We start from the raw sequence: 56,343 nt of genomic DNA, 5'->3' as shown, positions 1-56,343 counted from the left end.
AAGGACGTGACCACGGTCGTCGTCACCTCCACCATCACCGGCTTGGCCGCCGATTCCTGGCTCGGCAGCGGCAAGGGCCAGCCCTGGTTCCGCCGCCTGGCGGCCGTCGTGCTGATCGGAGCCGGAGCCGGAGTCGGTGCCCTCGCGCTGACCGCGGGCCTCTGGCTCGGCCTCGCGATCGCCGCCGCCATCACCCTGATCGCGTCGCTGTTCGGCCACCTCGTCGCGCATGTGAAGCACGCTCCGGCATCCGAGAAGGCCACGGCCTGACCGCGCCGCTCCGCCCCATCGGCAGTGCGGGGTGACCGTCGTCCGTCAGGCCTCCGCACCCTGCCTCAGCTGAGGTCGCGCCGCTCCTCCGCCACCCGCGGCAGCAGCTGGCAGTGCGGGCAGAGGTGCGACGAGCGGTTCATGAACGGCACCCGCACGATCGCCTCGCCGCACCGCGGGCACGGCTTGCCGGTCTGCCCGTAGGCGTTGAGGCTGTGCGAGAAGTACCCCGACGCCCCGTTCACGTTGACGTACTGGGCGTCGAAGCTCGTCCCGCCCTCGGCCAGCGCACGCTCGAGCACCGAGCGCACCTCCGCGAAGAGGCGGCGGATCCGCGGCTCGCTCAGCGACGCGCTCGAGCGCTCCGGGTGCAGCTCGGCCGCCCACAGCGACTCGTCCGCGTAGATGTTGCCGATGCCGCTGACGAGGGTCTGATCGAGCAGCGCCCGCTTGATCCCGCTGTTCCGGCGCCCGAGCGCCGTCACGATGCCGGAGAGGTCGAAGAAGGGATCGAGCGGGTCCCGCGCGATGTGCGCCACCTGCGAGGGGACGCGTGCGGTCCAGTCTCCCAGCGGCCCGTCGCCGGAGTAGCCGCCCGGGGCGCCGTCCGGGGTGGGCTCGAGCGTGTCGATCGCCATGGAGCCGAAGATCCGCTGGTCGACGAAGTGCAGGGCGAGCTCGCCGTGCTCGGGGTGCTCGATGGCGATCCGGATGCGCGTCAGCCTGGCCGGCGGCGCATCCGCGGCGCGCAGCAGCACCTGCCCGCTCATCCCGAGGTGCACGAGCAGGGCCTCGTCGCGGCCGGCGGGCATCCAGAGGAACTTCCCGCGGCGCACGGCTCCGGCGAGCCGGCGCCCGACCAGCAGACGCTCGAACGCGCCGTGCAGATGCACGTGGCGCTTCAGCGAGCGCTCGTCGACGATCTCGACGCCGGTGACGAGAGAGCCGGTGACGGCCGGGGCGAGGCCGGCGCGCACCACCTCGACCTCGGGGAGCTCCGGCACGCCTAGGCCCCGGAGACGGGCGGCAGTGCCGCGAGGCGTGTCCAGGCGTCCAGCGCGGCCGCCATCTCGGCGGCCTTCTTGCTGGTCCCCTCGCCGCGGGCGGTGACCAGACCGCCGACGATCACGGTGGCCACGAACACCTTGTTGTGGTCGGGCCCGGTGGCGGCGATCTCGTAGCGCGGGGCGGGCGCGCCGCGCTCGGCTGCCGCTTCCTGCAGGCTCGTCTTGGGGTCCATCGAGACCCCGAAGCGTCCCGGATCCGCGCGCAGCGGAGCGATCAGGCGCAGGACGAGGTCCCGCGCGGCGTCGGGACCGGTGCCGAGGTACACGGCGCCGATGATCGCCTCGACGGTGTCGGCGAGGATCGACGCCTTCTCGCGACCGCCGGTCAACTCCTCGCCACGACCGAGGCGGACGAACGCGCCCAGCCCGATGCCGCGGGCGATCTCGGCCAGCGCGACCGTCGAGACGAGGCTCGCGCGCCGCTTCGCCAGGTCGCCCTCACTGAGGGCCGGGTACTCCGTGTAGAGCATCACCGTGACGGCCTGGCCGAGGATCGAGTCGCCGAGGAACTCGAGGCGCTCGTTGTGCGGGATCCCCCCGTGCTCGAAAGCGAACGACCGGTGCGTCAGGGCGAGCTCGAAGAGCTCACCGTCGAGGCTCACGCCGAGCGTGGCCTCCAGACGCGACCGGTCGTCGCTGGAGGGTGATGCGGAGGTCTGGTTCACCATGGACCACTCGTCGCCCGCCGCGGAGCGGCGGACGGCCGGAGGAGTCGGATCAGACGTCGGCGACCTTGCGGCCCTTGTACTCGAGGAACAGCGCGGTGCCCGCGGAGTCCTCGACGACCTTGGCGCGGTGGGGAAGGCTGTAGACGACCTTGCCGTTCTCGACGGTCTTGACCAGCTTGGGGGCCTCGGCCTTCCACTGCGAACGACGGGCGTGGGTGTTCGCGCGGGACTTCTTCCTCTTGGGAACAGCCATGATTCTCTCTTCTCTACCTAAGGTCCCGTAACGGGGCTAGTCGGATTCGGTGCGGGCGTTCGCGCCTGCACCGCTGTCTGCGGAAGCTCCGGGCGCTGCGGCCCCGCCGTTCCCCGTCTCGCTCAACCCGGCGAGCGCGGCCCACCTGGGGTCGTGCGGCGCATCGGGTTCGCGCTCGGAGGAATCGGCCAGCCGCTCCCCCGTGACGGGGTCGAGGCCCGGACAATCCGGCCGGCAGACCGGCTGGAACGGCAGCGACAAAACCACCGCATCCCTGACCAGAGGTTCAAGATCCACGTGGTCGTCGTGAACCTCATAGTCGAAAGCTTCGTCAGAAGAGTACGCGAAAAGTTCCTGGAACTCGACATCGACAGGCAGGGAGATGTCGGTGAGGCACCGGCTGCACTCGCCGACGGCCTCCGCCGAGACCTCGACACTGGCCAGGATCCCCTCGTGCACCGACTCCACGCGGACGTCGAGCTCGATCGGAGCGCCCTCGCGGACGGCCACGATCCCCTCGCCGTACTGCTCGGGCGCGTCGATGTCGAGACGGTGCTCGCGCATCTCCCCCGGACGGCCGATGAGATCGCGCACGTGCACGGTGAACGGCGTCTTTCGGAAAGTAGTCACGAGGGTCCATCTTACGCCCGGGAGCGCCGTCCGAGCGGGAGGCGCCGAAGTCGAGGGCGCACCGCACCCGAGGACGCGGCGCGGACCGGCCGGGAACGCGCGAGGGCCGGCCGAGAACGCGGAAGGGCCGGAGCCGTCGCGAGCGACGACCCCGGCCCGGGGAGCACGGATCAGGCGCCGCCCTCCTGCAGCGTCACCTCGATCGGCTCGAAGTCGGCGCCGCTGGTGTCGACGCCCTCCTCCTCGAGCTCGGCCAGCGCCTTCTCGACGTACTCGTTCGAGTACGCCGTCTCCGGCGGGTCGTCGCTGATGATCGTCGCGCCGGTCTCGTTCTGCGTCTCCTTGGCGATGTCGACGGTCTGCTGCCAGGCGGCCTCGTCGATCATGCCGATGCCGCCGGTCGAGGGCCAGATCAGCTTGTTGACCTCGTTGGTCATCCAGAGCTGGTGGCTCGTGCCGAGCGTGGACCCGGCGGCGGTGACGATGTCGGCCGCCTCCTCCGGGTTGTCCTTCGCGTAGATCCAGCCCTTGATCGAGGCCTTCACGAACGCGACCGTCTGCTCGGCGTACGCGTCGTCGCTCTCGAGCTTCTCGGCGTCGGCCCAGATGGCGTCCTGCAGCATCGCCGTGCCGACGTCGTTCCAGCTGATCACGTTCAGGTCGTCGGGCGTGTACAGCTCGCCCGTCTCGGGGTTCACGCTCTCGAGCACCTGCGCGTACTCGTTGTAGGTCATCGCCTGCGCCGCGTCGATGTCGCCGGCGAGGAAGCCGTTCATGTCGAACTGCTGCTGCACGAGCGAGATGTCGTCGAGTGACACTCCGTCCTGCTGCATGCCGGCGAAGAGCTCCCACTCGTTGCCGTAGCCCCAGCTGCCGACCGTCTTGCCCGACAGGTCGGCGGGCGAGGTGATGCCCTCGTCCTTGAACGAGATCTGCGTGGTGGCGCTCCGCTCGAAGATCTGCGCGACATCGGTGATCGCCGCGCCCTGCTCGATCGAGCCGAGCACCTTGGGCACCCACGAGATCGCGTAGTCCGCGTCTCCGGAGGCGAGGACGTCCTGCGGCACGATGTCGCCGCCGCCCTCGGCGATGGTCACGTCCAGGCCCTCGTCCTCGTAGTAGCCCTGGTCGAGGGCGGCGTAGTACCCGGCGAACTGGGCCTGGGCGACCCACTGCAGCTGCAGGGTGACCGGCGTGAGGTCGCCCGAGCCGGAGCCCGAGCCGCCGTCGTCGGTGCCGGATGCGCTGCATCCGGTGAGCGCGAGACCGACGGCGGCGAGCCCCGCCGTCGTGGTCGTCGCGATGCGCGTGCGTCTGTTCACTGTTCCTCCTGGTGGTGTGGTGCAGGACGTGCCTGGGCGGTGCTGGGGAGCGACGTGCCGTGGTGCAGGTGGAGCGCCGGGCGGACCCGGGTGGAACGGTGGAGCGCCGGGCGGACCCGGGTGGAACGGTGGTGCGCCGGGCGGACCCGGACGGGTGCGGCTGACGGGTCAGCGCGCGCGACTGCGCCGCAGAGCCAGGGCCTCGAGCCCCGCGGTGGCGCAGTAGAACAGGAGGCCGACGAGCACGGCGCCGAGCACGTAGGCGTAGGCGAGCGCGTAGTCGCTGCCCGAGGCCGCCGTGGTGATCGACTTGCCGAGTCCGCCCACCGGACCGCCGAAGTACTCGGCGACCAGCGCCGAGATGACGGCGAGGGAGGAGGCGATCCGCAGTCCCGTGAAGAAGAACGGCACGGCGGCGGGGAGGGTGATGGTCAGGGTGCTCTGCCACGGAGTCGCCGCGTAGGCCCGCATCAGGTCGCGGTGCACCGGAGTGGCCTGGCGCAGCCCGCGCAGGGTGTTCACGTAGACCGGCACGAAGACGGCGAGAGCTGCGACGAGCTGGCGCGCGGTCTCGGCGCTCGCTCCGAACATCGTGTAGAGCACCGGCGCCAGCGCGACGATCGGCACCACAGCGGCCGCGGCGACGATCGGAGCGACGAGGCCGTCGAAGACCCGCAGCAGCGCCGCGAGGCTCGCGACGACGACCGCGATCACCGCACCGGCGACGAGTCCGATCAGCGCGTTCCCTCCGGTGACCCGACTGCCCGAGGCGACCGAGCCCAGGTTCTGCGCGAACTCCGCGCCGATCGCCACCGGCGACGGGAGCACGAACGGCTTCACGTCGAGCGCCGTCACGACGACCTGCCAGAGCACCAGCGCCGCCACGCCGAGCAGCAGCGGCGCGAGGACGCTGCGCGCCAGCGCCGGGGTCGTCATCGGTTCTCCACGCCGCGCGGCACGGCCGCCGCCTCGCCGTGCAGCAGCTCGCGCACGGCGCTCACGTCGCGGAAGAAGGCCTCGTCCTCGCGAACGCCCTCATCGCGAGAGGCGGCCTCGGGCAGGCGGATGCTCAGCACGTCGCGGATGCGGCCCGGCCGCGGAGACATCACGACGACACGATCCGACAGGAACACCGCCTCCGGGATCGAGTGGGTCACGAACACCACGGCCGCCCCGGTCTCGGTGCGGATGCGCAGCAGCTCCGTCTGCATCCGCTCGCGGGTCATCTCGTCCAGCGCACCGAAGGGCTCGTCCATCAGGAGCAGCCGCGGGCTCTCGGCGAGCGCCCGCGCGATCGCGACGCGCTGCTGCATGCCTCCCGAGAGCTGGTCGGGGTAGGAGTCGGCGAAGTCGCCGAGCCCCACGAGCGCGAGCAGCTCGTCGACGCGCGAGCGGCGGGCGGCCGTGCTCGCCCCGTGCAGCTCGAGCGGCAGCGCGATGTTCGCGCGGATGCTGCGCCAGGGCAGAAGGCCCGCCTGCTGGAAGGCGATGCCGTAGTCCTGGTCGAGGCGGGCGCGCCGGGCGGTCTTGCCGAAGACCGAGATCGCGCCCGACGACGGCTCGGCGAGATCGGCGATCAGGCGCAGGAGCGTCGACTTGCCGCAGCCGGACGGCCCGATCAGCGAGACGAACTCGCCCGCCGAGATCTCGAGCGACACGTCCTGCAGGGCGGTGACGCTCGCACCCTTCTTCGTGCTGAACGTCTTGGTGACGGCGTCGACGACGACGGCGGACTCGGCAGCGCTCATGCGGGCTGCTCCCCTCTGCGGTATGGACGGAGGGCGACCCCGATCAGCGCGACGGCGCCGGCGGCCGCGAGGCCGACGAGCACCGCGCCCAGGATCGGCGCCCAGGGCTTGGCCGGGTCTCCCCCGGCGGCGGAGGCGAACTCGATGATCATGCGGCCCACTCCGCCGCGCAGGCCGATCGAGACCTCGGCGACCACGGTGCCGATGACCGCGCTGACCGCGCCCAGGCGCAGCGCCGGCAGCAGGTAGGGCACGCTCGCGGGCAGACGGAGGCGCAGCAGCGTCTTCCACCAGCCCACCCCGTAGACCCGCATCAGCTCGACCTGGTGCACGGGCGGGGATCCGAGCCCGCGCAGCGCCCCGATCGAGACCGGGAAGAAGGCGAGGTAGGAAGCGATCAGCGCCACCGACATCCAGTTCTCCCATGTGAACGCGCCGAGCTCGAGCTGCGAGCCCCAGCGGCGCACCAGGGGGGCGATCGCGATGAGCGGCACCGTCTGACTGAGCACGATCCACGGCAGCACCGCCGACTCCGCGGTGCGGAAGCGCTGCATCAGCAGGGCGAGCAGCATCCCGACGACCACCCCGACGACCCAGCCGACCGCGGCGATGCCGAGGGAGAAGGCGCTGGCCTGCAGCACCGCGAGCCACAGCGCCGGCGCGCCACGGGCACCCGTCACCGGCTCGGCGAGGCGCGCCGCGATCTCCCACAGGTGCGGCATCGCGATCGCACTCGTGCGCGGGAGCACGGTGACACCGCCGACGACCACTCCCGCCTCGGGTCCGAGCGCCTTGTACGCCTCCCAGACCGCAGCGAGCAGGAGCAGGCCGGCCGCGCCGAGCAGGATCCCGCGCGTCGCGGCCGTAGCCCTCATGCCTTGGCCGTGATGTGCGGGCCGAGAGCCGGGATGACACGCTCGCCGTAGACGCGCAGCGTCTCCTCCTTGTTGTCGTGCTGGAGGTAGCCGGCGAACTGCGTGACGCCGATCGCGGCGAGCGCCTCGAGCTTCGCGATGTGCTCCTCAGCCGTGCCCAGCACGCAGAAGCGCTCCACGATCTCGTCCGGCACGAACGAGGTGTGGCTGTTGCCCGCCCGTCCGTGCTCGTTGTAGTCGTAGCCCTCGCGCCCCGCGATGTAGTCGGTGAGGGCCTGGGGCACCGCGCCGCTCGTCCCGTAGCGTCCGACGATGTCGGCCACGTGGTTGCCGACCATGCCGCCGAACCAGCGGCACTGCTCGTACATGTGGGCCCGGTCCGTGCCGATGTACATGGGCGCTGCGACGCAGAACTGCAGCGACTCCGGATCGCGGCCCACGTTCGCGGCCGCCTCCTTGACCGTGCTGATCATCCAGCGCGCGATGTCGACGTCGGCGAGCTGGAGGATGAAGCCGTCGCCGACCTCGCCCGCCAGCTTGAGCGCGAGCGGTCCGTAGGCCGCCACCCACATCTCCAGGGAGGACCCGCGGCTCCACGGGAACTGCAGGGTCGAGCCGTTGTACTCGACCGAGCGGCTGTTGGCGAGCTCGCGGATGACGTGGATCGACTCCCGCAGCGCCTTGAGCGTCGTCGGGGCCCTCCCGTCACCCGCACCGCGGAGTCGCCGCGGCCGATCCCGCACACCGTGCGGTTGCCGTACATCTCGTTGAGCGTCGCGTGCAGGGAGGCGATGACCGTCCAGTCGCGCGTCGCGGGATTGGTGACCATCGGGCCGACGGTGATCCGGTGGGTCTTCTCGAGGATCTGCGAGTAGATCACGTAGGGCTCCTGCCAGAGCAGGTGCGAGTCGAAGGTCCACGCGTAGTCGAAGCCGTAGGTCTCGGCCAGGACGGCCAGGGCGACGGTGCGCGAGGCGGGCGGGTTGGTCTGGAGGACGACTCCGAAATCCATGGGGGTTCCTTCATGGTGCTGTGATGCAGGTGGTGACGGAGGTGTCATGCGACCCATTGAGGGTCGCTGTCGCGTGTCGTGGTCTTCCGTGGTTCCGACGACGGAGGTCGTCGGGGCTCGCCGCCTTTCTTGATCGGAGCTCGGAGCGATGCTCCGAACTCAGATCAAGTACTGCGAGAGGCCCCGCTTGATGTACTTCCCGTCGCCCTTCGTGCCGATGTACTGCCCGTCGTCGACGACGACCTTCCCGCGCGAGATCACGGTGTCGACGTGGCCGTCGATCTCGAACCCCTCCCACGCCGAGTAGTCCATGTTCATGTGGTGGCTGCGCCCCTCGCCGATGCCGATCGAGGTGTGGCCGTCCGGGTCGTAGACGACGACGTCGCCGTCGGCGCCGGGCTGGATCACGCCCTTCTTCCCGTACATGCCGAACATCCGCGCCGGAGTCGTCGAGGTCAGCTCCACCCAGCGCGGCAGCGAGATCTGCCCGGACACCACGCCCTGGTACATCAGGTCCATCCGATGCTCCACCGAGCCGATGCCGTTGGGGATCTTCGAGAAGTCGCCGACACCCATGTCCTTCTGGCCCTTCATGCAGAAGGGGCAGTGGTCGGTGGAGACCATCTGGATGTCGTTGGTCCGCAGCGACTGCCACATGTGGTGCTGGTGCCCCTCCGCTTTCGAGCGCAGCGGGGTGGAGCACACCCACTTCGCGCCCTCGAAGCCCGGAGCGCCCAGCTGCTCCTCGAGCGAGAGGTAGAGGTACTGCGGGCAGGTCTCGCCGAACACGTTCATGCCGCGGTCGCGGGCCTGGGCGATCTGCTCCACGGCCTGCTTCGCCGACACGTGCACGACGTAGAGGGGCGCGCCGGTGAGATCGGCGATCATGATCGCCCGGTGCGTCGCCTCCTCCTCCGCCTGCCACGGCCGCGAGGTGCCGTGGAAGTAGGGCGAGGTGTTGCCGGCCGCCAGCGATTGCTTCACCAGCTCGTCGATGATCGCGCCGTTCTCGGCGTGCATCATCATCATCGCCCCGTTCGAGGCGCCCTTCTGGAACGCCCGCAGGATCTGCCCGTCGTCCGAGAGGAACACGCCCTTGTAGGCCATGAACAGCTTGAAGCTGGTCACGCCCTCGTCCATCAGCTCGTCCATCGCGACCAGCGACGAGTCCTGCACATCCGACAGGATCTGGTGGAACCCGTAGTCGATCGCGCACTCCCCCGCGGCCTTCGCCTGCCAGGCCTGGTAGCGGTCCACGACGCTCTCGCCGGGGTACTGGACCACGAAGTCCACGATCGAGGTGGTGCCGCCCCAGGCCGCGGCCCGGGTGCCGGTCTCGAAGGTGTCCGAGGCGAACGTGCCGCCGAAGGGCATCTCCATGTGCGTGTGCGCATCGATGCCGCCGGGGATCACGTACTTGCCCGTCGCGTCGATCACGCGGTCGACGTTCGCCGCGAGATCGAAGCCGAGCAGCGTGGATCCCGGTGCGAGGACCGCGGCGATGGTCTCGCCGTCGATCAGCACGTCCGCGGTGCCGGTGCCGGTCGCGTTCACGACCGTGCCGTTGGTGATGAGGGTCTTCATCGTCGCTCCTGGGTGGATCGGGCGGTCACGGCTTCGGGATGCTGGTGTACGACTCCGGTCGGCGGTCGCGGTAGAACTGCCAGTCGTCGCGCATCTGCTGCACCATGTCGAGATCGAGATCGCGGATCAGGATCTCCTCGCTCTCCCCGGAGCCGCGCTCGCCGACGAAGTTCCCGCGCGGATCGATGACCTGGCTCGTGCCGTAGAAGTCGACGGCGAGCTCGCCGTACTCGTTGTCCTCGCGGCCCACGCGGTTGGGCTGGAGCACGAAGTAGCCGTTCGCCACGGCGGCGGCCGGTCCCTCGACCTCCCACAGGCGGTTGGAGAGCCCGGGCTTGGTCGCGTTCGGGTTGAAGACGAGGTGCGCCCCGTTCAGGCCCAGCTCGCGCCACCCCTCCGGGAAGTGCCGGTCGTAGCAGATGTGCACGCCCACCTTGCCGACGGCGGTGTCGAACACCGGGAAGCCGAGGTTTCCCGGGCGGAAGTAGAACTTCTCCCAGAAGCGGTCGAGGTGCGGGATGTGGTGCTTGCGGTACTTGCCGAGGATCGTGCCGTCGGCGTCGACCACGACAGCGGTGTTGTAGTACACCCCGGTCTGCTCCTCCTCGTAGATCGGGAGGATCATCACGACGCCGAGCTCCTTCGCCAGCGCCGCGAAGCGCTGCACGATCGGCCCGTCCGCGGGCTCCGCGTAGCGGTAGTACTTCTTGTCCTGCGTGATGCCGAAGTAGGGGCCGTAGAACAGCTCCTGGAAGCAGACGATCTGCGCTCCTTCGGCCGCGGCGTCGCGGGCCATCTGCTCGTGCTTGTCGAGCATCGACTCCTTGTCGCCGGTCCAGGTGGTCTGGGTGATCGCTGCGCGGACGATGGTCATCGGTACCTCCATGACGTGGGGTCATCCGCCGGCGGGTCTCCATCGGCGGAACTCCTCGGGCGCCTCGGCGCCGTGCGGATGCGGAGCCGAGAGACCGTGGTCCCCACTGTGGTGGGCCGTGCGCCCGAAGGCAACGCTCCCGGCCGAGCTCCGTGGACAGGGGCCATCGTCGTCCTTCGACGTTTCCCGCGTGTTTCGAGCGGGGATCCGCAGCATTAAGGCTCACGTGCCACCGTTTCCGTCGGTGCGCGCCACGCGCGGTACCGTGAGCGGATGCGCATCACGATCCTGGCCGGCGGCGTCGGCGGAGCCCGCTTCACCTCCGCGGTGCGGGAGCACCTCCGCGATCTGGAGGCCGCGGGCGGAGGTCCCTCCGAGATCACGGTCGTCGCGAACACCGGTGACGACATGTGGCTGACCGGCCTCAAGGTCTGCCCCGATCTCGACTCCCTCACCTACGCGCTCGGCGGCGTGAACGACTCCGAGCGCGGCTGGGGCCGCGCGGGCGAGTCGGAGCGGGTGTCGGCCGAGCTCACCGCGTTCGGCGTCGGCTGGCCCTGGTTCACCCTCGGCGACCTCGACCTCGGCACGCACATCGCCCGCACCTCGATGCTCCGCGACGGCCTCACCCTCTCGGAGGCGACCGAGCGGATCACCGCGCGCTGGCCTCTCGGCGTCCGCCTGCTCCCCATGTCCGACGACGACGTCGAGACGCACGTCGAGGTCGAGCTCCCCGGCGAGGGCGTGCGACTGCTGCACTTCGAGGAGTGGTGGGTGCGGCTGCGCGCCTCCGTCCCCGCGCGCCGCTTCGTGCAGCAGGGGGTCGCGGCCGCGCGTCCCGCCCCCGGTGTCCTCGAGGCGATCGCCGACACGGACGCGGTGCTCGTCGCTCCGTCGAACCCCGTCGTGTCGATCGGCACGATCCTCGGAGTGCCCGGCATCGCCGACGCCGTGCGCGCGACGGCGGCGCCCGTCGTCGGAGTCTCCCCCGTGATCGGCGGGGCGGTGGTGCGCGGCATGGCCGACGCCTGCCTCGCCGCGATCGGCGTGGAGACCTCGGCCGAGGCCGTCGGCCGGCACTACGGCGTCCGCTCCTCGGGCGGGCTGCTCGACGCCTGGCTCGTCGGCGAGGAGGACGCGGACGCCGTCGCCGGACTCGAGTCCACCGGGCTGCGCGCCCGCTCGGTGCCCCTCTGGCTGCGCGACCGAGCCTCCTCGGTGCGCCTCGCCGCCGACGCGATCGCGGCCTCGCGCGGCTGACCCGACCGGATCGGCGTCCGCCGCTCCCGCGGTCCGCCCGCGAAGGAGCGCGCCGCGAGTCCCGATCCCTTGTACGGTCGTCCCGGATCGACTTCCCGGTGCTCGCACCGGATCCGGAGTCGCACGACCCCGTCCTGGACCGCACCCGCGTGATCCTCCGGCCGGACCGCAGGGCGCGGACGCCCGCAGGAGGACGCATGGAGCACAGCACCGGGTCGACGGACCCCCGGGTCCGCGCGTCGGCCGTCCGACCGGATCGAGCCGCGGAGGCTCCCGGTGCCTGAGCGCTCCGTGATCGTGCGCACGGCGGAGGACGGCCTCGAGGACGTCCACTCCGCTCTCGAGGAGCTGTGGGCCGAGGCCCCCGAGCTCGGCTCATGGGACCGCATGGCGTTCACGACCGCCGTCGTCGAGCTGGCGACGAACGTCCTCCAGCACGGCCGGGCCCCTCGGGACGTCGTCTGCCGGATCGATCTCGGCCTGGACGAGCACGAGATGCGCGCGGTTCTCGAGGACACCGGCGACGCCGTCGGGATCGACGTCGCCGACCCGCGGGCCATGCCCGACGAATGGGCGGAGGCGGGCCGCGGCATCCCGTTCATCCAGGCGCTCGTCACCCGCTTCGAGCATCAGCGGGTCGACGGCCGCAACGTCTGGACGATCGTCCGCGAGCGCAAGCGCTCCTGACCCGGTCCTGCGAGCGGGACACCGGGGCGAGGAGTCCGCACCCAGGCCGATGTGCCAGCGTGGATCCCGCTGCGCGTCCGCCGACGCCGCAGACCCCCGTCGGAAGGAACACGTCATGCCCGGTGCCCTCGTCCTCGCCGGAGGCGGCCTCGCCGGGATCGCCTGGGAGCTCGGAGTCGTCCGCGGCATCGCCGACGCCTCTCCCGAGGCGGCCCGCCTCCTGCTCGATCCCTCGACCGTCTTCATCGGCACGTCCGCCGGCTCGGCGGTCGCCGCCCAGCTCAGCACCTCCGTCGGACTCGACGAGTCGTACGCCGCGCAGCTGCGCGAGGAGTCCGCCGAGATCGGAGCCGTCATCGACGCCGAAGGGCTGCAGGCGATGTTCGCCGCCGCGGTCGAGGGCGCGGTGTCGGCTGAGGACGCGCGGCGCCGCATCGGCGCGCTCGCTCTGACGACCGCCACGCTGCCCGAGGAGTCGCGCCGCGCCGTCATCGCCGCTCGGGTCGCCGACGCCGACTGGCCCGAGCGCCCCCTGCTGATCACCGCGGTCGACACCGCCACGGGCGCGCTCGCCGTCTTCGACCGCACGAGCGGAGTCGGGCTCGTCGACGCGATCGCCGCCAGCTGCGCCGTCCCCGGCGTCTGGCCCCCGGTCACCATCGACGGCGTCCGCTACATGGACGGGGGCGTGCGCTCCGGCAGCAACGCCGACCTCGCGGCGGGAGCCGACTGGGTCCTCATCGTCACTCCGCTCCCCGGAGTCGGGTCACCGGGAGCGGGCACGCTGCCGACGAACGAGCTGGACGCCCTGTCCGGCTCCCGCGTCGAGGTGGTCTACGCCGACGAGGCGTCGATCCGCGCGTTCGGGCCCAACTCGCTCGATCCGTCGGTGCGCGCCGCGTCGGCCGAGGCCGGTCGCGCACAGGGCGCCCGGATCGCAGGAGTGGTCTCGGCCCTGGTCGGCGCCTGAGCCGGCGCGCCCTCGCGCGCCCGCCTCAGTGCGCGACCCGATAGCGCAGGAACACCGTGCCGTCGGCGAACCGCCGCTCCTCGGTGAGCTCCAGTGAGCTCCGGAGCCCTCGCGGCAGGAACCGCGTGCCGCCGCCGACGACGATCGGGACGACGTACCAGCGGATCTCGTCGACGATCCCCGCCAGGAGCGCCTGCGCGGCGAGCTGGGCTCCCCCGATCGACACGTCGTCCTCCAGGGCCGCGGCGTGCTCCCTCGCCCGCGCGGGATCGAAGCGGCGCTCGAGGCGCGTGCGCCCGGTGCGCACTTCGTCGAGCGTCCGGGAGTACACGACCTTGTCGGCCGCGCGCCACATCCGCTGGTAGTCCTGGATGAACACGAAGTCCTCCGCGAGGGCGAAGCCCGCCTCCCACGGCAGCATCGTCTCGTACATACGGCGCCCGTACAGGTAGGTCCGCACCCGCTCCTCGGTCTCGGTGATGAAGCGGTGCACCTCGGGTCGCGGCTCCGCCCACGCGAAGCCGCCGGCCTCGTCGGTGGTGAACCCGTCGATCGAGGCGATCCCGCTGTAGACGAGCGCGCCCACGTCGGCCTCCCCTGCGGACGGCTTCGGGTTCCGTCCACGAGCGCGAGGGTAGGCGCGAGAGCGCTCCCACGCAAGGATCGACGGTACATCCGGCGGCGATCGGCGGAGGGTCGCGGCACTCCACCCCGCTGTCCCCCGCCGGACCGCGTAAAGTGGCCGAGGCCGTGCCCGCGGCCGCGAAGGGTTCCGGATGAAGATCAGCCAGCTGCGTCACTTTGTGGCGGTCGCCGAGGAGCTGCATTTCGTGCGCGCCGCCGAGAAGCTCGGCATCTCGCGGCAGAAGCTCGACTCCTCCGTCGCCGCCGTCGAGCTCGACCTCGGACGCCCGCTGTTCGAGCCGGGCGCCTCGCGCACGGTGCTGACCGCGGCGGGCCGCCAGCGGCTGGCCCAGGCCCGCGAGGAGCTCGCCGCCCTGGGCGACGAGCCCGGCACCAGCGCCCCCGCCGGAGGCAAGGCCAAGGCCTCCAAGGGCACCGGCCGGGCCCCCATCGTGAAGGGCCAGCCCAAGCCCTACAAGCGCCGCCAGTCGCGCTGATCCGCGATCAGGAGTAGCGCACCGCGACGGTGCGCGTCGACGGATCGCCCAGGCGGAAGGCGTCGTCCGTCGAGAGCACGGCGTCGAGCGAGTTCCTCCCGGCGGCCGAACCGATCGGACGCGTGACGCTGAGGTGGACCCAGCCGGCCGTGCCCTCGAGGCCCTCGCGCAGGAATCCGGCCGGCCAGGTGAGCACGATGTCGTCCCCGGATCGCTCGAGCGTCCAGTTCGGCGAGTCGTCCTGCGTTCCCGTCCGGCGGCTGAGGACGGGATCGCCGAACAGCGCTGCGGGCGCGTTCCGCCAGGTCAGGCGGAGGGGATCGGGCTCGTCGTCCCCGATCGTCCCGAGATCGAGGTCGATCCTGGCGCTGAGGACGAGCACCTGGCCGGCGGCGACGGACGCCCGGTCGACGGCGACCGCCTCGAGCTGGAGCACCGCGGAGCGCTGGACGACGACCGGGTACGACAGAGTCGGTGCGCCGGGGGTCGAGACCAGCAGGACCGCGCTTCCGACCGCCGCACCGTGGACGACGCGGCTCACCGCGCGTCCGGTCGCGCCGGTGGTGCCGGTCACCGTGCCGGGGCCGCCGGTGGTCGAGAAGGCCGCGCGGCCGGTGCCCGCGACCAGGACGAACGTGACGAGCGCCCCCCTGACCGCGGCTCCCGTCTCCCGGTCGGTCACCGCGACCTCCACGTCCCCGCCCGACGCGGCCGGGTGCTGCCCGACGCGCATCGTCAGGGGTGCTCCGCCGAGGGGGGAGACCGCTGCGAGCACCAGGGCATCCAGGGTCGGCGACGCCGCGGCCAGCGGGGCGGCGACGGCGGCGACGACGGCGGGCACCGCCCAGGCGACGGTGCGGCGGCAGGGGCCGGAGGGCGTGTGCTCGGTCATGCGGAGTCCGTTCGCGAGGAGCCAGGGTCGCTCAGAACTGTGGGGCACCCCGGCAGCGCGCCGAGGGGCCTGGCGCGAAGAGCGCGAGGAGACCGAGCGCGGATCCTCACGCGAGGCGTCCCACGACGGACGCTCCGCGCACACGCCGGGAAGCGACCGCCCGGGCCCCGTCGGTCGGATCCGTCCCCCGGACGTCGGGACGCCGCGGAGCCGCGCATGCTCGGACCGCCGTCTGCATCGGCGCGTTCCGAGGCGCTCCATGGACCGACGTCGGGACCGGGACGGCGGCGCGTCGGAGCGAAGCGCGGGTCGGGAGGATCCGACGGAGCCGGGAGTCGAGGAGTGGGCCCTACCGGGCTCGAACCGATGACATCCACGGTGTAAACGTGGCGCTCTACCAACTGAGCTAAAGGCCCTCGTGGCGGCAGGGCCGCACGAGCGTCCCCATCGTACGGCACCGTCGCTCCGGAGGCCGGGGCGCCGACGCGCGGGGCGCCGCTACTCTCGCCCCATGACCGACGACGCCCCGGCTGACCGCGCCCGCCGACGCGCCGAGAGCCGCTGGCCCGCCTCGGCCGCGATCCTTTTGGCCGTCGTCCTCAACGTGGTCGGGCACGACGACCGGACGTCGGCGGTGCGTCTGGTTGCCGCGGCCCTCACGCTGGCGCTCCTCGTTCCGCTGTTCGTGGTCAACCCGCACCGGCTCGACACCGAGACGAAGTGGTCGCGCGTCGTCTCGATCGCGCTCGCGGTGGTGCTCGCCGCGGCGAACCAGGTGAACGTCGTCGCCCTGGTCACGGCGCTCGTCGACGGGTCGACGGACGGTCCGCTGCTCCTGCTCACCGCGCTGCAGGTCTGGGTGACGAACGTCGTCGCCTACGCACTGCTCTACTGGGAGCTCGACCGCGGCGGCCCCGTCGCCCGCGGAACACTTCCGCGGAGCGACCTGCCCGCCGCCGATCTCGCGTTCCCGCAGGACGGCTACCGGGACACCGTGCAGGAGGTCTCGGCGACCTCGTCCGAGCGCGCCGACTGGCGGCCCGGCTTCGTCGACTACCTGTACGTCTCGACGACGAACACCATGGCGTTCAGCCCGACCGACACCATGCCGCTCTCGAGCCGCGCGAAGCTGCTGATGGCCGTCGAGGGCGTCACCGGCTTCGTCCTGCTCGCGCTGGTCATCGCCCGCGCGGTGAACATCCTGAGCTGACCCTCTCCCCGATCACTCGGGTTGCGTCTCCGCGAGATGCCGCTCCGATGCACGACACGCCGCAGGAGCCGCACCGAAGCGGCATCCCGCGGGGAGGCGTCAGGCGTGGGCCGGCTGCAGGGCCTCGATGGCCGCGCGGTACGCCTCGATCGAGCGCGGCTCGCCGGGCGCGGTGATGAAGGTGTCGCGGATGACGCCCTCGCGGTCGATGAGGAACGTCGCGCGGGTCGCGTAGCCCTTGCTCTCGACGAAGACGCCGTACTGCTTGGCGACATCGCCGTGCGGCCAGAAGTCCGACAGCAGAGTGAAGTCGTAGCCCTGCTTCTCGCCCCAGGCGCGCAGCGTGTGCTTCGAGTCGACCGAGATGCCGATCACCTCGACGTCGGCGTGCTCGAAGAGGGAGAGGTTCTCGCGCAGGGCGCAGAACTCGCCCGTGCAGGTCCCCGAGAAGGCGAGGGGGAAGAAGACGAGGGCGACGTTGCGCCGTCCGTGGAAGTCGCCGAGCTGGATCCGCTCGCCGTACTGGTTGGCGAGTTCGAAGTCGGGAGCGAGCGTCAGCTTCTCGAGAGCCATCGGTCCGATGTCCTTCCGTGCGCACGAGAGTCGCGCGAGCACGAGGGGCAATGCTAGACCCGCTGCGAGCCCCCACCAAGGGGGATCGGCGAAGCGGGGATCGGAACCGGCCCCGCGATGGCCGCGGAGGGCCCTCCGGATGGTGGAACCCCACAGACCGCTGAGCGCTTCCGTCGTGGATCGCCACAGTAGGCCGGAATCGCTAGGCTGGCACAGGTGCCCGCGCGCGGCTCGTCAATCCGCAGCCCGCGCGCGGATCCGGCACCGCTTCATGAGAATGATGTCTCGGGCACGATCTGCCCCCAGAGAGAGGTCGAGGGTGACTGTTAACGATCAGGACCCGTATTCCGTCGGTCACGTGGACTCGGACCCCGAGGAAACGTCGGAGTGGAACGAGTCGCTCGACGCGCTCGTTGCGGAGCGAGGTGCGGGTCGCGGACGCGACGTCATGCTCAGCCTCCTCAAGCACTCCAAGGAGCTGCACCTCGGCGTTCCGATGGTGCCGACCACGGACTACATCAACACCATCGCGCCCGAGAACGAGCCCGAGTTCCCCGGTGACGAGGACGTCGAGCGCCGCTACCGCGCGTGGATCCGCTGGAACGCGGCGATCCTCGTGCACCGCGCGCAGCGACCCGGCATCGGCGTCGGCGGCCACATCTCGACCTACGCGTCGAGCGCCTCGCTGTACGAGGTCGGCTTCAACCACTTCTTCCGCGGGCAGGACCACCCGGGCGGAGGGGACCAGGTCTTCATCCAGGGCCACGCCTCCCCCGGCCCCTACGCCCGCGCCTACCTCGAGGGCCGCCTGACCGAGCACCAGCTCGACGGCTTCCGCCAGGAGCGCTCGCACAGCGGCGGAGGGGCTCTCGAGCTACCCGCACCCGCGCCTCATGCCGGAGTTCTGGCAGTTCCCGACCGTGTCGATGGGGCTCGGACCCATCAACGCGATCTACCAGGCGCAGGCGAACAAGTACCTCACCAACCGCGGCATCAAGGACGCGTCCGACCAGCAGGTCTGGGCCTTCCTCGGCGACGGCGAGATGGACGAGGTCGAGTCGCGCGGTCAGCTGCAGGTCGCGGCGAACGACGGCCTCGACAACCTCAACTTCATCGTCAACTGCAACCTGCAGCGCCTCGACGGACCCGTCCGCGGCAACGGCAAGATCGTTCAGGAGCTCGAGTCGTACTTCCGCGGCGCCGGCTGGAACGTCATCAAGCTCATCTGGGGCCGCGAGTGGGACGACCTGCTCACCCGCGACACCGAGGGCGCGCTGCTCGACCTCATGAACAAGACGCCCGACGGCGACTTCCAGACCTACAAGACGGAGGACGGCGCGTACGTCCGCGAGAACTTCTTCGGCCGCGACGAGCGCGCGAAGAAGCTCGTCGAGGACTACTCCGACGAGCAGATCTGGGGCCTTCGCCGAGGCGGCCACGACTACCGCAAGATCTACGCGGCCATGAAGGCCGCGACGGAGCACAAGGGCCAGCCCACCGTCATCCTCGCCCACACCATCAAGGGCTACGGTCTCGGCCGCAGCTTCGAGGGCCGCAACGCGACCCACCAGATGAAGAAGATGACGCTGGACAACCTGAAGGGCTTCCGCGACACCATGCGGATCCCGATCACGGACGCCCAGCTCGAGGAGAACCCCTACCTCCCGCCGTACTACCACCCCGGTCAGAACGACGAGGCGATCGAGTACCTGCAGGAGCGCCGTCGCGCGCTGGGCGGCTACCTCCCCGAGCGCCGCTCGAAGTACACGCAGCTGAACCTCCCGGACGACTCCGCGTACAAGATCGGCAAGAAGGGCTCCGGAACGCAGGAGATCGCCACGACCATGGCGTTCGTCCGCATCCTGAAGGACATCCTCCGCTCGAAGGACTTCGGCAACCGCGTCGTCCCGATCATCCCGGACGAGGCGCGCACCTTCGGCATGGACGCGTTCTTCCCGAACGCGAAGATCTACAACCCGCGCGGACAGCACTACACGTCGGTCGACCGCGAGCTGCTGCTGGCGTACAAGGAGAGCCCCCAGGGCCAGATCCTGCACGTCGGCATCAACGAGGCGGGCGCCCTGGCGGCGTTCACCGCAGTGGGCACCTCGTACTCGACGCAGGGCGAGCCGCTCATCCCGGTCTACGTCTTCTACTCGATGTTCGGGTTCCAGCGCACGGGCGACGCGATCTGGGCGGCGGGCGACATGATGGCCCGCGGCTTCATGATCGGAGCGACCGCCGGACGCACCACGCTGACCGGCGAGGGCCTGCAGCACGCGGACGGCCACTCCCCGATCCTCGCCGCCACCAACCCGGCCGTCGTGAGCTACGACCCGGCGTACGGCTACGAGATCGCGCACATCGTGCAGTCCGGACTCGAGCGCATGTACGGCGGGAAGCACTCCGACCCGAACGTCATGTACTACCTGACGGTCTACAACGAGCCGATCGTGCAGCCCGCCGAGCCCGAGGACGTGGACGTGGACGGCATCGTCCGCGGCATCCACCGCGTCTCCTGGGGCCAGTGGGACGGTCCCAAGGCGCAGCTGCTCGCCAGCGGCGTCGCGGTGCCGTGGGCGATCGAGGCGCAGAAGCTCCTCGCCGAGGACTGGGGCGTCTCGGCCGACGTCTGGTCGGTGACCTCCTGGAACGAGCTGCGGCGCGACGGCATCAAGGCCGAGCACCACAACTTCCTCCACCCCGAGGACGCCCAGCAGGTGCCGTACGTCACGCAGAAGCTCGCCGACGCGAAGGGCCCCTTCGTCGCCGTCACGGACTTCTCGCACCAGGTCCCCGACCAGCTGCGCCAGTTCATCCCGGGCGACTTCGCGACGCTCGGAGCGGATGACTTCGGCTTCTCCGGACACGCGCGCCGCCGCGCGTCGCCACTTCAAGATCGACGGACCGTCGGTCGTGGTGCGCACGCTGCAGCTGCTCGCCAAGCAGGGCGAGGTCGACCCGTCGCTCTCGGTCCAGGCGATCGAGAAGTACCGTCTGCACGACGTCAACGCCGGCACCACCGGCAACGCGGGCGGCGAGAGCTGACGGTCGAGTCGGTGCCCTCCCCCCACGGGTCGTCGTCGACCGCGCGAGGGTCTGCTGCGGCAGCCCCGGCCTCCCGGCCGGGTGCTGCCCGCACCAAGGAGCAGACCCTCGCGTGGCTGCGCACCATCGCCGGTGAGCTCGCGACGCAGACCATCAAGCGCCTCGACGACACGCTGCCCTGGTACGGAGCCATGCCTCCGGGGCGGCGCTCGGCGGTGGGCCTGGTCGCCCAGGCCGGCATCACCTCGTTCATCTCCTGGTTCGACGACCCGACGGCCACTCCGTGGATCGCCGCCGACGTCTTCGGAGCGGCGCCGCGGGAGCTCCTCCGCTCCGTCTCGCTGACCCAGACCCTCCAGCTGATCAAGGTCACGGTCGAGGTCGTCGAGGACCGGGTCAAGAACGGCAGCGAGGACCTCCGCGAGGCGATCCTGCTCTACTCGCGCGAGGTCGCCTTCGCCGCGGCCGACGTGTACGCCCGCGCCGCCGAGGCGCGCGGACTCTGGGACGCCCGCCTCGAGGCGCTCGTCGTCGACTCGATCCTCACGGGCGAGGCGGACGACGAGCTCCCCAGCCGCATCGCCGCTCTCGGCTGGCACGGGCACGGCGAGGTCGCCGTGCTGGTCGGCACGGCTCCCAAGATGCTCGACGTCGACCAGCTGCGCCGCACCGCGAGGCACATGGACGCGGACGTCCTCATCGGCGTGCAGGGCAGCCGGCTCGTGCTGGTCATCGGTCGCGCCGAGCCGAGCGAGAACGCGACGGAGGAGACCGGCCCGCCGGTCGCCTTCCTCGAGATCGCGGAGGCGCTCGAGCCCGGCTTCGGGACGGGTCACCTCGTTCTCGGGCACGAGGTCCCGACCCTGGTCGAGGCGTCCCGGAGCGCCCGCGCCGCCCTCGCCGGCTTCGCCGTCGCCCGCTCCTGGCGCAACGCCCCCCGCCCGGTCAGCGCCGACGACCTGCTCCCGGAACGCGCTCTGGCCGGGGACCCGCTCGCGCGTCAGAGCCTGATCACCCAGATCTACAAGCCGCTGCAGAAGCACTCGACCGAGCTGCTCACGACCCTGTGGGCGTACCTCGACAACGGGCGCTCCCTGGAGGCCACGGCGCGCGAGCTGTTCGTGCACCCCAACACGGTGCGGTACCGGCTGAAGCGCGTAGCCGAGGTGATCGGCTGGGACGCGACCGGCGCGCGGGAGGCCCTGATCCTCCAGTCCGCGCTGATCCTGGGCTCGATGAGCGATCCCGACGGTGCCGTCCGCCGCCGGCCGACGCGGAGCTGAGCGCCGCCCGTTGTAGAACCGCCACAAGCCTTTTGTGGTTTCTCCGTACGTACCAGCGCCGCTCCCGGCGGCGCGGATCGGAAGACTGAACACGTGATCGTCGTCGTCGCCCCGGGTCAGGGCTCCCAGACCCCCGGATTCCTCGCCCCCTGGCTGGCCGTCCCCTCCGTCGCGGAGCAGGTCGCCGCCCACTCCGAGGCCGTCGGCATCGACCTCGCGGCCCACGGCACGGAGTCCGACGCGGACACCATCCGCGACACCGCCGTCGCCCAGCCCCTGATCGTCTCGGCCGGGCTCGTCAGCCTCGCCGCACTGCTCGAGGGCGGACGCCGCGACCGCATCGCCGGGATCGCGGGCCACTCGGTCGGCGAGATCACGGCTGCGGCCGGAGCAGGCGTCCTCTCCGGGTCCGACGCCCTCGTCTTCGTCCGCGAGCGGGCCCGCGCGATGGCCTCGGCCGCCGCCGCGCAGCCCACCGCCATGAGCGCCGTCCTCGGCGGCGACGAGCAGGCGCTCCTGGCGCGTCTGGACGAGCTCGGCCTCGAGCCCGCCAACTACAACGGCGGCGGCCAGATCGTGGTCGCCGGAGCCGTCGACGCGCTGCAGGCGCTCAAGGACGAGCCGGTCGCCGGCACCCGCGTCATCCCCCTCCAGGTCGCCGGAGCGTTCCACACCCGCTACATGGCGCCCGCGCGCGACTCGCTCGCCGCGGTCGCCGCGGGGATCACCCCCTCCGACCCGTCGCTCCGGCTCTGGACCAACCGCGACGGCTCCGTCGTCGACTCCGGGTCCGCGTTCCTCGAGCTGCTCGTCGGCCAGGTAGCCTCCCCCGTGCGCTGGGACCTCTGCATGGCGGCGTTCGCCGAGGCCGGGGTCACCGGCCTCATCGAGCTCGCCCCCGCCGGCGCCCTCGTGGGCCTGGCCAAGCGCGGCCTCAAGGGTCTGCCGACCCTCGCGGTCAAGACACCCGACGACCTCGACGCCGCCCGCGCCTTCATCGACGAGCACGCCGCCTAGCAGGAGAGACCCCCATGACGCCCCCCACCCTCACCCAGTCCAGCGGCACCGCCTACACCCGGATCCTCGGCATCGGAGCCGCGCGCGGCGACCGCGTCGTGCCCAACGACGACCTGATCGAGCCGATCAACTCCTCCGACGAGTGGATCCGCCAGCGCACCGGCATCATCGAGCGCCGCCGCGCCTCGGCCGGCGTCGAGGCCGTCGACCTGGCGACCACGGCCTCCCTCGAGGCGATCGAGAAGGCCGGCATCCGCCCGGACCAGATCGGCGTCGTGCTCGTCTCGACCATCAGCAACACGGTGCAGACCCCGTCGCTCGCCGCGCTGCTCGCCGACCGCATCGGAGCGAACCCCGCTCCCGCGTACGACATCTCGGCCGCCTGCGCCGGGTACACCTACGGCATCGCCCAGGCCGACTCGTTCATCCGCTCGGGACTCGCCGAGTACGTGCTCGTCGTCGGCGCCGAGAAGCTCTCGGACCTCGTCAGCCCCACCGACCGCAGCATCTCCTTCCTCCTCGGCGACGGAGCGGGCGCCGCGGTCGTCGGGCCGAGCGACTCCGCCGGCATCTCCAAGACCGTCTGGGGCTCCGACGGATCCCGCTGGGACACCGTGGGCATGGACAGCCCGCTGCTCGCCTACCGCGAGGGGCGCGCCGAGTGGCCGACCCTGCGCCAGGACGGCCCCTCCGTCTTCCGCTGGGCGGTCTGGGACATGGCGAAGGTCGCCAAGCAGGCGCTGGCCGAGGCCGGAGTCGAGCCCTCGGACCTCGCCGCGTTCATCCCCCACCAGGCCAACATGCGCATCATCGACGAGTTCGCCAAGCAGCTGAAGCTGCCGGACACCGTCACGATCGCCCGCGACATCGAGACGACCGGCAACACGTCGGCCGCGTCGATCCCGCTCGCCACCCACCGCCTGCTCGAGGAGCACCCCGAGCTCAGCGGCGGACTCGCCCTGCAGATCGGCTTCGGAGCCGGACTCGTGTTCGGCGCGCAGGTCGTGGTGCTCCCTTAGGGGGAGACGCCCCACCCCTAAACTGACTCACGGTCACTCGACGACAACTCGAATCACACCCCTCAAGGAGAGAACCATGGCACTGTCCACCGAAGAAGTCCTCGCCGGCCTGGCCGAACTGGTCAACGACGAGACCGGCATCGCGACCGATTCCGTCGAGCTGGACAAGTCGTTCACCGACGACCTCGACATCGACTCCATCTCGATGATGACGATCGTCGTCAACGCCGAGGAGAAGTTCGACGTGAAGATCCCGGACGACGAGGTCAAGAACCTCAAGACGGTGGGCGACGCGGTCACCTTCATCGTCAAGGCGTCCGAGTAGGACTCACCGCTCCACCGTCCGCGAGGCGGACACCCCGGCCCGGCACAGGCCCGGCCGGGGTGCGCCCGGCACCCACCCCGTCACGGAACAGAGATCGTCGTCATGAGCAGCAAGAAGATCGTCGTCACCGGCATCGGCGCCAGCACCCCCCTGGGAGGGACGGCGCGCGAGTCGTGGAACGCCCTCCTCGCGGGCGAGTCCGGCGTCAGCACCATCGAGGCCGACTGGGTCGCCGAGCACGACCTCCCCGTGACGTTCGCCGCTCAGGCGAAGGTGCGCCCGGAGGACGTCCTCCCCCGCCCCGAGTTCAAGCGCCTCGACCCCTCGAGCCAGTTCGCACTGATCTCGGCACGCGAGGCCTGGGCCGACTCCGGCATCACCGACGTCGACCCGTTGCGCGTGGGCGTCGACTACTCCACCGGCATCGGCGGCCTCTGGACCCTCCTCGACGCCTGGGACACCCTGCGCGAGCGCGGACCCCGCCGCGTCCTGCCCATGACCATCCCGATGCTCATGCCCAACGCCGCCGCCGCGGCGATCAGCATGTCCATCCCCTCGCGCGCCTACGCCCGCACCGACGTCTCGGCCTGCGCGTCGAGCACCGAGGCGATCGCGAACGCCTACGAGCACCTCCAGCAGGGCCTCGCCGACGTCGTCATCGCCGGCGGCACGGAGTCGGTCGTGCACCCGCTCCCCCTCGCCGCCTTCGCGGCCATGCAGGCGCTCTCGCGCCGCAACGACGACCCGGCCACCGCCTCCCGGCCCTACGACGTCAGCCGCGACGGCTTCGTCCTGGGCGAGGGAGCCGCCTCGCTGGTCCTCGAGACCGAGGAGCACGCGCTCGCCCGCGGCGCCCGCATCTACGCGGAGCTCGCCGGCGGTGCCGTCACCAGCGACTCGTACCACATCACCGCGCCCGACCCCGAGGGATCCGCCGCCGCCCGCGCGATGATCGCCGCCCTCGAGCAGGCCGGCGCCTCCCGCACCGACGTCACCCACGTCAACGCCCACGCGACGAGCACCCCGGTCGGAGACGTCGCCGAGTACCGTGCCCTCGCCCGCGTCTTCGGCGACCACCTCCCGAACATCGCCGTGTCGGCGACCAAGGCGGCCACCGGCCACCTCCTCGGCGGCACCGGCGCCCTCGAGGCCATCTTCACGGTGCTCGCGCTCCACGAGCGCACCGCGCCGCCGACGATCAACCTCACCGAGCAGGACCCCCAGATCCCGCTCGACGTCGTCACCAGCCCCCGCGCCCTCGGCGCCGGCCCGCTGGTCGCCCTCTCGAACTCGTTCGGGTTCGGGGGGCACAATGCTGTTGCCGCGTTCCGGTCGGTGTAGCGGGGCGTAGCCCCGTACACCGACCGGAACGCGGCTTCGCTGCGCGTGGCGCAACGAAGGCGCGTCCGCTCCCTACGCGGCTGGGTTTCCGAGGGCCGGTGCAGTGCAGCGACGGCGATCCGCTGGGACGCGGATCGCCGGATACGCCTCGCGGCGCTCGGGTGGGTTGCGCGCCACCCTCCGGGCGGCGGCGCGGTGCTCGCCCTCACGGGCATCGGCAGACGGCTCGCCCTCACGGGCATCGGGCACACCGCTCGCCCTACCGGGCATTGGCAGACGGCTCGCCCTTAGGGGGCATCGAGCACACCGCTCGCCCTACCGGGCATCGGCGCAGTGCTCGCCCTCACGGGCATCGGGGCACGGCTCGGCCTGCCGGTATCGGCACACCGCTGACGGGCACCGGTGCAGTGCTCTCCTCACCGGGCCTCGGAAGGGAGCCCGGCTTGCCGACTGGCGGCGCCGAGTCGCCCTGACGACGGCCGGCAGAGGATTCGCTTGACCAGCGATCGGCTGGGGGGTCATCCGGCAGGTTCTCGGCCGGGACTGGATGCGCGAGCGGAAACGGACGCACCGCCCGCCGCGCCCGGCATCGGCACTCGATCCCGGCGTCGCCGATCGCGACTCGGGCTCGCTCGATCGCATCCGGCTCGCGAGAACGGCCATGTCCCACGAGCCCGACCCTCTTCCACGAGCCGGGACCCGTGACCGATACGCTCCGACACCGATGGTCGAACCGCACCCACGGGCGGACCATCCCAGCGGGATGATCTAGGCCAGTCTCCCCAGGGCCGAGGCGTTGTCCCGCCACCCGGACGTCACCTCCGGCTCGCAGAATCGCACTCGACTCACGAGAACCGACGATCCCGACGAGCCCGACCGCCTTCCACGAGCCGACGCTGCTGCGCCCGTCCGAACCTACGAGCCGAAGGTCCCGAACGCGCCTCCTCGACGCGCCGAAGCACTGAAGCCCCGGCTCCGGATCGCCGAGCCCCGCAAGGCGTATCCGCCGAATCGCGTACCAGCGATTCTGCGTCGCCGTTCGCAACCCGCTCTGCAGAACGCGACCCCGTCGCGAAGCCGACCGCGCGACGCCGCGTAGGGAACGGCGTCGACATCGAGTCGGCGTCAGCCGACTCGATGCAGCCACACCACCGGCGCGAAATCGCTCGCGTAGCGGAACGGCTCGAGCTCGTCCTCCCAGGCCTGGCCGAGGGCGAGGCGGAGTTCGCGGTGCAGCTCGATCGGGTCGGCGCCGGCGGTCTCCATGGCGGCGCGGACGCGGTCCTCGGGGATCACCGTGTTGCCGACGCTGTCGGTCTGGGCGAAGAAGATTCCCAGGCCGGGCGTGTGCATCCAGCGGCCGCCGTCCACTCCGGGGGACGGCTCCTCGGTCACCTCGTAGCGGACGTCCTCCCAGCCGCGGAGGGCGGAGGCGATGCCCGCACCGGTCCCGGGAGGTCCCTCCCAGGTGAACTCGGCTCGCTGCGTGCCCCGGAGGACCGGTTGCTCGATCCACTCGAAGTTCACGGCACGACCGAGAGCGCGCCCGGCTCCCCACTCGAGGTGGGGGCAGAGCGCGCGCGGGGCGGAGTGCACGAAGAGCACACCCCGAGTCTGCTGCGCCACCATGCTGTCCTCCGTCCGTCCTGGTGCGTCTTCCCCAACGACCCGGACCACGTACGACAAGTGGTGCATTCTTCGATTGTGCGGTGGACGAGCCACCACGTCAGAGTATGCATCAGGCGTCCCGCGCCGACAAGGCGGCTCGCCGCGCCCGCCCCGGGACCGTCCGGATCCCCTGCCTATACTCGGGATCGTCCGGTGCCTCCTCGCATCCGGGCCCGCCCGAGAGGAGTCCAGTGTCGGTCCGCGACGGCCTCCTGGCGCTCCTCACCCTCGGCCCGGCCTACGGTCTGCAGCTCCACTCCGAGCTCCTGGACCGCGCGGCGCATCGCCGCCGGGTGAACGTCGGCCAGATCTACTCCACCCTCGATCGCCTGCGCGAGCGCGGCCTCGTCGTCTCGGCGGGCGCGACGGAGGACGGGCTCCCCCTCCACGCACTCACCGACGAGGGCCGCGTCGAGGCCGTCGCCTGGCTCCACGGCGACGGCGCCACGGCCCAGGAGGACTGGGACGACGTGCTCGACCGCATCCTGCTCGCCTCGAGTCTCGAGGAGGCCGACCTGGAGGCCGTGCTGTCGGCGTACGCCGTGACCCTCCCCGAGGAGGAGGAGCCGCTCGACGACCACCCGCAGCGGCGCCTCGCCGCCCGCGCGATGCGGGTCCGCGACGACGCCCTCCGCGGCCTGCTCGCCGCCGCCCGGGAGGAGCTGTCCGGCGCCGACGCCGGCGCCGGAGTGCGGGGATTCGCCCTGGAGCGCCCCCGCCGCGGCCGCAGAGCGGTGTCCCGCGACGAGACAGGCGCGGGTGCCGTCGCCTAGGGTGGAGCGCATGTCCCGCACACCCCTCGGCCTCCGCGAGCCCTCGCGCGCGCGCCGACGCCTGATCGCGGCCGGTGCGGGCACCCTCCTCGTCCTCTGCGCCTCGCTGGCCTCGCCACTGACCGCCTCCGCCGCCTACGATCCGTCCGACTACCCGTCGTGGTCGGACGTCGAGTCCGCGAAGGACAGCGAGAGCGCGACCGCCGCCGAGGTCGACCGGATCACCGCGTTCCTCGCCGACCTCCGCGACCAGGCCGCCGAGCTCACCGACGCCGCGATCGCGCGGGCCTCCGAGGCCGATGCCGCCCGGACCGCGCTCGACGAGGCGAACCAGCGCGTCACCGCTCTCGAGAGCCGCGCCGACGCCGCGCGCGCCGATGCGGACGCCGCGAAGGAGCAGGCCGGCCGACTGGCCGCGCAGCTCTACCGCAGCGGCGGCACCGATGCGACGTTGAACCTCCTCGTCGGCGGCGAGCAGTCGGACGAGCTGCTCTACCGCCTCGGCACGATGAGCCAGCTCACGCTGCAGACGAGCACCCTGCAGACCGCTGCAGAGACCACCGAGAACACGGCGGGCGCCCTCGCCTCCCAGGCCGAGCAGGCCCGCTCCGAGCGCGTCGCCCTCGTCGACGCGGCGAGTGCTGCTCTCGACGCGGCCGAGTCGGCCCAGAGCGCCGCCGACGCCAAGGTCGCCGAGCAGGAGCAGTACAGCTCGACTCTCTACGCGCAGCTCGCCGATCTCAAGAACACGACCGCGGCGCTCGAGGAGCAGTACGCGACGGGTCAGCAGGAGAAGGCGGTCTTCGAGGACCAGCAGCGCCGTGCACGCGAGGCGGCCGAGGCCGAGGCCCGCCGCACGGCACCCGCCGCCGCTCCCCGCCCCGCGGCACCCGCCGCACCTGCTCCGGCTCCGGCCGCTCCCGGCGGCGGCCCGCTGCAGCTCGGCAACGACGACCCGACCGGAGCGAAGAACAGCTCGGCCGAGACCATCGCCGCGCTCAGCACCTACGCCGGCCGCACCGACGGCATGTCGCCCGCACAGGCGCAGGCCTACGCACGGTCGGTCCTCGGGAACTACGGCTGGGGCTCGGATCAGATGGACGCGTGCCTCGTCCCGCTGTGGAACGGCGAGTCCGGCTGGCGCTGGAACGCGCTGAACCGCTCCTCCGGTGCCTACGGCATCCCCCAGGCGCTGCCCGCCAGCAAGATGGCCTCCGCGGGCATGGACTACCAGACCAACGCGGCGACGCAGGTGAACTGGGGTCTCTCGTACATCAAGAGCTCGTACGGCTCGCCCTGCAGCGCCTGGGCGAAGTGGAACAGCCGCTCGCCGCACTGGTACTGAGCCCGCGCCTCACTTCGCCTCGTCGTAGGCGTCGACCACCGCGACGGTGACCGGGAAGTCGATGTCGGCTCCGCCGAACAGCGCCCGACCCGCGCGTGCCGCGGACTCCCGGACGATCTCGGCGACCCGGTCCGCCGCCTCGGCGGGCGCGTGCACGATGACCTCGTCGTGCAGGAAGTACACGAGGTGCGCGCGGTCCAGGCCCGGCCCGCCGTCGCGCAGCCGTGCGCGCAGGTCGCCCATCCAGCACAGCGCCCACTCGGCGGCCGTCCCCTGCACGACGAAGTTGCGGGTGAAGCGCCCCCAGTCGCGGGCGCGCTGCGCGCTGCGGGCGTCGGGGCTCTCGTCGTTCGGGCCCACCGCTCCGGGAGGCGAGCTGCGGCCGAGCCAGGTCGAGACGGACTCGCCGCGCCTCCCCGCCCGCGCAGCGGCCTCGACGTGCGCGATCGAGCGCGGGTAGGCGCGCGCGAGCCGGGGCAGGAGGCCGCCCGCCTCTCCGCTCGTCGCCCCGTACATGGCGCCGAGCATCGCGACCTTCGCGCGCGGGCGGTCGGGGACGACTCCGGCGTCGACGATGCCCTGGTAGAGGTCGCGGCCGCGCCCCGCTGCGGCCATCGCCGCGTCGCCGGACAGCGCCGCGAGGATCCGGGGCTCCAGCTGCGCGGCATCGGCCACGACCAGCTTCCAGCCGTCGTCGGCGACCACGGCGGCGCGGATCTGCCGAGGGAGCTGCAGCGCGCCGCCGCCGGAGGTCGCCCACCGTCCGGTGACCACGCCGCCGACGACGTACTCGGGCCGGAACCGGCCCCCGTGGACCCAGGCGTCGAGCCACGCCCAGCCGTTGGCCGTGAGGAGGCGGGACAGCTTCTTGTACTCCAGGAGCGGAGGGATCGCGGGGTGCTCGATCGTGCGGAGCTCCCACGAGCGGGTCGACTCGACGGCGAGCCCGGCGCGACGGAGCGAGCGGATGACGTCGGCCGGCGAATCGGGGTTGAGCTCGGGCGCCGCCAGCTCCTCGCGGAGGCGGTTCGCGAGGGCCTCGAGCCGGGCCGGCCGACCGCCGAACACCGGTCGCGGACCGAGCGCCTCCGTCAGCACGCGGTCGTGGACGTCCTCGCGCCACGGGAGTCCGGCCGCGGCGATCTCACGCGCGATCAGAGCTCCCACGGACTCCGCGGCCAGGAGGAGGCGCAGTCGTCCGGACTGCGGGGAGCCCGCCACCGCGTCCTCCTGCAGCGCGAGCTCGACGACGGGATCCAGCGCCGCGGGGTCGACGGCGGCCTCCTCGAAGCCGAGCAGGGTGTCGGCGGCGGCGGGAGCGGCCGCCTCCGCGTCCCAGGCGTCCCGCGGAGCGCGGGCGAGGACCGAGCCGGTCGCTGCGGAGGAGCGTCGGAGGATCGCGCGGCACAGGCGCAGATCGTGGCAGCGCGAGACCGCGACCCCCGCCTCGAGCAGCCCGGGGTACCAGCGCGCCGTGTCGTCCCAGACCCAGCGCGGCCGGCCCTGCTCGCCCGCTCGGACGAACGCGGCCAGGGACGCCGGTCCGCGACCGGCGCGCTCCTCGGTCACCGCTCCGGAGTCGTCGATCGACGACGCCGTCCAGGCGCCCGAGGGGGGAACCGGCGAGGACGAGGAGCATCCGGCCATTCTCCTCCGCCCCAGCAGTGTCGGCGGCGTCGGCACGGGCTCCGCTCACCGCGTGGCCGCGCCCTGGGCCGGCCGCGACGGCGGGTAGCCCGGGAAGGGCTTCTCCTGCGCCGTGGGCGGCTGGCGCTCCCAGAGCGCCTTCGCGATCGTCTCCATGTCGCGGGAGTAGCCGACGAGCGTCCGCTTCTCGGGCTCCGCGGCCCAGGTGACGGCCCTGAACCACGTCTCGCGGTACGGGCCCGTCTCGATCCGGCGCACCAGACCGATCCTGCCGGTGCGGAGCGCGTCGACCATCACCCACTCGTCGGGACCGCTGCTGCGCAGCATCTGCAGAGGACTCCACTCGATCATCGCGCCTCCAGCCGTTCGCTCGTGGGGCCGTGGCGGGCAGGACCGCCCCGGCGTACACTCGCAGACTATCGAACACATGTTCGAACGGCCAACCGTCCCGGGCACCCCCGGGCGGGTCGCCGGCAGGAGGAACGGGAGCGCGATGATGGCGGTGATCGACGAGACGGCAGTGGTCTCGACCGACGGCGAGGGCGTGCCTGTCGCGCTCGACTGGCGGGGCGGTCGCTACCGCGTCACCGACCGGCCGACGGTGTGGACGTGCACGAGCGCCTGGTGGGCGCCGCTCGAGCCGTTCCCGCCGACGTTCGGGCGGCGTCCCGTGAGCATCGGCGGCTGGCGGTTCCAGGCCACGCACGTCGAGACGGGCGGATCGTTCGTCCTCGACGTCGTCGCGTCGACGGAGCCGTGCTGGAGCGTCGTGCGGGTCTACGAGTGAGGCGCGACGCGGGACGTGCTACTTGTCGGCCGACCAGGGCGACTTCGTCATGGCGATGAGCGCGGCCGTGCCCGAGACGAGGCCGGCGGCGGCGATAGCGGCGATGACGAGCCAGAGCACGAGTTCCATACGACGAGTCTACCGAGCGCGTCGAGTCCTCCTCCCCTCCCACTGCCATGGAATACCGTCGGAGGAATGACCGACGCCCCGACCCGCGCCAGCGTCGGGCTGCGCTCCGAGCGCGGTCCGATCCTCCTCTCGCTGATGATCTCGACGGCGCTGGTCGCTCTCGACGCCACGATCCTCGCGACGGCGGTGCCCGCGATCGTCGACGACCTCGGCGGCTTCGCGCAGTTCCCGTGGCTCTTCTCGATCTACCTGCTCGCGCAGGCCGTCTCGGTGCCCCTCTACGGCAAGCTCTCGGACGTCATCGGGCGCAAGCCGATCATGCTCATCGGCATCGGACTGTTCCTCGTCGGCTCCCTGCTGTGCGGCCTCGCCTGGAGCATGCCCGCTCTCATCGCCTTCCGCGCGCTGCAGGGGCTGGGCGCGGGCGCGATCCAGCCGATGGGCATCACCATCGCCGGCGACATCTACACGGTCGCCGAGCGGGCGAAGACGCAGGGCTACCTGGCGAGCGTCTGGGGCATCTCCTCCGTCGTGGGGCCGACCCTCGGCGGCGTGCTGTCGGATCTGGGTGCGTGGCGCGGGATCTTCCTGGTGAACATCCCGCTCTGCCTTCTCGCCGCGGTCCTCCTGATGAGGAGCTTCCGGGAGACCACGAGGGGCGAGCGCCAGCCGCTCGACGTGGCGGGGGCCGTGGTCCTGGCCGTCGGCACCGCTCTGCTGATCCTGGGGCTGCTCGAAGGCGGGACGGCGTGGCCGTGGCTCTCGCCCGCGGGGATCGGGGTGTTCGCGCTCTCGGCGCTCGCCTTCGCCGGCTTCGTCGCGATCGAGCGCCGGGCCGCAGCCCCGGTGCTCCCGCTGTGGGTGCTCAGTCGACGCCTCCTGCTCACGACGAGTCTCGTCTCGGCTGCCGTGGGCGCCATCACGCTCGGCGTCACCTCCTACTTCCCCACCTTCGCGCAGGGCGTGCTCGGCAGCTCGGCTCTCGGCGCCGGGTTCGCCGTCGCCGCCATGACCCTCGGCTGGCCGGTCGCCGCGAGCCTGTCCGGGCGCCTGTACCTGCGCATCGGATTCCGCAGCACGGGCCTCATCGGAGCGCTGCTCGTCGTCGTGGGCAGCGCGCTCACGGTCCTGCTCGGCCCCGGCTCGACCCTCTGGGAGATCGCGGGGTACTGCGTCCTCATCGGAGCGGGGATGGGACTCGTCGCCACTCCGACCCTCATCCGCGCGCAGTCCAGCGTCGAGTGGAACGAGCGCGGAGTGGTCTCGTCGACCAACTTCTTCGCCCGCAACATCGGCAGCGCCGTCGCCGTCGCGGTCTTCGGCGCCATCGTCAACTCCGCCACCGGAGGCGGCACCCCCTGCGCCCGAGGATCTCGCCGCGGGTACGCGGTTCGTCTGCATCGCCCTCGCCGTCGTGGCGGTCGGGATGCTCGTCGCCGTCGCCGCCATGCCGAAGGAGGGGCGGCCCGCCGCCGACTGACCTCCGCTCAGTCGCGGGTGCGGTCGGAGGCCGCGGCCACCGCGCGTCGGGACGCCGCGATCCGCTGCAGACGCTCGAGGCGGGAGCGGCGGACCCGGTGGGTCCAGCGCAGGACGGGAGCACCGAGGCCGGGGTGCCGGCGCAGCGTGTGCATCGCGCGGTCGAGCCGGCGGACCATGTCCCCGGCGGTGCCGAAGGGCCGCGCCGAGATGCCGACCTCGAGGTGGCGGTCGAGGACGATCCGGTGCCGCACTCCGAGATGCACGCTGATCTCGACGTCGTCGTGCACGTACGCGTCGTCGCGGTGCATCTCCTCCGCGATCTCCTGCCAGGCGGAGCGGCGCAGCGCGCAGTTGGACCCGAACAGCGGCCAGTTCGCGAGGGCGGAGCCCATCAGGGCGAAGTAGGCGTCCATGTAGAGGATGCGTGCCAGCAGACGCGGCAGCGGCGCGAGCTCGACGAAGCGCCCGGGCCCGGTCACCGCTCCCACGGCGGGATCGGCGAAGTGGCCGGCGAGGCGGGCGATCCAGTCCGGCCCGGGCTGCGAATCGGCGTCGAGTCGCGCCAGGACGTCGCCCTGGGCGACGTCGAACCCGAAGGCCGTGCTCGCCGGGATCCCGCTACCCCCGTGCACGACGACGCGCGCACCGTGCGCCCGCGCGACGTCGGCGCTGTCGTCGGTGCTGCCGTCGTCGACGACGACCACCTCGAGAGGGGCGAGCGTCTGCTCGTCGAGAAGGGCGAGCAGTCGCTCGAGGTGTCGGGCGTCGTCCTTCACGGGGACGACGACCGAGATGCGCCGGTGATCCATCCGCCCAGTCAACGCGATCGGGACCGTGGACGGGTCCCTCCCACGCCGGTCGGTGCTCCCGCGCTCCCTGTCAAGGCGCTCCCGGGACCGCCGCCGGGATGCTCGGATCGGTGGGGACGGACCTCGATGAGCACTCAGGAGACGACATGACCCACGGACCCCGTGACTTCCAGCCCACTCGCGCCCTCGTGACCGCGTCCGACTCGGGGATCGGGAAGGCGACGGCTGTCGCCCTCGCCCGGGCGGGAATGGACGTCGGCATCACCTGGCACAGCGATCAGGAAGGCGCCCAGGCCACCGCCGAGGAGGTCCGCTCTCTCGGGCGGAGGGCCGAGATCGCCCGACTGGACGCGACCGACCTGGAGGGCGCCGGCGACGTGATCGACGATCTCGCCCGGCGCCTCGGCGGGCTCGACGTCTTCGTGAACAACGCGGGCGGTGGCGGCGGCGAGACCTTCCTCGAGCAGAGCCTGGACAGCTGGCGGCGGACGGTCGCGCTGAACCTCGACGGCGCTTTCGTCTGCCTGCAGCGGGCCGCCCGCCTGATGGTGGAGGGCGGTACCGGCGGCCGGCTCATCGCCGTGACGAGCGTCCACGAGCACCAGCCGCGGGTCGGCGCCGGATCCTACGTCGCCGCCAAGCACGGCCTCGGCGGGCTGTTGAAGGTCGCGGCGCTCGAACTCGGACGGCACGGCATCACCGTGAACGCCGTCGCGCCCGGGGAGATCGCGACCCCGATGAACGACGCCGACGACGTGGATCCGTTCACGATCGACCGCCCGGGCATCCCGCTCGGCCGCCCGGGCGACGCCCGGGAAGTGGCGGAGGTCATCGCGTTCCTCGCCTCCCCCGGCGCGGCCTACGTGACCGGCTCGTCGTACGTCGTCGACGGCGGGATGCTGCAGATGGGTCCGCAGGCCGGCTCCCACCTCCTGCAGGACGACTGGCGCGACGCTTGAGCCGCTCTCCCGCGGCGCTCCCCCGACCGGTATTCTCGAAGAGGTGCTCCGGTGGGCGGAGCGCCGTGCTCAGGATGTAGGTGACGCGCGTGTGGTTCCGCCGTCGACGCAGGCTGAAGATGCGGCCCTACGATCCCGACGAGAACCCCGCCCGTGACCCCGTCTCGGTCGAGGAGGCCACGGAGGAGGGCCTGATGCTCGCGGAGTACGCGAGCCGGATGGCCGTCAAGAACCGGGTCCTGATGGACGGCCTCACCGCCGACGTCCCCTTCGACGTGGGTCACTACTCCCGCGCCGCGGCCGTCGAGCTGCGGAAGCTCGCCGACGAGTCCGAAGCGGCGGCGAAGCGGCTGCGCACCATCGCCGCCGATGTCACCTTCGTCGACGGCCGCTCCGATCACGTGCACGACTACCGCTCTGCCGACGTCGACAACCTCGATCACCGGGAGCGGCTGTCGCTGGCCGTCGCCGAGACGCTCCGCAGCCGCGCGGAGGACAGGGCGTACCTGGCCGCGCTCGTCGACGGCGCCCGTCAGGACGCGTGGCGCGAGCTGTCGCAGTCGATCGAGGAGACGCTCGACCGCGCCCCGCGGATCGACCCGACCGCGGACGACTACCGTCGCGACCGCTCGGTGCGGATGGCGCTCGTCGTCGTCGACGACCTGGCGAAGCTCGCCCAGGATCGCGGCGTCGACCTCGAGGGCTGACTCCGCCGTCGGGCCGGTGGTCAGGCCCAGCCGGCGCGGAAGGACTCCGTCGCCTCGGTGGATTTCTCGCGCACCCCGTCGAGCAGCTGCTCCATCGACCCGCTCCGGAGGAACGCGAGGCGGTCGAACTCCGTCACCGGGGCGACTCCGGCGAGCTGCCACGCGTGCGCGGCCGGGTCCTCCGCCAGCTCGACGACGGCTCCGTAGCGCTGCTCGACGAACTCGCTCGCCACGGCGAGGGAGGTGCGGACCGCCGATTCGGCCGTCGCCAGCGACTCGTCGAGCCTCGGCTCCCACTCGAGATCGGGGAGGAAGCGGACCTCGGCGCGGGGATAGGGATCGTCCTCGTACCAGCGGACGACCTCGAAGCGCTGCTCGCCGACCGAGTCGAGAGTGACGAACGACTCCGCACCGTCGATGTTCAGGATGCGCGCCACGGTGCCGACGGCGAAGCGCTGATCGCCGCCGCCCACCTCCTGACCACGCTCGATCAGGACCACGCCGAACGACGGATTCTCGTCCTCGAGGATGTCGCCGAGCATCCGCAGGTACCGCGGCTCGAAGAGCCGGAGCGGGAGCGGCATGTGCGGCAGGAGCACGGAGCCGAGCGGGAACATCGGGAGGTCAGGCACGAGAACAGCGAATCACGAACCGCTCCGAGCGGCCAGTACGGGCGCGCGGACGGCGGACGTGCTAGCGATCACGACGAGGCGATCGGAGGGGTGCCGAGGACGGTCGCGACGAGCTCCTCCGCGTCCGCCAGGTAGCCGCCGAGAGCCGTCTCGTCGCGCGCGACGGCGAGCTCGTCGACCGTCGGGGCCGAGAAGACACGGTCGACGGGGTCGCGGAGGAGGATCCCACCTCGGGCGAGCGCCACCGCCGTGTCGTCGTCGAGCAGCCAGGCGTTGACCCCCGCGGTCTCGACCACGTCGTCGACCGTGCGGCGCCGTCGCCCGCTCCTGCGGACGGTCTCGTGCGTGGCGGAGCGGACCGGGAGCGGCACCACCGACAGGTCGCCCCGGTTCACGGCGCGGGTGACCGCGTCCGACAGGGCGCCCCTCCCCATCTCGTGCAGCGTCCTCGCGAGCTCGATGCGATCCACCGGTGTCCTCCGTCGTCCGTCCGGACCTCGAGGACGAGTCGGACGCGGGGCCCTCTCGCCCGCCGCGGTCCTCCTGCAGTGCGGGCGAACGCTCCGTCGCATCCTCCACCAGGGTAGGCAGGTCGCCTGGGGATCCGCGCCCCCCGTCCGCGCCGTCCTCTCCGGACCGCACGAGCACCTCCCGTTAACCGCAGTGGTGCATCATCCTCTGGTGCCTGCTGACGTGAACCTCGACGAGATCGCCTCCGAAGTATCGGCGCGCCTGCGCGCGCGCTTCCCGGACCACTCCGCGGACGAGGTGGAGTCGACGGTCCGCGCCGAGCTCGACGCCCTCGCCGACCGCCCGGTCCGCGACTACCTCTCGGTGCTCACCGAGCGCGCGGCGAAGTCGCGGCTGAAGAAGTCGCCCTCCGCCTGACGGAGCTCCACTGGGCGGAAGTCGTCGTACTCGACGCCGAGTACGACGACTTCTGCGTACCCGATTTCTCCGACCCTCTTTTGGGCAGGATCGTCGCCTGACCGCCGGCGCGCGAAACGCCCCTCACCGTCCGCTGGGCGGTCGGTGGGAGGCGCTTCGTCGTTCGCGATGGCTGGGCGGCGGCTGCGGTGAACCGCGCGGTGCTACTCCATATCGAGTCCGACCGACGGTCGGAGCGGCGCCGAGACGATCCTCGGATCGGACCCGGATGCTGCCGCCGGGGTCAGGCGTCGAGCTCGTTGATGCTCTCGCACGTGGACGAGCAGAACAGGCTCATCACCCGCGCCCGGCCGCTGGCGCAGGTCATGCAGCTGCGGGTGGTGAAAATCGAACGGAGAATCGTGTCCATGGTGGGTCCTCAAGCTGCGTCGTCGTTGTCGCTGTCGTGGCGAGCGTCCTGTTCCCGCTCGCCGTTCGGGGTGGTGTACGGACGACGCTAGATGCTCAGGAGCCCGTTCGAGCGTTCACGAGGCATCTCTCCACGCCACGACCCCGCACCGGGGGGCGTGCAGGTCATCGCGACCGGCGGGTGCAGCGCGCCGCACCAACCGCGGCGAGGCACCCCGCCAGCTCGTGCGGAAGGACGGGAGGGCGAAGGGCCACCCTGCTGAGCCCTCGTTCACCCAATTGGCTATAAGGCAGGGCCACGGCCAGGCGCCGCTGCGTGACGGCGTCCCTCCGAAAATCCTCCACTCGCGCCGAGCTGATCCGAGTCGCACCGAGATGGACCGCAAACGGGGTGTCGAAGGTGGCCCGACCCGAGCAACGGCGCGGGATTCCCGGTCCTCCATGGCTCGCGGCGGTCTAGCTCGGCTCGGGCCGGTTCTGACTGGGCGCCGCGCTCACAATCCGTCGGTCACGCGTTCAAGTCCCACACGCCCTACTTCCCCCTGGGATCCCTGCAATCGATTCCGGGTCTGCGGGATCCACCCATCGTCCACTCATCGGAGAGGATCGCGTCCGGCCCGGTGCGCCTGGAGGGCTGACTAGTCAGCCGGAGTAGGGGATGGTTCTGCGACTGATGTTTCTTTGCAGATGCACTTTGTTAGTGAACAGTAGCTCGCTAAGAGCACCCCACGTGTCGCGCGTTGCGCCCGGGCCCGCAGCCACCTCTCCGAGGTCGAGCATCTCGACGTACTCCTCCTGGCCGCTGGGCTTCCCTGGCGCCAGGAAGCGTTCCTTTCGGAGCGGGAACTTCACATATGGCACGAGCCCTTTTCGATTCGAGCGAAAGAAGATTCTGTCGCCCGAGAGCCCCTGTAGCCTCGGCGATATCAACCGCCACTCCCGCTCTTCTTCGAAAGAGTCGTCTTTGTGCTCCGCAGCGATGGCGTTTAGTCCAAGCCGCAACGCCCCCTGCACTCGGTTTCGGTCATCCCACTCATGGAATTCGCCTGCGTCGATGCGCTGGAAGCCGCGGGCGACAACCTGCGCCGCTGCGATCCGCGCATTCTGCACGCCGTACTCCACCTTGACTAGCTTCCATCCGATCGCCGCAGCGTGGCGAGCCAGGTCCTCTCGCACGAGTCCGAGAACGTAGGCCTGATCGGAACCGCCATAACCACGCCACTGGCTAAGCGCGTTAGGAAAGGTCGAGAATGATGTCACGTAGTACGGCAACGCGCCGGTTTCTTTCGCGAACATATCAATTGCCAGCTCAATGGACTCCCGCATCTCAGGCCGCTGTTTGAGATACTGGGTCTGCAGCACCCAGACTGCCGCCTCGAAGACCAACCGCAGCTCTGCGAGGTCGTTGAGGTATCGAGCACCGGTCGCCCAGAGCTCAGCATTCTCCACTATGCCGCGGATACCTTCCGAGGTCGTGTAGTGGAAGAGCATGTCTTCGTCTGTCAGGTCGCGAGTCGGTTCCATGGAACCAGCATGAGCCACGAGCGCCGCCGAGGGGATAAGGCCCGCGGAGGGGTTCTGCTCATGGAGCTACCGCCGCGACGGCCCTACTCCCCAGTGCTCACTTGGTAGGGCGTACGGGACTTGAACCCGTGACCGACGGATTATGAGTCCGCTGCTCTGACCGGCTGAGCTAACGCCCCGCGGACCCCGCAGGCGGGAGAGCCGTCAGGCTCGGCCAGCCGTGGCGGAGGCTGCGTCGATGGTCGGATCGGCCACCGGCTCCCCACGATACAGGCTCTCGAATGTGCTGATCGTGCGGTTGATGTCGTGCGCGGCGACGATGCGGAGGGAGGCGCGCTTCATCTCCTCGAGGCGCTCCGGGGTCGACGACAGGACGTCGGTGAGGCGGTCGGCCAGGGCCTGGGCGTTGCCGGGCTCGAAGAGGTGCCCGTTCTCGCCCTCGTGCACGAGGTGCGGGAGCGCCATCGCGTCGGCGGCGACCACGGGGAGGGCCGAGGCCATCGCCTCCATGGTCGCGATGCTCTGCAGCTCGGCGATCGAGGGCATCGCGAAGACTGTCGCCCGCGAGTAGGCCTGCTTGAGTTCGTCGTCCGAGACGTAGCCGGTGAAGCGGACGCGGTCGGCGATGCCGAGGCTCGTGGCCAGCTGCTGCAGGTTGCGCAGCTGGTCGCCGCCGCCGACGATCTCGAGCTGCGCGTCGAGCGACTCGTCGAGGAGGGAGACGGCGCGCAGCAGGACGTCGATGTGCTTCTCGCCGGTCACCCGGCCGACGAAGAGGATGCGGTTGGCCGTGCGCGGGGTGAAGTCGGGGGTGTAGTTGTCGGCGTCGATGCCGCACGAGATGGCGTGCACTCCGCGCAGGCCCGTGTACTGCTCGAGGAACTGCGCAGCCTTGCGGGTCGGAGTGGTGACCGCCTCGGCGCGGCCGAAGGTGCGGCGGGCTGCACGCCACGCCATCTGCACGGCCTTGGCCTGCACGGCCTTGGGCAGCAGCGTGAACTCGAGCATGTTCTCGGGCATGAAGTGGTTCGTGCCGATGATGCGGATGCCGCGCTCGGCCGCCTCGATGCCGAGGCCGCGGCCGACGATGATGTGCGACTGGAAGTGCACGACGTCGGGCTTCACCTCGTCGAGGATCCGTGCGCTGTTCTGCCGGATGCGCCACGGCATGGCGAAGCGCATCCAGTCGTGCGGGAACCAGCGCCAGCTGTAGAGGCGGTGCACGATCATCCGCTGGCCCTCGTGGGTCTCGAAGCGCGTGCCCCTCCAGCCGTCGGCCGACGGTGCGACGACGTGCACCACGTGACCGCGCTGCACGAGTCCGGCGGCGAGGCGCTCGGCGAACTTCGCCGCTCCGTTCACGTTGGGCGCGAACGTGTCGCAGCCGATGACCACGGTGAGCGGCCGCGCTGCGTCGCCGGTCGGCTCCGGGAGCGACGGGGAGGGATCGTCGGAGGCGGGAGCCGACTCGCGGCTCCGGGGCGACTCCGGTCGTGACGCGTCGCGGGGGTCTGACACGGGGGTGGTTCCTAACGGTGTCGTGCCGATCGTGACGGTGAGGAGACGATCGGCGTGTGGTCGGTCGGTTTCGGAGCACCTCGGCGCGCCCTCATTGTAGACAGCGGTGCCCGCGGATCCGCGGATTGGCGACCCGCGTCGCCCGGGCTCAGCGGGCCTGGGGGTGGTGCTTGGCGAGCAGGAGGACGCCCCAGATGGCGACGGCTCCGGCGAGCACGAACAGCGGGATCGCCCACGGAGCGGCGTACTGCGCCTCCCCGAGCACGACGATGCCGATCGCCACGGCGACCAGCGGGTCGATCACGGTGAGCCCCGCGACGACGAGGTCCGGCGGGCCGGACGAGTAGGCGTTCTGCACGAAGTACCCGCCGAGTGCGGTGGCCGCCAGCAGGGCCACGATGCAGACCACCGTCAGCGGGTCGAACTCGCCGAACTTGATCCGGTTGAGGACGACCTTCGCGAGGGTCGCGACGAAGCCGTAGACCACTCCGGCGCCGAGGATGTAGAAGATCGCGCGCGCCTTGCGGCGGAAGATCCAGAAGGCGACGACGAAGATCACCAGGACGATCGCGAGGATCACGAGGATCGTCACCAGCTGGGGAGTCCGGATGGATCTGTCCACCGCATTGAAGGCCGCCACGAGGACGAAGGTGCCCACCCCCGCTACGCACAGCACGATCGCACGGACGGACGCCCTGTTCAGGCGGACCTTGCTCACGCGCGCGTTCACCACGGCGGTGATGACCAGCGCGACGGCGCCGAGCGGCTGCACCACGATGAGGGGCGAGAAGCCCAGGCTCGTGAGCTGGAAGACGATGGCGAGGGCCAGCATCAGCGTGCCCGCGACCCAGGAGGGCCGGGACAGCAGGGCGAACAGCTGACCGCCGTTGAGCCCGGACGACTTGGCGCCGCCCGAGAAGCGCTCGACCTTGACGACTCCGCGGTGCTGGAACTGGGCCCCCAGGGAGAGGAAGACCGCGCCCACGAGGGCGATCGGGATGCCGATGAACTGTGCCGGGTCGAGCGTGAACTGCTCGGTCAACTCGGACAGATCTGTGGACATGCGCTCGACCCTACCCACAATCCCCCGGCGGGCCGTCCGGCGCACGGGTGAGGGCGGAAGACCAGCGGATGACACCCGGACGGGCCCCGCGGAGCCCCGCGATACCCTGGTGCTCATGGCCGTCCTCCCCATCCTCATCGCCGGCGACCCCGTCCTGCACTCCCCCGCCGCTCCCGTCACCGTCTTCGACGACTCGCTCCGCACGCTCGTCGCGGACATGTTCGAGACGATGGACACGGCGCCCGGGGTCGGCCTCGCCGGTCCCCAGGTCGGCGTCGCGCTCCGCCTCTTCGTCTACGACTACGCCGCCGACGACGGCACCCCGCGCCGCGGAGTGGCGATCAATCCCGAGCTCTTCGTCTCACCCGTGCCGCTCGGCGAGGCGGACGAGGACACGGAGTCGGAGGGGTGCCTGTCGTTCCCGGGCGAGCGCTTCCCGCTGCGCCGCTCCGAGAAGGCGATCCTCCGGGCCCTCGACCTCGAGGGGACGCCCTTCGAGATCGAGGCGGAGGGCTGGTTCGCGCGCGTCTTCCAGCACGAGTTCGACCACCTCGACGGCATCCTCTACACGGACCGCCTCGAGCACGACTACCGCAAGCCCGTGGCGAAGGTCACCCGCAAGCGGGGCTGGGGCGTTCCCGGCACGTCCTGGCTGCCGGGCGTCGACGACCTCGAGGGCTGATCGCGCTCAGGTCAGGTCGACCCCGTGCACGCCGTTGTGGTGGCGCAGCGCGGGGAAGGAGGCGGTGACCGAGCGGCCCACGCCCGGCGTCCGCTTCTCGACGACGTCGCCGCCGAAGAGCGCGGCGCGCTGACGGAGCTCCGCGAGCGCCGGGCTGTCGATCCGCTCGGTCAGCGCGTGCAGATCGGCGTCGACGGCGCTCGCGTCGGACTGGGCGGCGCCGTGCCGCTCGCGGTCGTCGTCGACCTCGACGCGCAGGCCCGTGGACGTCCAGCGGGAGCTGATGCGGACCTCGGTCCCGGAGCCACCTGTGGCGACCGCCTCGTCGAAGGCGTACTCGAGGACGCGGAGCACCGCGACCTCGGCGCCGTCCTGCAGCGGGAAGGACTCGCCGAAGGTCTCCTCGTGGACGGTGAGTCCGCGATCCCGCGCGAGGGTCACGAGAGTCTCCGCACCCTGAGCGGACGGGAGCTCGACCGGGTCGACCGCGGCGACGCTCGCGATCCGGCGCAGCTGGGCGAGGGAGGACTCGGCCGCGCGCACCGCCCGGACCGCCGAGCGCTCGGCCGCCGCGGGATCGCGCTCGATCGTCAGGCGCACGCTCTCGGCCTCCTCGACGACGCGGGCGGCGCTGCGCACCGCGAGCTGCTCGAGCTCGCCGACGATCCGCAGGCGCGCCTCCTGCTCGCCGACGGTCATCTCGAGTCGCACGACGCGCTCGGCCTCGCGAGCGTGCCGCTCGCGCAGCTCCTTCTCGGCGGTGACGGAGCGGCGCCACAGGACGATCGCGCCGACGGCGGCGATCAGGGCGAGGACGAGGACGACTTCGAGCACGACGGCCTCCGGAACGGGGTGACGGGGATCGGCGCAGGGGACGCCGGAGAGCGATGGTACCCGCGAGCGGGGGGTGCCCGCTGAGCCGGCGACGGGGCTTGCGCTCAGCGTCCGGTCGCCCGGACCGATCGCGTCACGGTGAACTTGCCGTCGCGCGCGACGACCGAGGTGGCACCCACCGACCGGCGCAGCTCGGCGGGGTGGGCGAGGTGGGAGTTGAAGACGGTCCAGAGCTCGCCGCCCGGTCGGAGGAGGCGTCCGGCCGCGCGGATCATGCGGCGTGCGACCAGGTCGGTGACCGCTCCGTCCGAGTGGAACGGCGGATTGCAGACGACCACGTCGACCGAGCCCGCATCGAGCGTGGAGGCGTTGTCGTCGCGGAGGACACGGACGCGCAGTCCGTTCGCCTCGGCGGTGGCGCGGGCCGACTCCGTCGCCGCGCGGGACGTGTCGGTGGCGACGACGTCGAGGTCGGGGCGCGATCGGGCGAGCACGGAGGCCAGGATGCCGGTGCCGCAGCCGAGATCGACGGCAGTGCCTCCCGGGAGGGCCGCGGTGTCGAGGGCGGCGAGGAGGGCGCGGGTGCCGATGTCGAGCCGGGCGCCCGCGAATGCTCCGGCGACGGCGACGACCTCCAGGTCGAGCTCGTCGAGCCAACGGCGCTGCATTGCAGGAGCGGGCGGCTGCACGGCGTGCGCGGCGCTCGCGAGCAGCGCCCGCGACTTCTGACGCGCGAGACTCACGTCGATCCGCTCGTAGCGCGTGCGCAGCACCTCGTTCATGCCGTGCGTCATGTGCTTGATGCGGCCCGCTGCGATCAGGGGCGCGGAGGGAGCGGAGAGCGCGGTGCCGGCGGCGATCGCCGCGAGCGCGTCGAGCGAGCGCGGCAGGCGGAGGAGGACGGCGTCGCTCCCGCGCACCGCGTCGGCGACCGAGTCGACGACGGTGAACGGGGCGAGCTCGATGCCGGCCTCGCGGACGATCCGGGCGTTCTCGTCGAGCGCCCGCTCGGCGGTGACGGAGTCCTGCACGCTGCGGACCGCGATCCCCTCGGCGGCCAGGGAGAGCGTCAGCGCTCCGTAGGCGTCCTGCACGACGGCGACCTGCGAGCTCTGCTCCAGGAGCCCGAGGAGGAGCCGGTCAGTCGCGTCGACGGCGACGAGGGACGGCGCCTCGACGTCGGGCCGGCGACGCAGGAGGCCGAGGACGTCCTCGCGCATCGCGCCTCCGATCGGCGACGGGACACCCGCCGCCGGAGCGCGGGACGACCCACCAGGGCAAAAAGAAAGGACCTGAGAGTGGAGTCCCAGGCCCTTCGCTCCCCGACTTGGACTCGAACCAAGAACCTACCGGTTAACAGCCGATTGCTCTGCCAATTGAGCTATCGAGGATCATCCGACCACCCGGAGGCGATCAGCGCACGTCTACTTTAGCAAACTCTGCGTGAAGACCAAATCGAGAGGAGCGGAGGTCAGTAGCCCGCCTCCGGGTCGACCGATCCCAGCAGGTCCTCCCCCGCGGCGAACGCCGCCACGTTGGCGCGGACGCGCTCCGCGAGTAGCGGAGCGGTCATCTCCGGGGTGTCGGCGGTGTGCGGGGTGATCAGGCAGCGCGGCTCGGTCCAGAGCGGGTGCCCGTCCGGCAGCGGCTCCGGATCGGTCACGTCGAGGGCTGCGCCGGCGAGACGTCCCTCGGCCAGCGCGGCGACGAGGGCGTCGGTGTCGACCAGCGTGCCCCGGGCGATGTTGACGAGGACGGCGCGGGCCGGCAGCCGCGAGAGCAGCTCGGCATCGACGAGACGCCTCGTCCCGGTAGTGGCGGCGGCGGCGAGCACCAGCACGTCGGCCTCGGTCGCGACCTCGGCCAGGCGGTCCGCGGTCACGGTCCGCTCCGCACCGGGCATCGGCTCGGGGCTGCGTCGCACGACGCTCACGCGGGCGTCGAACACCGAGAGGAGCCGCAGGAGCTCCGTGGCGATGCCGCCCGCTCCGACGACGACGACCCGGGCCCGGTGGAGCGTCGTGGCGTGCTTCGCGCCCCACGACTCCGCCCGCGCCCGTTCCGGCAGGGAGCGCAGCAGCGCGAGCGTCAGCGCGAGGGCGTGCTCGGCCACCGGCTCGGAGTAGGCGCCCTTCGCACTCGTCCAGGCGAGTCCCGGCCGCGCGGCGCGCTGCAGCACCTCCGAGAAGGCGTCGACCCCCGCCCACGGCAGCTGCACCCAGCGGATCGTCGGGTGCTCGGCGAGCACGTCCTCGAGTTCCTGCGTGCGCCCGTACGAGAGCCAGAGGAGGACGTCGGGGGCGTCGTCCAGGTCGACGACGCGTCCGCCGCCCTCCCGGATCGCGCGGGTGAAGACGTCCTTGGAGCGCGGCAGGACCGCGACGCGCGGCGCGGTCACAGGACCTCCTCGGCCGGAGCGACGCGCTGGGCGCGGGTGGCGTCGAAGCGCTCGTACTCGGCGAAGGCGGCGCCGAGCTCCTGCACGTACGGGTGGCGCGACTCGGTCAGCACCTCCAGCAGCGGGCCGTAGGCGACCACCTCCCCGCCGACGAGGACCGCGATGCGGTCGGTCGCCCGACTGAGGACGTCGATGTCGTGGCCCACCACGACCGCCGCGAAGTCCTCCTGGCGGCGCAGATCGGCGAGCAGGTCGACGATCGACTCCCGGACCGTCGCGTCGATGCCCGAGGTGGGCTCGTCGGCGACGAGCACCCTGGGTCCGAGGACGAGTGCCCGCGCGATCGCGACGCGCTGCCGCTGCCCGCTCGAGAGCTCGTACGGGAAGCGGTCGAGCAGGAACAGGGGCAGATGCACCGAATCGAGCAGTGTGGCCACGCGCACCGCGGCGCTCTTGGGGTCGTAGCGGCGATCGCGGAGGTAGATCGGCTCGGCGATCAGCTCGGACACGGTCAGCTCGGGGCGGAGAGTCGCTCCGGCGTCCTGCGCCAGGTAGGCCACGTCGAACGTGAAGCGCTTGACCTCGCGGGCGGGCAGGTGGCGCAGGCCGTGACCGGCTACGGTCGCGTCGCCGCCGGTGATGACCGGGCGCGCGCGGTCGCCGTCGCTGCCGAGCCCGTCGCCGCCCAGCACGCGGGCGAGCGTCGACTTGCCCGAGCCGCTGCCACCGAGGATCCCGAGCACCTCCCCCGGCTCCACCCGGAGGCTGATGCCGCGCAGGGCCGTCCAGCGCCGGCTGATGCCGCGGGGCGGGTACTCGACGCTGAGATCGTCGACGACGATCGGCGCGGCCGGGGTGCTCACGCGTCGCGCTCCGCCCGCGTGATGCTGCGCAGGAGTTCGCGGCGCTCGGCCTGCTCAGCCGGATCCGGAACGGGCAGCGAGGCGAGCAGGCGCTGCGTGTACGGGTGCTTCGGCGCCGAGAGGACCTCCTCGCCCGTGCCCTCCTCGACGAGCTCGCCACGATAGAGCACGGCGATCCGGTCCGCGAGCAGATCGACGACCGCGAGATCGTGGCTGATGAAGAGCGACGCGAAGCCGAACTCCCGCTGCAGCTCCGAGAAGAGCTCGAGCACGCGCGCCTGGACCGAGACGTCGAGCGCCGAGGTGGGCTCGTCGGCGATCAGCAGCTTGGGCTGCAGCGCCAGCGCCCGTGCGAGGCTCGCGCGCTGGCGCTGGCCGCCCGAGAGCTCGTGCGGGTAGCGGTCGCCGTACGACTTCGGCAGCTGCACGGCCTCGAGGAGCTCGTCGACGCGGGTCCTGGCCGACCCCGCGTCGGGGAACCTCCGGTGCACGACGAGCGGCTCGGCGACGCACTCGGCGATGGTGAGCAGCGGGTTGAAGCTCGACGCCGGGTCCTGGAAGACGAAGCCGATGTCACCCCGCACCGGGCGGAAGGAGCGCTCGCGGATGCCGCGCATCTCCTTGCCGAGCACGCGCAGGGATCCGCCGGTCACTGTCGTCAGGCCGGCGATCGCCCGCCCGATCGTCGTCTTGCCCGAGCCGCTCTCGCCGACGAGTCCGAGGACCTCGCCGGCGCGGATGCGGAACGAGACGCCGTCGACCGCGACGAAGCCGGCGCGGCCCAGGCGGCCCGGGTACTGGATCCGCAGGTCGTCGGCCTCGACCAGGACCTCGGCCTGGGGCCGGCTCGCGCGCTCGATGGCGCGGTCCTTCGCGCGAGCGACGCCCTGGCCCACGTGCGGCACAGCGGCGAGCAGCTTCTTCGTGTAGTCGGCCTTCGGCGAGGCGAAGAGCTCGGCCACGGGCGCCTCCTCGACCAGCTCGCCCTGGTACATCACCGCGACGCGGTCGGCGAGATCGGCGACCACGCCCATGTTGTGGGTGATCAGCACGATGGAGGTGCCGAAATCGTCGCGGCAGCGGCGGAGGAGGTCGAGGATCTCGGCCTGCACCGTGACGTCCAGCGCGGTGGTCGGCTCGTCGGCGACGATGAGGCCGGGATCGAGCACGAGTGCCATCGCGATGACGACGCGCTGCTTCTGCCCGCCCGAGAACTGGTGCGGGTAGTAGTCGACCCGCTTCTCCGGCTCCGGGATGCCGACGGTGCGCAGCACGTCGATCGCCCGGGCGCGCGCCTCCTTCTTCGAGACGCTGCCGTGGGCGCGCAGCCCCTCGGCGATCTGCCAGCCCACGGTGAACACCGGGTTGAGCGCCGTCGAGGGCTCCTGGAACACCATCGCGACGTCGGTGCCGCGGATCTCGCGCAGGCGCGCCTTCGGCACCGAGACGACATCGGTGGAGGAGCTGCCGTCCTTCTTCGAGAGCAGCACGACGCCCGAGGCTGTCGCCGTCTCGGGCAGGAGGCCGAGGATCGTCTTCGCCGTCACCGTCTTGCCGCTGCCGGACTCGCCGACGATGGCGAGCACCTCGCCGCGCTCGACGCGGAGGCTCACCCCGGCGACGGCGCGCACGGCGCCCCTGTCGCTGGCGAAGGCGACTTCGAGGTCGCTGATGTCGACGATCGGCCGCTGGTCGCTCATCGCGTCCCCTCCACTCCGGCGACGGGGTCGTGCCCCGGCGTCTCCAGGCCGTCCGCGGCGAGCACGCCGCCCGGGACGACGGACGTCGCGGCCACGTCGCCGGAACCGGCGGCCACCGCGCGCCGACCGCGCAGGCGCGGGTCGGCGAGATCGTTCAGGCTCTCGCCGACGAGCGTGATGCCCAGCACGACGAGGACGATGGCGAGGCCCGGGAAGACGGAGGTCCACCAGATGCCGCTCGTCACGTCCGAGAGCGCCTTGTTGAGGTCGTAGCCCCACTCGGCCGCCGAGGTCGGCTCGATGCCGAAGCCGAGGAAGCCCAGGCCGGCGAGGGTCAGGATCGCCTCGGAGGAGTTGAGGGTGAAGATCAACGGGAGGGTCCGCGTCGCGTTCCGCAGCACGTGCCGGAACATGATGCGGCTCGTCGAGGCTCCGACGACCTTCGCGGACTCGACGTAGGCGTCGCCCTTGATCCGCACCGTCTCGGCGCGGATCACTCGGAAGTACTGCGGGATGTAGACGACCGTGATCGAGACGGCGGCCGCGAAGATGCCGGCCCACAGGTTCGACTGCCCGCCCGAGATCACGATCGACATCACGATCGCGAGCAGGAGGGTCGGGAAGGCGTAGATCGCGTCGCAGACCACGACGAGGACCCGGTCGAGCCAGCCCCCGAGGTAGCCCGAGACGAGGCCGAGGAAGACGCCGACGAAGATCGAGAGCACGACGGCGACGACGATCACGAGGAAGGCGGTCTGCGCTCCCCAGAGCACGCGGCTGAGGACGTCGTAGCCCCCGACCGTCGTGCCGAGCAGGTGCTCGGCGCTGGGCGGCTGCTGAGCGCCGAAGGATCCGCTGTCGGAGCGGAGCTGCGAGTAGCCGTAGGGCGCGATCAGCGGAGCGAAGAGGGCGACCAGGAGGAACGCACCCGTGATGACGAGGCCCGTGACGAGCATCCCGCGCTGCAGCCCCACGCTCTGGCGGAGCTGGTGCACGACGGGCAGGCGGTCGACGAGGCGGCGCCGCGGTCGCGCGGCGGAGGCGGTGGTGGTGCTCATGCTCAGTACCTCACTCGCGGGTCGATGAGCGCCGCGATGACGTCGACGATGAAGTTGGTCAGCGCCACGATCACGGCCAGCAGGGCGACGATGCCCTGCACGGCGACGAAGTCGCGGGCCTGGAGGTACTCGGCCAGCTGGAAGCCGAGGCCCTTCCACTCGAAGGTGGTCTCGGTCAGGACCGCTCCGCCCAGCAGGAGGGCGATCTGCAGGCCGATCACCGTGATGATCGGGATGAGCGCAGGCCGGTAGGCGTGCGTGCGGACGAGGCGGAACTCCCCCACTCCGCGCGACCGCGCAGCGTCGACGTAGTCGGTGCCCAGGGTGCCGATCACGTTGGTGCGCACGAGCCGGAGGAAGATGCCCGCGGTCAGCAGGCCCAGCGCGACGGCGGGCAGGACGGCGTGCGAGAGCACGTCCGACACGGCGGCCGGATCGCCGGTCTGGAACGCGTCGATCAGATAGATGCCGGTCTTGTTCTCGAGGAACTGCAGCGACAGCTCGGTGCTGGTCGAGGCGCGTCCGGCGACCGGGAACCACTTCAGCCAGACCGCGAAGACGAGCTTGAGCAGCAGACCCGCGAAGAACACCGGAGTGGCGTAGCAGAGGATCGCGAAGATGCGCAGCACCGCGTCGGGCGTGCGGTCGCGGTGGTAGGCCGCGAGCATGCCCAGCGGGATGCCGACGAGGAACGCGACGAGGAGCGCGTAGAACGCGAGCTCGACGGTCGCCGCTCCGTAGGTGAGCAGCACCTCGGTGACGGGGCGGTTGTCGCTGAGGGTGGTGCCGAAGTCGCCCGTGAGCAGCTGGCCGAGGTACTCGAAGTACTGCACGATCAGCGGGCGGTCGTAGCCCGCCGCCGCCACGCGCTCGGCGAGCTGGTCGGCGGTCAGGCGGCCGCCGAGGGCGGCCGTGATCGGGTCGCCCGTCGTGCGCATGAGCAGGAACACCATCGTCACGAGGATGAAGACGGTCGGGATGATGAGCAGGAAGCGGACGAGCAGGTAGCGCCCGAGTCCGCCCCCGGAGCCGCGCGGTCGCCGGGTGGGCGCCGTCGCCGCAGCCGTCGTGGCTGTCGTCACGTGATGCCTTTCGTGGAGAACGGCGGCCGGCGCCTCCCGAGCGGGGAGGCGCCGACCGCCGGAGGGGTGGATCAGCCCTTGCTGAGCGCGGCGTAGCGGAACTTGAAGGACGCGTCGAGCGTGTCCTCGGTGCCGCTGACATCGCTGCCGACGACGGCGACCTGCGAGCCCTGCAGGTAGGGGACGGTCGACAGCTGCGCCGCGACCTTCTCCTGGATCTGCTCGATGAGCGCGGTGCGGGCGTCGGCGTCGGTCGTCGAGACCTGCTCGGCGATCAGCCCCTGGACCTCGGCGTCGTCGTAGTGGTTCGCGAGGAAGTTCTCCTTGATGAAGAACGGCGAGAGGTAGTTGTCGGCGTCCGAGTAGTCCGGGAACCAGCCCAGCTGGTAGGCCGGGTAGACGTCGGAGCTGCGGTCCTTGGAGTACTGGACCCACTCCGTGGTCTGCAGGTCGACGGTGAACAGACCCGACGACTCGAGCTGGTCCTTGATCAGCGCGTACTCATCACCCGAGGACGGGCCGTAGTGGTCGTTCGAGTACTGGAGGCTGAGGTTCACCGGCTCGGTGACGCCGGCGGCCTCGAGGGTCGCCTTCGCCTTGTCGGCGTCCGGTCCGCCCTCGCCGTCGCCGTAGAGCGACTTGAGGGGCTCGGTCGCGCCGGTCAGTCCCTCGGGGACGAAGGAGTAGAGCGGCGTGTAGGTGCCCTTGTAGACCTGGTCGGCGATCTCCTCGCGGTCGATCAGGTCGGCCACGGCCTGGCGCACGGCGAGCGACTTGGCGGCGTCCGCCTCCGGGGTCGTCGCGCCGAACGGCTGGGTGTCGAAGTTGAAGACGATGTAGCGGATCTCGCCGCCGGGGCCGTCGACGACCTTGACCGCGTCGTTGCCGCGCAGGTCCTCGACGTCGGTCGCGGAGAGGCTCCGGAACGCGACGTCGATGTTGCCCTCCTGGATGTCCAGCTTGAGGTTCGACGAGTCGGCGTAGTACTTGACGTTGACGGTGCCGGTCTCGGCCGCGCCGAGCACGCCCTCGTAGCCCTCGTACGCCTTGTACTGGATGAGGTTGTTCACGTCGTAGTTGGCGATCGTGTACTGGCCGGCGAACGCCTCGCCCGAGACGATCTCGTCGTCCGAGGTGAGCGCATCGGCCGAGAAGACGTCCTCGTCGACGATCGGGCCCGCGGGGCTCGAGAGGATCTGCGGGAACGTCTGGTCGTTCTCGGACTTGAGCGTGAAGACGACGGTGGTGTCGTCCGGTGCCGCGACGCTGTCGAGGTTCGCGAGGAGCGACGACGGGCCGTTCGCGTCCGCGATCGCGAGCTGGCGGTCGAAAGTGAACTTGACGTCGGAGGAGGTGAGGTCGTTGCCGTTCGCCCACTTCAGACCCTCCTTGAGGGTCACGGTGTACTCGGTCGGCGCGGTGAACTCGGCCGACTCGGCGATGTCCGGCTCGACGTCCGGGCTGCCGTAGGGGGTGTTCATCAGGAACGGATAGACCTGGTTCATCACGGCGAACGAGCCGTTGTCGTACGAGCCGGCCGGGTCGAGCGTCGTGATCTTGTCGGTGGTGCCGATGGTCAGGGTGCCCCCGCCGGCGCTGTCGCCGGACGAGTCGGAACCGCCGGCGGAGCAGCCCGCGAGCACGATCGCGACCGCGGCGAAGCCGGCGGCGGCGGAGAGCGCGCGAGCGCTGCGGGTGGATGCGGATGTCATTGTCCGTCTACCTCTTCCTGGTAAGGATTCGATGCGGGCGCGCTCGTGGCGCGGTTGCGTGGCGCACAGGTCTCCTGTGAGCGCACGGGCGCGCGGAGGCGTGCGCCCGCAGTGCTGTTGTTCATGGGTAACACATGTGGAAGCGCTCTCCGGACAGGCGGGGTCCGCCGGGTCCGAAACTTCACACGACTGCAACACGCCCCTGGACGGGTGACGGTCGCGCCGCGGGCGGCGATCACTCGCTCCGCAGGGCGCGCTTCTCGCGCTCGAGCTCGACGAGGCGCACCTGCACGGCTCGGGACATCACGGGATCGGCGGAGGCGCGCTGCAGGGCACCGCGCAGCTCGGCGATCTCGCGCAGAAGATCGCGCTCGATCAGTGAGACGGCGACGTCGCGCGCGTACCGGGCGAGCTTCGCCTCGTCGGCCGCGGGGATCGGCGCCACGGCGAGCTGGCGGACGAGCGAGGCGAACGGGCCGGGGACGTCGTTCGCGACGTGCTCGACCCAGTCGCGGTCCTCCGCGCGCTCGAGGTTGGCGACGACGGCGTCGCGGACGACGCGCAGCGTCTCGTTGGTCACGGCGGCGTGAGCGGCGCGCGCCAGCAGCTCGGTGCCCATCGCCTGCGGGAGCTGGAGCATCGCCATCAGCGCTTCGCGCTCGATGCGCGTGACGACGTCGACCGGGAGGTCGGCCAGGCGCGCGCCGGCGGGCGCCTCGGGCGCTGCGCTCTCGGGCTCGCGGCGCTCGTCCCGGGAGCCGGAGGAGCGGGGGCGGGAGCCGGCCGAGCGGACGGCCGAGTTGACCTCCGACATGTCGAGGCCGAGCATCCGCGCGAGCTCCCGGGAGTACCCGGGCCGCAGCGCGGGGTCGCGGATCTCGGCGACGACCGGGGCCGCGGCGCGCAGGGCGGCGATCCGCCCCTCGACCGTCTCGAGGTCGTACCGCGCGAGCAGCTGGCGGATCACGAACTCGAACATCGGCTTCTTGTCGTCGATGAGCCGTCGCACGGCGTCGTCGCCGCGGTTCAGCCGTAGGTCGCAGGGGTCGAGCCCCTCGGGAGCGACCGCGACGAACGTCTGCGCGGCGAAGCGGTGCTCCTCCTGGAACGCGCGCATCGCCGCTTTCTGGCCGGCCGCGTCGGGGTCGAACGTGAAGACGACCTCGCCGACTCCGCTGTCGTCCCCCAGCACCCGGCGGAGCACCTTGATGTGGTCGACGCCGAAGGACGTGCCGCAGGTGGCGACCGCGGTGGTCACGCCCGCGAGATGGCAGGCCATCACATCGGTGTAGCCCTCGACGACGACGACGCGGTGGCCCCGCGAGATGTCGCGCTTGGCGAGATCGAGCCCGTAGAGGACCTGGGACTTGTGGTAGACGGGCGTCTCGGGGGTGTTGAGGTACTTCGGCCCCTTGTCCTCCTCGAGGAGGCGGCGGGCGCCGAAGCCGACGGTCTGACCGGTCACGTCCCGGATGGGCCAGACGAGCCGACCGCGGAACCGGTCGTAGACGCCGCCGCGGTTGCTGCTGCTGACGAGGCCGGCGGCGGTGAGCTCGGTCTCGGAGAAGCCGCGGCGCTTGAGGGCGGTCGTGAGACCGTCCCAGCCGTCGGGCGCGAAGCCGACGCCGAAGCGGTCGGCCGCGGCGCGGTCGAAGCCGCGCTCACCGAGGAAGCGGCGCCCCACGTCGGCGCCTGGAGTCGCGAGCTGCTCGCGGAAGAACTCCTCCGCCGCCCTGTTCGCCTCGAGCAGGCGCACCCGACCGCCCGTCTCGGGGGCCTGACCGCCGCCCTCCTCGTACTGCAGGACGATGCCGACGCGGGCGGCGAGCCGCTCGACCGTCTCGCTGAACGACGTGTGGTCCATCTTCATGATGAAGCTGTAGACGTCGCCCGACTCCTGGCAGCCGAAGCAGTGGTAGAAGCCGGCCTGCGGACGCACGTGGAAGCTGGGACTGCGCTCGTCGTGGAAGGGGCAGAGGCCCTTCAGCGAGCCGACACCCGCCGACTTCAGGGTGACGTACTCGCCGACGATGTCGCCGATGTTGACGCGGGCTTTGACCTCCTCGACATCCTGCTGTCGAATCCGTCCTGGCACGGTGTCCATCGTAGTCGCCGGTCCCTGCCCGGCGACTCGCGGTCGGCTTTTCGACGGTGCGGGTTCCGTGGAGCGTCCTCCGTCCGCCTACGGCGATCCGCTCGCACGCGGATCACCTGTTCGGCTGTGCCGTCGTCGGCGCCGGTTCCCGCCCGGCGTCGCGCAGTCGGCCGTACTCATTCGGAGCCGGTCCCTGCCCGGCTCCCCGCGGTCGGCTTCTCGACGGTGCGGGTCTCGCAGAGCGGGTCACGTCCGCCTACGGCGATCCGCTCGCACGCGGATCACCGGTTCGGCTCGGATGGGGCCGCGGCGGCGCGCACTCGGGCGCTGCCGCCGGGGTGTGCTGCACAACATGAGTTGAGGAGGGAGTTCGACCGCTGACAGGCTCTAGACCCCCTTGTCAGCAGACGTTGCCTATCGCGCTGCCGCTCCGGAAACGCTCTCGTCTCCTTCTGCTGGTCGAGTAGCCCCGCAGGGGTGTATCGAGACCCAGCCACCGAACTGCCGCGGATCTCGATACGGCCGCTGCGCGCCCTACTCGATCACCAAGAGGCGAGCGGACGAGCGAAACCTGCTGGTCGAGCAGCCCCGCAGGGGCGTATCGAGACCCAGCCACCGAACTGCCGCGGATCTCGATACGGCCGCTGCGCGCCCTACTCGATCACCAAGAGGCGAGCGGACGACCCGGCGACCCTCTCCGAGCCGAATGGGTGATCCGCGTGCGAGCGGATCGCCCTAGGCGAACGCACCCCGCTCTGCGGAACGCGACCACCCGCCCGAGCCGACGGCGCGGAGCCGGGCAGGGACCGGCTCCTCATGAGCACAGCCGACCGCGCGGGGCCGGGCAGGGACCGGCTCCCTATGGGCACAACCTCTCGAACCACGCCAGGGCGCTCTGGTCGGTGAGGTTGGCGACCTGGTCGACGACGACGCGGCGGCGGGAGTCGTCGGAGTCGCTCGCGCGCCAGTCCTCGGCGAAGCCGGGCTCGAGGGCGCCTTCTCCGCGCTCGAGGAGGGTGTCGGCGAGGCGGGTGAGGACTTCGCGCTGCTGCGCGTAGATCGGCTGGCGGGTGTTCCGCGACATGACGAAGGTGGCGACGATGCCCTTGAGCACGGCGATCTCGGCCTGCTGCTCGCGCGGGACGACGACGTGACCGCCGAAGCGGACGAGGTCGGGGTGCGAGTACGCCTCGCGGGTCGCCTCGGTGGCGGCGGCGGCGAAGCGGCCGATGAGCTGGCTGGTCAGGTTCTTCAGGCGCGCCTGGTCGCGGCGGGAGCCGTCCCAGGAGTCGAGCCAGACGTCGAGCGAGTCGAGACGGTCGAAGGCCGCGACGAGCTCGGAGTGCTCGATCTCGCCGCCCACCCAGGCGTGCATCGAGGCGACGAGGTCGTCGTGGTCGCTCCGGGAGCCGAGCGCTTCGACGTCGATGTAGCCCGAGACGACGGCGTCCTCGAAGTCGTGGACCGAGTAGGCGATGTCGTCCGAGAGGTCCATGACCTCCGCCTCGATGCAGCGCACGCCCTCGGGCGCGCCCTCCCGCATCCAGGTGAAGGCCGGCGCGTCGTCGGCGTAGAAGCCGAACTTGGCCCGCCCGGACGGGTCGGCGACAGAGCGGGTGTCGGGCCAGGGGTACTTGCAGCTCGCGTCGAGGCTCGCGCGGGTCAGGTTGAGTCCGTACGGCCGCGCGTCATCGCCGAAGACCTTGGGCTCGAGGCGGGTGAGCAGGCGGAACGTCTGCGCGTTGCCCTCGAAGCCGCCGATGCCGTCGGCCCAGGCGTTGAGGGCGCGCTCGCCGTTGTGCCCGAAGGGCGGGTGCCCGATGTCGTGGGCGAGGCAGGCGGTGTCGACGACGTCGGGGTCGAGGTCGAGGCTCGTGGCGAGCTCCCGGCCGATCTGGGCCACCTCGAGCGAGTGCGTGAGGCGGTTGCGGGCGAAGTCGACTCCGGCCGTGGGGCTCAGGACCTGCGTCTTGGCCGCGAGGCGGCGCAGCGCGCTGGAGTGGAAGAGCCGCGCCCGGTCGCGGGCGAAGTCGGAGCGGCGGGTGGAGTGGTCCTCCGGCAGGAACCGCTCGACATCGACGAGCGAGTACCCCCAGAGCGCGCGGTCATCCACCGCTGTGGTGGACTTCGGCGGCGGACACGTCGGCGCGCTGACCGGCGTCGAGCTCGCGCGACTCGAGCCAGCGGTCGGGCAGCGACGGGACCTTCGGGGATCCGGCGCGACCGCGCTGCCCCTCGGCGGCCTCGCCCGGGTACGGCACCTCGGGGTCGAGCTGCGCGAGCAGCTCGTCGAGCTCGGCGAGCGTCTCGGCGGACGCCATGCGCGCGCGCAGCTCGCCGCCGACGGGGTAGCCCTTGAAGTACCAGGCGACGTGCTTGCGGATGTCGCGGCAGCCGCGCTCCTCGCTCTCGAAGAACTCGCAGATGAGCTCGGCGTGGCGCCGGAACGCGGCGGCCACCTGCCCGAGCGTCGGGCGGAAGCGCTCGTCGGACCCGGCGAAGGCCGCGGCGAGATCGCCGAACAGCCACGG

52 protein-coding genes, 3 tRNA genes and 3 pseudogenes (2 of these 58 cut by a window edge) are annotated in these 56,343 nt (G+C 71.6%); 20 read left to right on the top strand and 38 right to left on the bottom strand.

Annotation, left to right across the window (positions count from 1 at the left end):
- On the top strand, positions 1-270 hold the final stretch of the coding sequence (locus AC0CID_RS02675; protein ID WP_465225693.1) for a YoaK family protein. Its footprint begins 438 nt before the window's first position; the window shows 270 of its 708 coding nt (coding positions 439-708); its start codon lies beyond the left edge, outside the window; the stop codon is at positions 268-270.
- Positions 271-335: 65 nt separating this feature from the next.
- Here the strand turns inward: AC0CID_RS02675 and mutM are convergent, their stop codons facing one another.
- From mutM to AC0CID_RS02620, 11 genes and pseudogenes are all read right to left on the bottom strand, one after another.
- The gene (gene mutM / locus AC0CID_RS02670; protein ID WP_465225692.1) at positions 336-1,274 is read right to left on the bottom strand and encodes a bifunctional DNA-formamidopyrimidine glycosylase/DNA-(apurinic or apyrimidinic site) lyase; all 939 of its coding nucleotides are present in this window, start codon (positions 1,272-1,274) and stop codon (positions 336-338) included.
- A 2-nt stretch (positions 1,275-1,276) separates the two neighbouring features.
- On the bottom strand, positions 1,277-2,005 hold the full coding sequence (gene rnc / locus AC0CID_RS02665) for a ribonuclease III (RefSeq protein ID WP_465225691.1): 729 nt from the start codon (positions 2,003-2,005) through the stop codon (positions 1,277-1,279).
- Between the two features lie 49 nt (positions 2,006-2,054).
- Positions 2,055-2,258: a 50S ribosomal protein L32 gene (rpmF, locus tag AC0CID_RS02660; protein ID WP_207402392.1), complete on the bottom strand. Its 204-nt coding sequence runs from the start codon at positions 2,256-2,258 to the stop codon at positions 2,055-2,057.
- Between the two features lie 36 nt (positions 2,259-2,294).
- Positions 2,295-2,822, bottom strand: coding sequence for a YceD family protein (locus tag AC0CID_RS02655; RefSeq protein WP_207402535.1), 528 nt, complete (start codon positions 2,820-2,822; stop codon positions 2,295-2,297).
- A 236-nt stretch (positions 2,823-3,058) separates the two neighbouring features.
- On the bottom strand, positions 3,059-4,210 hold the full coding sequence (locus AC0CID_RS02650) for an ABC transporter substrate-binding protein (RefSeq protein WP_465225690.1): 1,152 nt from the start codon (positions 4,208-4,210) through the stop codon (positions 3,059-3,061).
- Positions 4,211-4,378: 168 nt separating this feature from the next.
- Positions 4,379-5,146: an ABC transporter permease gene (locus AC0CID_RS02645; protein WP_207402393.1), complete on the bottom strand. Its 768-nt coding sequence runs from the start codon at positions 5,144-5,146 to the stop codon at positions 4,379-4,381.
- Positions 5,143-5,958 carry an ABC transporter ATP-binding protein gene (locus tag AC0CID_RS02640; protein WP_465225689.1) on the bottom strand — a complete coding sequence of 272 codons (816 nt, stop codon included), beginning with the start codon at positions 5,956-5,958 and terminating at the stop codon, positions 5,143-5,145. Before AC0CID_RS02640 ends, AC0CID_RS02645 begins: the two co-directional genes overlap by 4 nt.
- Positions 5,955-6,833: an ABC transporter permease gene (locus tag AC0CID_RS02635; RefSeq protein WP_207402395.1), complete on the bottom strand. Its 879-nt coding sequence runs from the start codon at positions 6,831-6,833 to the stop codon at positions 5,955-5,957. Before AC0CID_RS02635 ends, AC0CID_RS02640 begins: the two co-directional genes overlap by 4 nt.
- Positions 6,830-7,893, bottom strand: a pseudogene (locus AC0CID_RS02630) (TIGR03842 family LLM class F420-dependent oxidoreductase). Before AC0CID_RS02630 ends, AC0CID_RS02635 begins: the two are co-directional and overlap by 4 nt.
- Positions 7,894-8,004: 111 nt before the next feature.
- A complete protein-coding gene (gene hydA / locus AC0CID_RS02625) occupies positions 8,005-9,429 on the bottom strand; it encodes a dihydropyrimidinase (RefSeq protein WP_207402397.1) in 1,425 nt (474 codons plus the stop codon).
- 25 nt (positions 9,430-9,454) lie between these two features.
- Positions 9,455-10,303 carry a nitrilase-related carbon-nitrogen hydrolase gene (locus AC0CID_RS02620; RefSeq protein WP_207402398.1) on the bottom strand — a complete coding sequence of 283 codons (849 nt, stop codon included), beginning with the start codon at positions 10,301-10,303 and terminating at the stop codon, positions 9,455-9,457.
- 273 nt (positions 10,304-10,576) lie between these two features.
- Between AC0CID_RS02620 and cofD the strand changes: the two genes are divergently transcribed.
- The 3 genes from cofD (at position 10,577) to AC0CID_RS02605 (ending at position 13,220) form a co-directional block, all read left to right on the top strand.
- Positions 10,577-11,563: a 2-phospho-L-lactate transferase gene (gene cofD / locus AC0CID_RS02615; protein ID WP_465225688.1), complete on the top strand. Its 987-nt coding sequence runs from the start codon at positions 10,577-10,579 to the stop codon at positions 11,561-11,563.
- 276 nt (positions 11,564-11,839) lie between these two features.
- On the top strand, positions 11,840-12,250 hold the full coding sequence (locus AC0CID_RS02610; protein WP_465225687.1) for an ATP-binding protein: 411 nt from the start codon (positions 11,840-11,842) through the stop codon (positions 12,248-12,250).
- Between the two features lie 115 nt (positions 12,251-12,365).
- Positions 12,366-13,220 carry a patatin-like phospholipase family protein gene (locus AC0CID_RS02605; protein ID WP_465225686.1) on the top strand — a complete coding sequence of 285 codons (855 nt, stop codon included), beginning with the start codon at positions 12,366-12,368 and terminating at the stop codon, positions 13,218-13,220.
- Between the two features lie 25 nt (positions 13,221-13,245).
- Here AC0CID_RS02605 and AC0CID_RS02600 read toward each other — a convergent pair whose 3' ends face one another.
- On the bottom strand, positions 13,246-13,806 hold the full coding sequence (locus AC0CID_RS02600; protein WP_465225685.1) for a dihydrofolate reductase family protein: 561 nt from the start codon (positions 13,804-13,806) through the stop codon (positions 13,246-13,248).
- A 190-nt stretch (positions 13,807-13,996) separates the two neighbouring features.
- On the opposite strand from AC0CID_RS02600, the gene AC0CID_RS02595 reads away from it, so the two are divergent.
- A complete protein-coding gene (locus AC0CID_RS02595; protein WP_207402403.1) occupies positions 13,997-14,341 on the top strand; it encodes a LysR family transcriptional regulator in 345 nt (114 codons plus the stop codon).
- A 7-nt stretch (positions 14,342-14,348) separates the two neighbouring features.
- Here the strand turns inward: AC0CID_RS02595 and AC0CID_RS02590 are convergent, their stop codons facing one another.
- Together AC0CID_RS02590 and AC0CID_RS02585 are read right to left on the bottom strand one after the other, a co-directional pair.
- Positions 14,349-15,233, bottom strand: a complete 885-nt coding sequence (locus AC0CID_RS02590) for a hypothetical protein (protein WP_465225684.1) — start codon at positions 15,231-15,233, stop codon at positions 14,349-14,351.
- A 343-nt stretch (positions 15,234-15,576) separates the two neighbouring features.
- Positions 15,577-15,649 (bottom strand) — tRNA-Val (locus AC0CID_RS02585).
- 95 nt (positions 15,650-15,744) lie between these two features.
- On the opposite strand from AC0CID_RS02585, the gene AC0CID_RS02580 reads away from it, so the two are divergent.
- Complete coding sequence (locus tag AC0CID_RS02580) at positions 15,745-16,443, top strand: hypothetical protein (RefSeq protein WP_465225683.1); 699 nt, start codon at positions 15,745-15,747, stop codon at positions 16,441-16,443.
- A gap of 99 nt (positions 16,444-16,542) precedes the next feature.
- Here AC0CID_RS02580 and AC0CID_RS02575 read toward each other — a convergent pair whose 3' ends face one another.
- Positions 16,543-17,016, bottom strand: coding sequence for a peroxiredoxin (locus AC0CID_RS02575; RefSeq protein ID WP_207402406.1), 474 nt, complete (start codon positions 17,014-17,016; stop codon positions 16,543-16,545).
- Positions 17,017-17,335: 319 nt separating this feature from the next.
- Between AC0CID_RS02575 and aceE the strand changes: the two are divergent.
- The 6 genes and pseudogenes from aceE (at position 17,336) to AC0CID_RS02545 (ending at position 25,049) form a co-directional block, all read left to right on the top strand.
- Positions 17,336-20,064 (top strand): annotated as a pseudogene (gene aceE / locus AC0CID_RS02570) (pyruvate dehydrogenase (acetyl-transferring), homodimeric type).
- Positions 20,065-20,255: 191 nt separating this feature from the next.
- The gene (locus tag AC0CID_RS02565; protein WP_465228034.1) at positions 20,256-21,347 is read left to right on the top strand and encodes a PucR family transcriptional regulator; all 1,092 of its coding nucleotides are present in this window, start codon (positions 20,256-20,258) and stop codon (positions 21,345-21,347) included.
- Between the two features lie 93 nt (positions 21,348-21,440).
- Entirely contained in the window at positions 21,441-22,364 is a 924-nt protein-coding gene (locus AC0CID_RS02560; RefSeq protein ID WP_465225682.1) for an ACP S-malonyltransferase, read from the top strand.
- 14 nt (positions 22,365-22,378) lie between these two features.
- On the top strand, positions 22,379-23,383 hold the full coding sequence (locus AC0CID_RS02555) for a beta-ketoacyl-ACP synthase III (protein ID WP_251948131.1): 1,005 nt from the start codon (positions 22,379-22,381) through the stop codon (positions 23,381-23,383).
- 76 nt (positions 23,384-23,459) lie between these two features.
- Complete coding sequence (locus AC0CID_RS02550; RefSeq protein ID WP_207402410.1) at positions 23,460-23,708, top strand: acyl carrier protein; 249 nt, start codon at positions 23,460-23,462, stop codon at positions 23,706-23,708.
- A gap of 102 nt (positions 23,709-23,810) precedes the next feature.
- Complete coding sequence (locus AC0CID_RS02545; RefSeq protein ID WP_207402411.1) at positions 23,811-25,049, top strand: beta-ketoacyl-[acyl-carrier-protein] synthase family protein; 1,239 nt, start codon at positions 23,811-23,813, stop codon at positions 25,047-25,049.
- Between the two features lie 1,125 nt (positions 25,050-26,174).
- Here the strand turns inward: AC0CID_RS02545 and AC0CID_RS02540 are convergent.
- The gene (locus tag AC0CID_RS02540) at positions 26,175-26,678 is read right to left on the bottom strand and encodes a DUF3145 domain-containing protein (RefSeq protein WP_465225681.1); all 504 of its coding nucleotides are present in this window, start codon (positions 26,676-26,678) and stop codon (positions 26,175-26,177) included.
- 230 nt (positions 26,679-26,908) lie between these two features.
- Here AC0CID_RS02540 and AC0CID_RS02535 point away from each other — a divergent pair, with 230 nt between their 5' ends.
- Complete coding sequence (locus tag AC0CID_RS02535) at positions 26,909-27,490, top strand: PadR family transcriptional regulator (RefSeq protein ID WP_207402413.1); 582 nt, start codon at positions 26,909-26,911, stop codon at positions 27,488-27,490.
- 10 nt (positions 27,491-27,500) lie between these two features.
- Entirely contained in the window at positions 27,501-28,835 is a 1,335-nt protein-coding gene (locus AC0CID_RS02530) for an aggregation-promoting factor C-terminal-like domain-containing protein (RefSeq protein ID WP_207402414.1), read from the top strand.
- Between the two features lie 9 nt (positions 28,836-28,844).
- On the opposite strand, the gene AC0CID_RS02525 is transcribed toward AC0CID_RS02530, so the two are convergent.
- Both AC0CID_RS02525 and AC0CID_RS02520 read right to left on the bottom strand, forming a co-directional pair.
- Positions 28,845-30,482, bottom strand: coding sequence for a bifunctional 3'-5' exonuclease/DNA polymerase (locus tag AC0CID_RS02525; RefSeq protein WP_465225680.1), 1,638 nt, complete (start codon positions 30,480-30,482; stop codon positions 28,845-28,847).
- Between the two features lie 45 nt (positions 30,483-30,527).
- A complete protein-coding gene (locus AC0CID_RS02520) occupies positions 30,528-30,833 on the bottom strand; it encodes a hypothetical protein (RefSeq protein ID WP_207402416.1) in 306 nt (101 codons plus the stop codon).
- A gap of 76 nt (positions 30,834-30,909) precedes the next feature.
- Between AC0CID_RS02520 and AC0CID_RS02515 the strand changes: the two genes are divergently transcribed.
- Positions 30,910-31,269: a DUF6504 family protein gene (locus AC0CID_RS02515; RefSeq protein ID WP_465225679.1), complete on the top strand. Its 360-nt coding sequence runs from the start codon at positions 30,910-30,912 to the stop codon at positions 31,267-31,269.
- 195 nt (positions 31,270-31,464) lie between these two features.
- A pseudogene (locus tag AC0CID_RS02510) lies at positions 31,465-32,646 on the top strand (MFS transporter); the annotation flags it as partial.
- A 239-nt stretch (positions 32,647-32,885) separates the two neighbouring features.
- Here the strand turns inward: AC0CID_RS02510 and AC0CID_RS02505 are convergent.
- Positions 32,886-33,689, bottom strand: coding sequence for a glycosyltransferase family 2 protein (locus AC0CID_RS02505; protein WP_465225678.1), 804 nt, complete (start codon positions 33,687-33,689; stop codon positions 32,886-32,888).
- A gap of 146 nt (positions 33,690-33,835) precedes the next feature.
- Between AC0CID_RS02505 and AC0CID_RS02500 the strand changes: the two genes are divergently transcribed.
- Both AC0CID_RS02500 and AC0CID_RS02495 read left to right on the top strand, forming a co-directional pair.
- Positions 33,836-34,648: an SDR family oxidoreductase gene (locus tag AC0CID_RS02500; protein ID WP_465225677.1), complete on the top strand. Its 813-nt coding sequence runs from the start codon at positions 33,836-33,838 to the stop codon at positions 34,646-34,648.
- 80 nt (positions 34,649-34,728) lie between these two features.
- Positions 34,729-35,355, top strand: coding sequence for a hypothetical protein (locus AC0CID_RS02495; protein ID WP_465225676.1), 627 nt, complete (start codon positions 34,729-34,731; stop codon positions 35,353-35,355).
- 20 nt (positions 35,356-35,375) lie between these two features.
- On the opposite strand, the gene AC0CID_RS02490 is transcribed toward AC0CID_RS02495, so the two are convergent.
- The gene (locus AC0CID_RS02490; RefSeq protein WP_465225675.1) at positions 35,376-35,987 is read right to left on the bottom strand and encodes an LON peptidase substrate-binding domain-containing protein; all 612 of its coding nucleotides are present in this window, start codon (positions 35,985-35,987) and stop codon (positions 35,376-35,378) included.
- Positions 35,988-36,055: 68 nt separating this feature from the next.
- On the bottom strand, positions 36,056-36,457 hold the full coding sequence (locus AC0CID_RS02485; RefSeq protein ID WP_465225674.1) for a hypothetical protein: 402 nt from the start codon (positions 36,455-36,457) through the stop codon (positions 36,056-36,058).
- Positions 36,458-36,668: 211 nt separating this feature from the next.
- On the opposite strand from AC0CID_RS02485, the gene AC0CID_RS02480 reads away from it, so the two are divergent.
- Positions 36,669-36,875 carry a three-helix bundle dimerization domain-containing protein gene (locus AC0CID_RS02480; RefSeq protein WP_207402423.1) on the top strand — a complete coding sequence of 69 codons (207 nt, stop codon included), beginning with the start codon at positions 36,669-36,671 and terminating at the stop codon, positions 36,873-36,875.
- A gap of 283 nt (positions 36,876-37,158) precedes the next feature.
- Here the strand turns inward: AC0CID_RS02480 and AC0CID_RS02475 are convergent, their stop codons facing one another.
- From AC0CID_RS02475 to AC0CID_RS02455, 5 genes are all read right to left on the bottom strand, one after another.
- The gene (locus tag AC0CID_RS02475; protein WP_278249978.1) at positions 37,159-37,284 is read right to left on the bottom strand and encodes a hypothetical protein; all 126 of its coding nucleotides are present in this window, start codon (positions 37,282-37,284) and stop codon (positions 37,159-37,161) included.
- 641 nt (positions 37,285-37,925) lie between these two features.
- Positions 37,926-38,807 carry a DUF2971 domain-containing protein gene (locus tag AC0CID_RS02470; protein ID WP_465225673.1) on the bottom strand — a complete coding sequence of 294 codons (882 nt, stop codon included), beginning with the start codon at positions 38,805-38,807 and terminating at the stop codon, positions 37,926-37,928.
- A 102-nt stretch (positions 38,808-38,909) separates the two neighbouring features.
- Positions 38,910-38,986: transfer RNA gene (locus tag AC0CID_RS02465), tRNA-Ile, on the bottom strand.
- A gap of 25 nt (positions 38,987-39,011) precedes the next feature.
- Positions 39,012-40,325 carry a glycosyltransferase gene (locus tag AC0CID_RS02460; protein WP_465225672.1) on the bottom strand — a complete coding sequence of 438 codons (1,314 nt, stop codon included), beginning with the start codon at positions 40,323-40,325 and terminating at the stop codon, positions 39,012-39,014.
- 148 nt (positions 40,326-40,473) lie between these two features.
- Positions 40,474-41,388, bottom strand: a complete 915-nt coding sequence (locus tag AC0CID_RS02455) for a DMT family transporter (protein WP_465225671.1) — start codon at positions 41,386-41,388, stop codon at positions 40,474-40,476.
- A 115-nt stretch (positions 41,389-41,503) separates the two neighbouring features.
- Here AC0CID_RS02455 and def point away from each other — a divergent pair, with 115 nt between their 5' ends.
- On the top strand, positions 41,504-42,070 hold the full coding sequence (gene def / locus AC0CID_RS02450) for a peptide deformylase (RefSeq protein ID WP_465225670.1): 567 nt from the start codon (positions 41,504-41,506) through the stop codon (positions 42,068-42,070).
- Positions 42,071-42,076: 6 nt separating this feature from the next.
- On the opposite strand, the gene AC0CID_RS02445 is transcribed toward def, so the two are convergent.
- From AC0CID_RS02445 to dusB, 12 genes are all read right to left on the bottom strand, one after another.
- A complete protein-coding gene (locus AC0CID_RS02445) occupies positions 42,077-42,904 on the bottom strand; it encodes a sensor histidine kinase (protein ID WP_465225669.1) in 828 nt (275 codons plus the stop codon).
- Between the two features lie 104 nt (positions 42,905-43,008).
- A complete protein-coding gene (locus AC0CID_RS02440) occupies positions 43,009-44,124 on the bottom strand; it encodes a class I SAM-dependent methyltransferase (protein ID WP_465225668.1) in 1,116 nt (371 codons plus the stop codon).
- A 98-nt stretch (positions 44,125-44,222) separates the two neighbouring features.
- A tRNA-Asn gene (locus tag AC0CID_RS02435) sits at positions 44,223-44,295 on the bottom strand.
- A gap of 80 nt (positions 44,296-44,375) precedes the next feature.
- The gene (locus AC0CID_RS02430; RefSeq protein WP_465225667.1) at positions 44,376-45,302 is read right to left on the bottom strand and encodes a D-isomer specific 2-hydroxyacid dehydrogenase family protein; all 927 of its coding nucleotides are present in this window, start codon (positions 45,300-45,302) and stop codon (positions 44,376-44,378) included.
- Positions 45,299-46,165: an ATP-binding cassette domain-containing protein gene (locus AC0CID_RS02425; protein WP_465225666.1), complete on the bottom strand. Its 867-nt coding sequence runs from the start codon at positions 46,163-46,165 to the stop codon at positions 45,299-45,301. The genes AC0CID_RS02430 and AC0CID_RS02425 overlap by 4 nt, the downstream gene beginning before the upstream one ends.
- Complete coding sequence (locus tag AC0CID_RS02420; protein ID WP_207402434.1) at positions 46,162-47,865, bottom strand: ABC transporter ATP-binding protein; 1,704 nt, start codon at positions 47,863-47,865, stop codon at positions 46,162-46,164. Before AC0CID_RS02420 ends, AC0CID_RS02425 begins: the two co-directional genes overlap by 4 nt.
- The gene (locus tag AC0CID_RS02415; protein ID WP_465225665.1) at positions 47,862-48,923 is read right to left on the bottom strand and encodes an ABC transporter permease; all 1,062 of its coding nucleotides are present in this window, start codon (positions 48,921-48,923) and stop codon (positions 47,862-47,864) included. The genes AC0CID_RS02420 and AC0CID_RS02415 overlap by 4 nt, the downstream gene beginning before the upstream one ends.
- A gap of 2 nt (positions 48,924-48,925) precedes the next feature.
- Positions 48,926-50,005: an ABC transporter permease gene (locus AC0CID_RS02410; protein WP_207402436.1), complete on the bottom strand. Its 1,080-nt coding sequence runs from the start codon at positions 50,003-50,005 to the stop codon at positions 48,926-48,928.
- A 71-nt stretch (positions 50,006-50,076) separates the two neighbouring features.
- Positions 50,077-51,717 carry an ABC transporter substrate-binding protein gene (locus AC0CID_RS02405; protein WP_207402437.1) on the bottom strand — a complete coding sequence of 547 codons (1,641 nt, stop codon included), beginning with the start codon at positions 51,715-51,717 and terminating at the stop codon, positions 50,077-50,079.
- A gap of 235 nt (positions 51,718-51,952) precedes the next feature.
- Positions 51,953-53,821: a DNA primase gene (dnaG, locus tag AC0CID_RS02400; RefSeq protein ID WP_465225664.1), complete on the bottom strand. Its 1,869-nt coding sequence runs from the start codon at positions 53,819-53,821 to the stop codon at positions 51,953-51,955.
- Between the two features lie 850 nt (positions 53,822-54,671).
- Positions 54,672-55,925 carry a deoxyguanosinetriphosphate triphosphohydrolase gene (locus tag AC0CID_RS02395; protein ID WP_465225663.1) on the bottom strand — a complete coding sequence of 418 codons (1,254 nt, stop codon included), beginning with the start codon at positions 55,923-55,925 and terminating at the stop codon, positions 54,672-54,674.
- Positions 55,918-56,343 carry the final stretch of a tRNA dihydrouridine synthase DusB gene (gene dusB, locus AC0CID_RS02390; protein WP_207402440.1) on the bottom strand. Its footprint extends 747 nt past the window's final position, so only the last 426 of its 1,173 coding nucleotides appear in the window; its start codon lies off the right edge, out of view; it ends in the stop codon at positions 55,918-55,920. The genes AC0CID_RS02395 and dusB overlap by 8 nt, the downstream gene beginning before the upstream one ends.

The sequence above is a fragment of the Rathayibacter sp. AC451 genome, assembly GCF_979253095.1.
The sequence above is the reverse complement of the archived record's forward strand: the minus strand, read 5'-3'. Positions and strand labels throughout refer to the sequence as shown.

Bases quoted from the DNA above. Each gene is read 5' to 3' on its own strand.
- rnc (WP_465225691.1), bottom strand. From the start codon at position 2,005: ATGGTGAACCAGACCTCCGCATCACCCTCCAGCGACGACCGGTCGCGT.
- rpmF (WP_207402392.1), bottom strand. From the start codon at position 2,258: ATGGCTGTTCCCAAGAGGAAGAAGTCCCGCGCGAACACCCACGCCCGT.
- AC0CID_RS02655 (WP_207402535.1), bottom strand. From the start codon at position 2,822: ATGCGCGAGCACCGTCTCGACATCGACGCGCCCGAGCAGTACGGCGAG.
- AC0CID_RS02645 (WP_207402393.1), bottom strand. From the start codon at position 5,146: ATGACGACCCCGGCGCTGGCGCGCAGCGTCCTCGCGCCGCTGCTGCTC.
- AC0CID_RS02640 (WP_465225689.1), bottom strand. From the start codon at position 5,958: ATGAGCGCTGCCGAGTCCGCCGTCGTCGTCGACGCCGTCACCAAGACG.
- AC0CID_RS02635 (WP_207402395.1), bottom strand. From the start codon at position 6,833: ATGAGGGCTACGGCCGCGACGCGCGGGATCCTGCTCGGCGCGGCCGGC.
- hydA (WP_207402397.1), bottom strand. From the start codon at position 9,429: ATGAAGACCCTCATCACCAACGGCACGGTCGTGAACGCGACCGGCACC.
- AC0CID_RS02620 (WP_207402398.1), bottom strand. From the start codon at position 10,303: ATGACCATCGTCCGCGCAGCGATCACCCAGACCACCTGGACCGGCGAC.
- cofD (WP_465225688.1), top strand. From the start codon at position 10,577: ATGCGCATCACGATCCTGGCCGGCGGCGTCGGCGGAGCCCGCTTCACC.
- AC0CID_RS02605 (WP_465225686.1), top strand. From the start codon at position 12,366: ATGCCCGGTGCCCTCGTCCTCGCCGGAGGCGGCCTCGCCGGGATCGCC.
- AC0CID_RS02595 (WP_207402403.1), top strand. From the start codon at position 13,997: ATGAAGATCAGCCAGCTGCGTCACTTTGTGGCGGTCGCCGAGGAGCTG.
- AC0CID_RS02590 (WP_465225684.1), bottom strand. From the start codon at position 15,233: ATGACCGAGCACACGCCCTCCGGCCCCTGCCGCCGCACCGTCGCCTGG.
- AC0CID_RS02580 (WP_465225683.1), top strand. From the start codon at position 15,745: ATGACCGACGACGCCCCGGCTGACCGCGCCCGCCGACGCGCCGAGAGC.
- AC0CID_RS02575 (WP_207402406.1), bottom strand. From the start codon at position 17,016: ATGGCTCTCGAGAAGCTGACGCTCGCTCCCGACTTCGAACTCGCCAAC.
- AC0CID_RS02565 (WP_465228034.1), top strand. From the start codon at position 20,256: ATGCCTCCGGGGCGGCGCTCGGCGGTGGGCCTGGTCGCCCAGGCCGGC.
- AC0CID_RS02555 (WP_251948131.1), top strand. From the start codon at position 22,379: ATGACGCCCCCCACCCTCACCCAGTCCAGCGGCACCGCCTACACCCGG.
- AC0CID_RS02550 (WP_207402410.1), top strand. From the start codon at position 23,460: ATGGCACTGTCCACCGAAGAAGTCCTCGCCGGCCTGGCCGAACTGGTC.
- AC0CID_RS02545 (WP_207402411.1), top strand. From the start codon at position 23,811: ATGAGCAGCAAGAAGATCGTCGTCACCGGCATCGGCGCCAGCACCCCC.
- AC0CID_RS02540 (WP_465225681.1), bottom strand. From the start codon at position 26,678: ATGGTGGCGCAGCAGACTCGGGGTGTGCTCTTCGTGCACTCCGCCCCG.
- AC0CID_RS02530 (WP_207402414.1), top strand. From the start codon at position 27,501: ATGTCCCGCACACCCCTCGGCCTCCGCGAGCCCTCGCGCGCGCGCCGA.
- AC0CID_RS02525 (WP_465225680.1), bottom strand. From the start codon at position 30,482: ATGGCCGGATGCTCCTCGTCCTCGCCGGTTCCCCCCTCGGGCGCCTGG.
- AC0CID_RS02520 (WP_207402416.1), bottom strand. From the start codon at position 30,833: ATGATCGAGTGGAGTCCTCTGCAGATGCTGCGCAGCAGCGGTCCCGAC.
- AC0CID_RS02515 (WP_465225679.1), top strand. From the start codon at position 30,910: ATGTTCGAACGGCCAACCGTCCCGGGCACCCCCGGGCGGGTCGCCGGC.
- AC0CID_RS02505 (WP_465225678.1), bottom strand. From the start codon at position 33,689: ATGGATCACCGGCGCATCTCGGTCGTCGTCCCCGTGAAGGACGACGCC.
- AC0CID_RS02500 (WP_465225677.1), top strand. From the start codon at position 33,836: ATGACCCACGGACCCCGTGACTTCCAGCCCACTCGCGCCCTCGTGACC.
- AC0CID_RS02475 (WP_278249978.1), bottom strand. From the start codon at position 37,284: ATGGACACGATTCTCCGTTCGATTTTCACCACCCGCAGCTGCATGACC.
- AC0CID_RS02470 (WP_465225673.1), bottom strand. From the start codon at position 38,807: ATGGAACCGACTCGCGACCTGACAGACGAAGACATGCTCTTCCACTAC.
- AC0CID_RS02455 (WP_465225671.1), bottom strand. From the start codon at position 41,388: ATGTCCACAGATCTGTCCGAGTTGACCGAGCAGTTCACGCTCGACCCG.
- def (WP_465225670.1), top strand. From the start codon at position 41,504: ATGGCCGTCCTCCCCATCCTCATCGCCGGCGACCCCGTCCTGCACTCC.
- AC0CID_RS02440 (WP_465225668.1), bottom strand. From the start codon at position 44,124: ATGCGCGAGGACGTCCTCGGCCTCCTGCGTCGCCGGCCCGACGTCGAG.
- AC0CID_RS02420 (WP_207402434.1), bottom strand. From the start codon at position 47,865: ATGAGCGACCAGCGGCCGATCGTCGACATCAGCGACCTCGAAGTCGCC.
- AC0CID_RS02415 (WP_465225665.1), bottom strand. From the start codon at position 48,923: ATGAGCACCACCACCGCCTCCGCCGCGCGACCGCGGCGCCGCCTCGTC.
- AC0CID_RS02405 (WP_207402437.1), bottom strand. From the start codon at position 51,717: ATGACATCCGCATCCACCCGCAGCGCTCGCGCGCTCTCCGCCGCCGCC.
- dnaG (WP_465225664.1), bottom strand. From the start codon at position 53,821: ATGGACACCGTGCCAGGACGGATTCGACAGCAGGATGTCGAGGAGGTC.